Below are 54498 nucleotides of genomic sequence, written 5' to 3'. Positions count from 1 at the left end.
AAAATAACCAGCGTAACTCGAAACCCCTTGCAACTGTACTAAGCTAATAAGGCCAGTCTTCATTGGCATGTGCCCAACTAATATAAAAAGGTGGGTAAAAAGGCTTAAATAAGGGATTTTGTTCGATGATAGAAATTAATGAATACATCAAGCTCACGGTAGGTTTATTCGCAATTACCATTCCAGTTGCGGCTTCAGCTGTTTATTTGGGGTTAACAAAAAATTACAGTCAGACTGAAAAGTTAAAAACCATTGGGATCACGGCGCTGTTGTATTTTTTGATATTGACCATGTTTACTTTTTTGGGGGAAAGCATTCTTAATTTTTTCTCGATTTCTATTGAAGCCTTTAAGGTTGCTGGTGGTGCGATATTATTTTTAAGTGCGCTGCAGCTTGCTGGCGATAAAGGAAGTAATAGTAAAACAGAGGACAGTGAGCAAGGCTCTAGCCCAATGGCAATTGCGGTTGTGCCTTTGGCAATGCCGATGTTGATCGGACCAGGTTCTATTAGCACTGTGGTGATTTATACACACATGCATCCATCCCTATTGCATGAGTTATTGATGGTTGGAGTAATATTAACCAACACCTTGATCATCATGTTAATGTTTTGGTTAACCAATCATTTTGGAAAGCTGCTAAGCGACAATGTTACGAGTGTTATCAATCGATTGATGGGGTTAATCATTGCCTCAATGGCGGTGGAGTTTTTATTAACCGGAAGTGTGGTTCATATTCAAAACCACTGGATGCCACAGTAAAAGAAAATGCGGCTTTTTAGGGAAAAAAGCCGTATTTGGGAATTAACGGCACACGGTGCATCGCTCATTCGGTTTGAGCTTCATTTCTCGGCACTCTAATGTCATCGCATCAAACATCAAAATGCGACCAATCAATGGTTCACCCATTTGTGTGATTAACTTGATGGCTTCTAATGCTTGCAAGCTGCCTATAACCCCTATCACAGGTGCTAAAATACCTGATTCGACACAAGAGAGCTGCTGTTCGCCAAATAAGCGTGAAAAGCACTGATAACATGGGGTGTCAGCTTGGTAATTGAATACTGTCAGCAACCCCTCCATACGAATAGCGGCGCCAGAAACCAATGATGTTTTATGCTGAAAGCAGGCTTGGTTTAATTGCTGACGAATGGTGAGGTTATCGGTGCAATCCACCACCACATCATAGTTAGCAATTAATGCAGAGATTTCAGATTCATCAAGAGATTCATTAATGGTTTCAACATCAATATGAGGGTTAAGTTGCCTTAGACTGTCTGCACCAGAATCCACCTTAGCACGACCGACATCGGCATCATGGTGCAGCACTTGGCGTTGTAAATTAGAAAGCGCAACGGTATCGAAGTCAACAAGCGTAAGATGTCCCACACCGGCTACAGCCAAATATTGACTGGCCGCGCAGCCTAAACCGCCAACACCGAATACCAAAACACGCGCCTGCTTGAGCTTTTCTTGGCCATCGATATCCATTGACTTAATCGAAATCTGGCGGCTATAGCGCAGCATTTCTTGATCCGTTAGCAAGTCCTCCACTGTGTCTGTCATCACTACTCCCTATGATAAAACGTGATTGAATAGCTCAACAGTAACTTGGCTTCCCGCAGTCATTTCACCTTGCTCTCTTGGTACAATTAAAAAGCTATTGGCTGAAGACATCGATGTGAGCATGCCTGAGCCTTGCGCACCAGTGGTGCTGACTTCAAGCGCTCCATGCTTATTTCGAGATACCACGGCTCGCTGATATTCCACACGACCCGGTTTGCGTCGAATATCATGGACTAAGGTCGCGCTTACGAGATGCCGCTTTAACTCACCACGCCCTTGCATTTTATAAATGAGAGGCAGCACTAATTGGTAGTAAGTCACCATTGAGGCAACAGGGTTCCCCGGTAAACCACAGAAAATCGCATTAGGTAATGCACCCATTGCAAAAGGTTTACCCGGTTTCATGGCGAGACGCCAGAAAGTGATTTTTCCGACGTCTTGCAAGACTTGTTTGACATAATCGGCATCACCCACCGAAACGCCGCCAGAGGTTAATACCAAATCGGCTTGCTCTGAGGCATTCAAAAAAGCTTGTTTGATCGCATTGGGACAATCTTCAATGATTCCAAGATCAATCCACTCCACGCCTGTTTTACATAGAAGCCCACGAATCGAGTAACGGTTGGAATCATAAATCTGCCCTGGTTGAAGCTCAGTGCCCACTGGCTTGAGTTCGTCACCGGTTGAGAAAAACGCCACCTTTAACATATGGAATACAGTTACCTTGGCTTGCCCTAAAGTGGCGAGTACGCCAAGTTCTGCTGCTCGAATTAAAGTACCAGCTTTGAGCACCGTTTGCCCCACACTGACTTCTTCACCTTTTGAACGCACATTAGCCCCAGATTTCCTAGTGTGGGTAACGCAGATTTTATCGCCTTGAATTTCTGTTTGCTCTTGCATCTGCACCGTATCTAACGCACTGGGTATTTGAGCTCCTGTCATAATACGAACACAAGCTCCTGCTGGAATTTCACCAGTAAACGGGTGGCCAGCAAAGGCTTCACCCACAAGCGTTAAGCTGGTGGTATCGGTTTTTGAATTGAGATCAGCAAAACGAAACGCATAACCATCCATGGCGGAATTATCAAAAGGGGGGAGATTGACAGTGGATATCACATCTTCAGCTAGTACATGATCAAGTGCATTTTCTAACGGTAAGGATAGCGTATCAGTAATTGCGTTGACTTGCTCCAGTAACATTGGAAGTGCATCATTTGGATGGATCAGTTCAGGCTTGGCACATGGATCGGATGAAGTGGGCATAGTGTTCTCTTATAATGTCTGGCGATTAGTGTAATGCTGCCATTAGCTTAGGGATAAGCGCAAGTGTAGAGAAATATACTTTTGCTGGAGTTGATCTACAACAAAACAGATTTACAAATAAAAATTATTCTTATTTAACAATGTGTTATGCGGCTTCCTTTGGTTGCTTTTTTACCTGCAATGGCTCACAATAAGTGCATTATGAAGTCTTTGACTTAATTGAGGTATATGAATGTTAACGGATGTAATGGTTAAACAGTTGAATGAGCAAATCAACTTAGAGTTTTTTTCTTCTAACTTATATCTACAAATGAGCGCTTGGTGTGAAGATAAAGGTTTTGATGGTGCTGCTAAATTTATGCGTGGGCATGCTGAAGAAGAAATGGAGCATATGCGCCGTTTATTCACTTATGTCAGTGAAACAGGTGGCATGCCATTAATAGGAGCCATTGAAGCACCGCAGTCTGAATTTGAATCGCTATTATCTTTGTTTGAGCATACTTATGAGCATGAGCAAATGATCACGGGTAAGATTAATGAACTGGCGCATCATGCTTTTACTAACCACGACTATTCCACCTTTAACTTCTTACAATGGTATGTAGCTGAACAACATGAAGAAGAAAAGCTGTTTAAGTCTATAGTCGATAAAATCCGTTTAGTGGGTGAAGACGGCAAAGCCTTGTTCTTTATCGATAAAGATTTAGAAGTTATGGCAGGAAAGGGGCATGAAAGTGTGATGAATGCTCAGATCAGTGCTGGGTAATTACCCCTAAAATTAACAAATTCGTTCTTACATAAAGCAGCCTGTTCCGGCTGCTTTTTTATTGATTAAAATTACTCACAGGCATAGAGTTAAAGTCGACAGCCATTTTCCATTCAGTAATGGCTTTAAAAACTGGATCATTGGTGTTGTATGCCTGAAATACATCTTTAATATCTAACTTGAGTAAGTCAGCGGTAAAGTGAGAGCCGTATCCAAAGCCAGGTATAAATAACTGAACGTCATAACCATTAAACAGGCATTGTCCACTTAATTGAAAAATTGTTTTACTGCTTCCATCTTTCGAAGTGACATCCAATTCTCCTTTACAGTTAAATTTATGCCTATCAATAGTGTGACCGTCATGAATAGCCGAAAAAGCTGTGAATGGAAAAAAAAGTAAAATTAACAATAAGTTTTTCATTTTTTGTCCCTCTTTATCTTTAAGGCTCGTAGCCTTAACTTAAAAATATTGTCTGTGAATTAGGTCAAATTTCAATGGTGAAGTAATGCTGAATGATCAAACTATTTATCAGTTATCAGAAACTATAAGTGATAATCACTTAACGTGTGTTGAACGGCGCAGGTTATATTCAATTTGCTCAAAAGCAACCTAACTAGCTGCTTTTTTTAGATTAACTCTTCTATGAAGTGAGTGTTCAGGAGAAAGTAAGGCATACACCGTTAAAATATTAGGCAGATTAATCATTAAATTATGGAGTCTATATGGCAGAATCTGTCGTTTCATCGCGTCCAACAGTAACATTGCGTACGGTCTGGAATGAGGGCAAACCATTTCAATTATCTGATGAGGACTATTCTGCTTTATCAGCCGTGGTTCCTGCTCGTAAAAAGGGGGAAGAAACAGAGTCTGAACCTGTAGAAGCCACGTTAACTTATAGTTATACATACACTGCCAAAAAGCTTGGTGTTTTTAATACCCATAAAACGCAGACCTATACGGGTGATGTCTTATTAAAAAGAGATGAGATAAGCGAAGCCATAATTGAGTTTTTGAATAAGACAAGCGTTGAAGATCAACATAATGCCTACTTAGCAAAAGTACAAAAGCAATTTCAGATAAGAGACAGAATAGGTGTTCTGCTCAGTGTGGCACAACAGGCTGTTATTAGACAAAGAGAGTTCGATGAAAAAAAATCTACACGCAGAATTTATTATGATGCTCATGATGGGAGCGGACAACTCCTCACCATTCACCAGAAGACCGCTGATGAAGCGAAAAAAAATCGATGGAAATGGAAAAAGTAAGCCAAATTTGATTGCAGACAAGTCCACCGTTGGGTTTCTAACTGAGCGAGAAACTAGGGAAGAATAGATTTCTGATCTTGGATCTAGAGAGATATGAATCCTACACTTGTTGCCAGAAAGTAAGTTATCTCAATATGAAACAAGATTTTGTATATAACTACACTGTAAACTCTGATTGAGATAGCATTGCGGGATTCAAAGCATTCATAAGTTAGTATGAGTAACTCAAAACTATACACAAATTTTTGGTGGGTCTATATGATCCAATGCGCTAATGACGGTCCATTGTATACTGGCATCACCACAGATGTTGAACGTCGATTTGTTGAACATCAAGCTGGTGGAGTAAAAGCCGCAAAGTTTTTGCGAGGTAAAGGACCGTTGACCTTGCTTTATCGTGAGTCTGTAACAGATAAAAGCGCTGCACTTAAGCGAGAAATTGCCATAAAAAAGCTATCAAGAACTCAAAAATTAGCACTAATAAAAGGACAACACTGAACGAAACAGCGGTTCAGCGTTGCGTCGGGAAAGGGTTAATCTTCTACGGACACCGGCCCATCAATATCTTTAAAACTCAGGCTACCAGAACCAGAATCGATAATCTTCAATCCTTTAGTATGTCTAACCTTGATGCCGCCAGAGCCATCATCAATAGTAACCGTTCCATCAATATGTTCAGCGTATATACTGCCAGAACCATCATTGATGTCGGTATCTCCACCAATGTGAGTTAATTCAATACCACCTGAGCCGTCATTGATACCCACAGTGCTTTGGGTCTCTTGAATATCAATATCACCAGAGCCATCCTTGATGCTAATTTTGCCCGTGATTCGAGCCAAGTGGATATCTCCAGAGCCATCATTGATGGTCACAGCTCCCGTTTGAGTAACTTCGATACTGCCCGAACCATCGTTGATTTTTATCTGCTTTCCTTGGTGAACAGTAATACTGCCAGAGCCGTCATTGATATTGATGTCAGCGTTCACTGAGTTGATATCAATATCACCCGAGCCGTCGTGAATATCCAGCATCAAGCTCTCAGGTACGGTAATGGTTAAATCAATACGAGGTGAACGATTGTAAAAACCAGATTGGTCAAATTTAGCGACCAATAAGGCATGCTGACCATTGGGCTTTAAGGTAAGAGTAGGAGACACATCATCATAGGTGTAAATGTCCGCTTGTACTTGGACACTTTGCTGTCCGCGGACACCTGAGATTTTTAAAAATCCAGATGTCACTTCTGCTTTTAAGCTGGCTAATTGCTCAGTGGATAATTCGAGGGTTCGTTGTTGATGTAGCGTGGGCTCTGCGTTAGCGCCATTAATATGAATGATACAGCCACTGAGTAACAGTGTTGTTGATGCCAGTAAAAGTGTTGAAAGTGACTTCATAAGTCTATCCCTAGTTTTTGATGTTAATCAGAGATAGCATGAAGCGTGCCAAACGGTAGTGTGTTGATTGGTAAGTGTTTTTTATTTCACAGGTAAGGAAAAGTAGCCAAGTTGATTAACAGTTGGTGAAAATGCTCAATCGTCATTGGAATAATGACGATTGAGCACAGAGATTAGTGTTGTCTATAAACCGGATACTTTAGATATTGATTGTCATAGTATGGGCTACGCTCATAAAACCAGCGTAATCTGGCTTTAGGATCGGCTGCAAAGGTTTTATCTTTTAAGGCTTGATCAAATTCAGCTTTCAGTTCGGGGTTAGTTTTCAACATTTGCGCTGCCATTGGTTCCACCGCATAAGCCTCCATGTATTCAGTGCGGGTAAAAATGGGGTTAAAAAATCCCCACTGCAAGAAAGAATCAGGAGACTGTGGCTCGAGCAGCATGATGGCTAAATCGCCCAAGGGCTGCTTAGTCGTAATTTTAACTGTGCCAGCAGGAAGTGTGGACGTTACTTTATGCAAGCTAGCTGAGACATTAACTCGCTGGTGGCCTTCATAAGACTGATTGGCAAACTTATGTGCATCAAACTGATATTGTCTGAGGTGCAACGTTTGTGGTTTTGCAAGGCGTGTCATTCGAATACCGTGTATTTGTAATCGCTTGATTACTTGCTGCCATTGTGGTGGGATAAAGTAAGCGCTCGGTCGAGAAATTTGAATGTCAGGGATGGTATTTCCAATCACAGGTAAGTTAGGGTAAAGCTTAGGTTTTCCAGTCCAGCGAACGACATCTGAGCCACTGATCGAACTGGTTTCTTTGAAATACTCAACGCCTTTAAAATTCCACCCTTTGGGCTGGACTTCACTTTTCCAAGTTAAGGTAAGCGTATCAGGGTAGGCAAACTTATCTTTTGCAATGGCGGTTTTTAATTTAGTACCTTGTTGAGCCAAGGTTTTCAGGGTTTGCTCAAGGTAAACATAAGTGCCAAGAACACGCTGCTTGAACGGCTTTAAGCTGTGGTTTTCCACTAGAATTGTTGGCAAATGGCGAGCATGACCGTAACCGTCAGAGTAGCGTTGTGATGCTACCCATTTGTGCAGTCCTTTAGAAAGGTCCGTTTTATCCATGGCAAACACTAAAGGCCCCGGAATATGACCTGCATTCTCAAGTGCTGCATCAACGGTAGGACGATAAATACTATCCAGCCATTGGTAGCTGGCTTTACTTAAACCACGTGGTAAGTTGTAGCCATAAGTGATGTCATATTGGTAATCAATGCCATCGGTGACGTGAACGTCTATGTATAAATCTGGCTGCCATTGATTAATGGCATTGAGCATATGGCGCATCTCAATCGTATCAGCTTTGGCATAATCTCGATTGAGGTTTAAATTTCTTGCATTGGTGCGCCACCCCATATCGACAGGGCCACGTTGATTAACACGATTATAAGTGCTTGAACGTTCGTGAGCATCGACACTGAAAATTGGAATGAAAAGCAGGTTCACATTATCGAGTAAATGCGCTTTCTCGCCTTTTACCATGTCTCGCAGCAGCATCATACCGGCATCTTTACCATCAATTTCACCGGCATGGATACCCGCTTGTACTAATAAGGTAGGTTTACCTTGAGCTGCAAGTGCTTGAGACGTGGTTAAGCCTTCTTTGGTAGCAATAATCATCCAGATGTCACGACCTTGCGGACTTTTGCCTAAGCTGACTTTGTGAAGTAGGCTGCTCTCCGCGACTAATTTATCAAGCCACTTAAAAGTGTCATCGTAACTTGGGCTTTTCATCCCGTTTGAGTGCTCAAAGGGAGTACTCCATGGTTGTTCTGCGTCCTGCATGAGCGTTGTGCTTTGGCCTTGCCATTCAAGTAAAGGAGGTAAAATATTATCATTAACAAACTGAGTATCAGCATGAGCTGAAAAAGTCATTGTATTTAACAATATGGCGGAGAGAAGTAAGTGAAAGCGTGGCGATGGCATCCTAAGCGTCCTTAATTCCTTGCAAAAGACGTTATCTTTTCTGAATTTGCCACAAACAGCAATCGAAATTGGTATAATTTTGCCGATATCAGTTTTTTAGTGAGGGTTATGTGACGCGTCCTGTTTGTCCGCGATGTCAGTTTTTGGTTAAGCAATGCCTTTGTGATCACTTATCGATTGTGCATAGTGATATTGAGCTGGTGGTCATGCAACATCCAAGTGAAGTTGAGCACGCCAAAAACAGTGTTCGATTACTTCCGAACTTACTGGATAATGTGCGTATAGTGGTTGGGGAAACTGAGAATGATTTTGCTGACTTGAAGGCCCAGCTTGCTGCAAAGCATCATCCCGTATACTTACTTTATCCTTCAGAGCAAAGTATTGAAGCGCCACAAGTTGAGCATTCTCAGCAAGGAACCTTAGTTGTTCTTGACGGGACTTGGCGCAAGGCACTGAAAATGTTGAAATTAAATCCGTGGCTGTTATCATTTAAATCGCTGCATTTTTCACCACAAGCTCCGAGTCGATATCGAATAAGAAAAGCTCACCGAGCGGATAGTTTATCGAGTTTAGAAGCGGCGGCTCTTGGCTTAAAAGCTTTACAGCCTAACATGGATATTACGCCAATATTATCAGCGTTTGATGCCATGATAGAACAACAACTTGCCCACATGCCTAAGCATGTTCAAGCGCGTTATTAAAAGGATTGAGTTATGACAAAGGAATTGTCAATTATTGTATGCGGTATATTTATCGGCCTCTCGTTTACCTCAATGGCTCAAGAGGAAGATAAGAAGCGCCTTAAATGGTCTCCTAAGGTTAAAGCAGAAGCACAAGCGTCAACAAGGTTATCTTCTCAAAAAGACTCTCAAGTAACGCAACAACTCGAAAAAGCTAAACTTCACAATCAGAAAAATGCCCAGCGTGCAGAACGCTTTAAGCATGAACAAAAGCCTGATTGGGAAAACACGTTACGCAAGCAAGCTAATCAAGAGTTTAAACAGGCTAAGCAACGAACCAAAAAACAGTTACAAAGAGCTAAAGCGGCTGCGAAAAAGTCTAAAAAAATGTCATCAGCGGCATCAAAAAAGGGAGTTATAGAGTAGCATACGCTTTTTTATGATTGGTTTTATTTATGAACTCATTTTCTTGTCGTTTATGTCATAGCCCAGAGATAGATTTCTATTTTGAGGATAAGCGTCGTGAATATTGGCAGTGTCCACAATGCCAGCTTGTTCAAGTGCCTGATGTGTTTCTATTGAGTGTTGAGCAAGAAAAAGCCGAATACGACAAGCATGATAACTCCAATGACGATGCGGGTTATCGTGGATTTTTATCTCGTTGTCTGAAACCAACATTAGCGCGAGTAGATGCCAATGCTCAAGGATTGGACTTTGGGTGCGGCGAGGGTAAGGTGCTTTCCACTATGGCAAAAGAGCAAGGTGTGAATGTTGCTAACTACGATTTGTTTTATGCCAATGACGAATCTCTACTTAATCAGCAATATGACTTCATTACTTGCACTGAGGTGATTGAACATATTGCAGATGCTAAATCCACCTTTGAATTGTTCCAGTCCTTGCTTAACGCTAATGGCTTGTTAGCATTAATGACCAAACGCGTTCAAGATGTGGATGCCTTTAGTCGTTGGCATTATAAAAATGATCTCACCCATATTTGCTTTTATTCGATAGATACATTTGAATGGATTGCCAAGCAATACAGGTGGAAACTTGAAGTGATTAGTGACGATGTGGTGATTCTGGCATAGAGGATGCTCGTAACGCATCTGGGTGCTGTTTTACTATCATTTTTTCAACGCAATCGCAGCAGAGCGTGATTTGACGTGCTGCACAATAGAAGACAGGATTTTTATTAACAGTATTATTTTGATGGTTTTTATAATCGATCTGGAATAATAAGCTATTACAGTGTTGACAGTGACAAGATTGAGGGTATTCACTTGTCATAGCCTTAAAAATATTTGCTGCGACTAAACCTGCTCCAGTTATTTCAAAAGCGCCCTCTTTTGGATGTTCATAATGAGTGTCATCTGGGGTTGGGTTCATTTGAGGCAGACATAAATCAATGAGTGCTCGATGCATAATTTGTGGATTGGTCATTATGGTTAGCCACTGTAAGCCCAGAGAAAATGAATCTCGAATTAACTCTGGTGCTGTAACCAACAGCCATGCTTTAAGATATTCACGAGTGACGCCATTTTCATCTAAGGCCTGTAAGTGTTGCTTAGCAGAGTAAAGATTTAAAAAGTACTCTTTACTCCATGAAAATTCCTTAGCAAGCTCTTCAAAGCTGTGGGTAGCAATGCTATTCATCGCATCGTCAAAAAGAAAGGGCTCTTGAACTAAATGTATCAGTAAACCTTGTAATATATGTTGTTCATGCTCTTTGAGAATCGTCGAGAGCGCTAAAATTTCAAACGCATAAATAGGTTTATCTTGGTGCTGTTTAAAAATAAATTGAACCAGTTCAATATTACCAGCGAACGTTGTTAGCTGCTTTTTATTCAGTTCCACTTGTGCCGTTTTTTTTAGAGAAAATTCTGATTTTGGTTGAATGTTTAACAGTGCAAAACTTTTTGTTAATCCACTTTCGTCTGTATTAAACACGCATTGAAAAACTGGCGGTTGTTGTAGCCATTGACAAAATAACAAATACACTTCAAGCGCTGACTGCATTAAGTGTTCAATAACAAAACGACTGAGATGGTTTAACTTTGTATTTGGATAAACCAATTGTCCTGCTTGTTTGAATGGCTTTGATTTTACCCCTTGAGTCAGTTTGAAATAAAACTGGAGGAAGTAAGTACATTCTGCATTTAATTGCGTTACTTGCTGTTTATCGCTTTGATTCTGTCGCTCACACTTGCCATTAGTCATAAGGTGAAATACTTGTATTAGCTTTACAAAGTTCTCTAATAGCAATTCCCACTTGGCAAGAGGAGAAGAGCAAAAGCAGTGCTCAGGTATGAGTTCGATACGTTTATCAGGATAACCTTTGAGTACTCCATTATCTACAATCAACCCCTGAGATTCACAGAGGATAAAATGAGCAATCAAATAGTATTGATTGCTGCTCGATGATGGCATCATTTCATTTAAGCAGTAGCCTAAAATGTGCTTCTGGTGCTCAACTGGGTAATTGGTGAGCCTTGAATGCAACGAAGAAGAATTAGTTACCTTACAATAATCGTTCAGATCTGAACTATGGCCAATATGTAGAGCGTCATAGACACTGGCTGCTTGGTATCTAATCTGAGAGTGATTTAAAAAGAAAGAGACCAATTCAATAGGTTGCATGCTCTCTATCGAGTCAATATTGAGTGTTAGTTGATGCTGATCGCTAGAAAGTTTCAAACTGCTTTGTGGTGAATGACGCCAGATATTTATGATTTGCCGAAGTGTATCTAAGAGCTTTTGTTCATCTGAAGGTATGTCAAAAGCTTGTATGTTGGTAGCGGGACAGGGCAACAAACGAATGTTACCAGAATGAAATTGTGAAGTATGGCAACGAGGAGCTTCTATAACCTTTACAGAAAATAACTTTTCTTGCCTGTTTTTCATACCTGGTGGCAAGCGAACTTGTTGGTTTATTAATTGTAACTCTTTGGTTATTTCACCGTGAGTTGCTGAAGGCCTGTTATAAGGGGGAGACTCTTGTTTTGATGTCGCTCTTTCAGCCATAAATATCAAAAAAATCAAATGTTTTCTGAACAGTAATTGATTTGTTTTTGTACGGCAATGAATTTTGTTTTGGATGAAAAAAGATTAACTCCAATATTAGATTGTGGAAATATTCCATCGCTCATTGTTGTTAACAATTAGTTTCAATATTGTTTATTTTAAGCGTTAACAATTATGATAAAGCTCTGTAGTATATGGCAAAAAAAGAGAATCTGCCTATGACTACTCGATTCAAATCTACATTATTCTTAACCGCATTATCTACCTTTGGTATTCTTGTTAGCCCGAGTGTGACTGCAAATACGGCTAAGCAATTAACTCAACAAATCGAATCCAAAGTGATCGAGCTACGTCGACAACTTCATCAACATCCTGAATTATCTAATCGTGAATTCAAAACCAGTCAGCTTGTGGCAAAAGAACTTCAAGCGTTGGGGCTAGAGATACAAACCAACATTGCTCATACAGGTGTAGTAGCGATGCTTAAAGGGGGTAAGCCGGGACCACTGATTGCGCTTCGTGCCGATATGGATGCCTTGCCAGTGACTGAACAAGTTGATATTCCATTTGCATCGAAGGCAACAGCTGAATATCGTGGCCAAAAAGTGGGAGTGATGCACGCTTGTGGTCACGACACTCATGTGGCTATGCTGCTGGGTGTAGCTCACAACTTGGTGAAGATAAAAGACCAATTAGCCGGTGATGTGATGTTTATCTTCCAGCCTGCTGAAGAGGGCGCCCCTGAAGGAGAGGAAGGTGGTGCTGAGTTAATGCTTAAAGAAGGGCTATTTGCTGAGCGCAAGCCTGAAAAAGTATTAGGGCTTCATGTTACCTCAAGTATGCATACTGGGACGATAGCACTAAGAAGTGGCCCTGCCATGGCAAGCGAAGATTCATTCACGATTAAGGTCAAAGGCAAGCAAACTCACGGCTCTCGCCCATGGCAAGGTGTTGACCCGATTGTGGCTTCAGCGCAGGTGATCAATAGCGTGCAAACCATCATCAGCCGTCAAGTCGATGTAACTAAAGCCCCAGCGGTAGTGAGCTTTGGAGCCATTAATGGGGGCATTCGCAGCAATATTATCCCAGATGAAGTTGAGCTCATTGGCACTATTCGCACCTTTGATCAAGATATGCGTGGTGATATTAAAAAGCGTTTGCCTGAAATCGCCAACCTGTCAGCACAGACACTCGGAGCGAAAGCAGAGACTAAAATCCAGCACGGATACCCAGTGACGGTTAATAACCCTGAACTGGTTAAGCAAATGCGTCCAGTGTTGGAGAGTGTGGTCGGTAAAGGCAATTTGATAGAACCAAGTCTTATTACGGGGGCTGAAGATTTCTCATATTATGCGCTAGAGACTCCGGGACTGTTTTTCTTTTTAGGCGTGACTCCCAAAGATCAAGACTTATCAAAAGTGGCAGCAAACCACTCGCCCAATTTTTATGTGGATGAATCCGCGTTGAAATTAGGTGTTGAAGCCATGACCCGTTTGGCCATGGTAAATTTAACTAGTAAAGAGTAATAGGTATCAAGATGAAACGACAATTGAGTGCGCTCGCATTATCGCTCAGTATGCTGTTTGCCTCGACTACGGCATCAGCAACGACGGCTGATGATGTAAAGAGCTTCACCCTAGATAATGGTATGAAGATCATGGTGCTTGAGGATGATTCTATCCCAAATGCCAATATGTACTTGTTCTGGAAAGTAGGCTCTCGAAATGAAGTTCCGGGTATCACCGGGATTTCACATTTCTTTGAACACATGATGTTCAACGGGGCTAAAAAGTACGGCCCTAAGATGTTCGACCGCACCATGGAAGCTAATGGTGGGGCAAACAATGCTTACACCACAGAAGATCTTACGGTTTATACCGATTGGTTCCCTGCAAGTTCAATCGAAACTATTTTTGATTTAGAAGCCGATCGTATTGCTCATCTCGATATCAATCCAAAAATGGTGGAAAGTGAGCGAAACGTTGTTGCGTCAGAGCGTAGAACCGGTCTGGAAAACTCCAACTGGCGTGCGCTACAAGGTCCACTTAAAAGTGTTGCCTTTAGTGCTCATCCATATTCTTGGCCTGTGATTGGCTGGGAGTCTGATATTCATGCATGGACGCTTGAAGATTTAGTTAAGTATCACAAAACTTACTATGCTCCGAACAATGCGGTTGTGGTTATTGCAGGTGACGTAAAGTTAGATAATGTGAAGCGTCTTGCAAACAAATACTTTGCCCCAATCCCAGCACAAACTCCGCCAGCAAAAGTGCGTACGGTTGAACCGAAACAAACAGGCGAACGCCGCTTGTTTGTGAAAAAGGCTTCGGTCAGTACGCCAAATGTGATGCTGGCTTACCATACGCCAAATGCGAAATCTGAAGATCACTACGCACTGGACATTTTATCTTCAATTTTAAGTGAGGGTAAAAGTTCTCGCCTTTATAAGGGCTTAGTAGATAAGCAAATTGCACTCGGTGCCGATACTTACTTGCCAACTTCTTTCGATCCTAACCTTTTCTATGTCTATGGCATCGCTGCTCCAGGTGTGTCTGAGCACAAGTTAGAGCGTGCATTGATTACTCAAATGGATGACATTGCTAAAAATGGCGTGACTCAAAAAGAGCTTGAAAAAGTGAAGAACATGAAATTAATGGAGTTTTATCAAACATTAGAAACCATTAATGGTAAGGCCAATACCATTGGCACTTATGAGGTGTATTTTGGCAGTTATAAAAAACTGTTTGATGCGCCCAAACTGTATAGCAAAGTAACGCCTGCTGACATTCAGCGCGTGGCGAAAACCTATTTGATCAAGTCGAATCGCACGGTGGGTGTATTAGCGGCGAAAGAGGAGAGCAACAAATGATATATTCGCCATTAACAAAAGCCTGTGTGATGGCTTTAACCGTTGGAAGTATAGTGCTAACTGGCTGTAAATCTACCACTGATACTCATTCGCAAGCACAAGTTGTCGCAGAGACGAGCAGTAGCTTCTCAATGCCAAAGTACGAAAAATACCAAATGGCTAACGGCTTAACTGTGTATTTGATGCAGCGAAAAGAAGTGCCTTTGATCACCCTTAATGCGGTAGTTCGCGCTGGTAGTGTTAACGATGCCATTTCCGGTGAAGCTGGAATGACGGCTGAAGCACTGGTGCTAGGTGCGGGCAATCAAAGCAAAACTCAAATTGAAAATGCAGTCGACTTCTTAGGGGCAAGTTTAGGCACGGGAGCCGGTCGTGAAGGCAGTTCGGTCAACAGTAGCTTTATGGCAAAAGACATGAACACCATGTTGCCTATCTTTACCTCTGTACTGACTCAACCAAAATTTGACAGTGTTGAATTTGCCAAAATGAAGAAGCAGCAAATTGCGGGCCTTGCTCAAGCAAAAGAAAGCCCACGTAATGTGATTGGCAGCTATTTCAATAAGTTTATGTTTGGCAATCAGCCTTATGGTAATCCAACATCTGGTGATCGCAATAGCCTGAAAAAAATCAATGTCGCAACCTTAAAGCGTTTTTATCAGCAATATTACCAGCCGAGTAATACCGCGATTACTGTCGTAGGCGATTTTAATATTGCCCAGATGAAAGCTCAGCTGAACCAAGCACTAGGAGGATGGAAGAATACACACTCTATCAGCCAACCAGACTTAAGCGCTAATCTGACAAGTTACAATAGCAGCCGCGTATTATTGGTGAATAAGGGCGATGCCATTGAAACTCGTTTCTTGATTGGTGGTAAAGGGGTCGCGTTTGATAACCCTGACTCTGTTGCCATTAGCGTCGTGAACACCATTTTGGGTGGGCGTTTCACCTCATGGCTGAATGATGAGTTGCGCGTAAACGCAGGTTTGACTTATGGAGCCGGTTCAGGGTTTAGTGAGTATTCAAAGGCAGGATTATTCCGTATTAGCTCATTTACCAAAACCTCGACCACCAAAGAAGCCATTGATTTAGCGTTAAAAACTTATGATCGCCTATGGTCACAAGGCATTGATGCCGCAACACTGAAATCGGCAAAAGCCTATGTAAAAGGACAGTTTCCACCCGACTTTGAAACTAACGGCCAATTAGCAGGCTTGCTTGGAAATATGTACCTTTACGGGGTTGGTGACAGTTACATCAATGACTTTGAAAACAAGGTAAACAGCCTAACTGTTGCCGAGACCAAACGCATTATTGATACTTACTTCCCTCGTGAGCATTTGCAGTTTGTGTTAGTGGGTAATGCGGCTAAGATTGCACCTATTGTGGCTAAATATGGCAAAGTGACGCAAGTTGATATTAAAGCTGTAGGTTTTGATAGCAAATAATCAAATATTGCGATAAATATAAAAAGCTTAAACCCTAGGGTTTAAGCTTTTTACTACTGAAAAACCTCACCAAAAGTAATGTGGATATTTCCAGTAGATTACCTTTACTTAATCTTATGGAATTTATCGATAAAAAGCCTAATCTATATGGTGTAAGAGACTAATTTATAGACGGATTTATAACACTTCCTATTCATTATCTGCCCGTAAGTAGCCTCTCCTTATTGTTAGGAGGTTTTCATGAGTTTAGGTACAATCAAAGTTAAAAGTTTTCGAGCAAATAAGCTTGAGTTTCCTAATTTGGGTGATGTGGATCTCTCAAATGAAAGTAGTGGGCAATTAACTGTTAAGTGTAATGACACTGGCAAGATGCGAGTTTATTCAGTAAGAATAATTGATAACCGTGTCGACACCTTTAGCACAAGTCATTGGTCAAAATTTTTGTCATTTATTTCTTGTGGTCTATTTAAACTTAAAGCAGAAGCTAAAGTGTATCGTGGGCTGCAATCCTATTATGATACGCAGCGTGAACAGAAAGAAGCAATCAAAAAGTCACAGAATCAAAAAAACTCTAGTTTGTCTTCAAGACAATCAATTTTCGGGAGAACTCACGCTCAAGTATCATTTAGGCATCAAGCTGTTGAGCGGTCGTTGAACTCTTCTCTAGTGAAATCGTCTCCAGTAGATTCAAATGTGTGATTAAGGGGATTGGCTTAAACCGCCCCTTCATACCCCAATTGTCGCCATGCTTCATAGCAGATCACCGCAACGGAATTGGATAAATTTAGACTGCGGCTGCTAGGCACCATAGGAATACGCAAGCGCTGCTCTGTCGGTGTCGCTTCAATAATGTCCGCAGGTAGGCCACGCGTTTCAGGGCCAAACAACAACACATCGTCTTTTTCAAACCTCAGCTCTGAGTGAGGGCGGCTACCTTTGGTGGTGCAAGCCATAATGCGCTTGCCTTTTACCGCGTCTAAAAATGCGTCAAAGTTTTTATGACGGGTTACGTTGGTGAGATCTTTATAATCGAGTCCTGCACGACGCAGTTTCTTTTCTTCAAAATCAAAACCCAGTGGTTCAATAAGGTGCAGATGTGTTCCTGTATTGGCACAAAGGCGAATGATGTTGCCAGTATTAGGGGCGATTTCTGGTTCATATAAGGCGATATGAAACATACAACTTCCTAGATTTGAAGAAAAAAAAGCATTTTACACCATTGTCGTTTACCTGACATCTGTAATACCAATTTGAATGCAAATTGGTATTAGCTGCATTCACAACCACTTTACTATTAAGTTTCTATACAGGACAACTTGACGAATATAGAGTGTATACAATGAGATATTAGAGGTGTCACCATGGCAGTTTCTAGCGTTGAAACTGGCGGAAAAGTACAACTTCCTGATGGATGGAAACGCTCTGGTAAAGACCCTGTATTGATTTGGGATTATAACAATCAAAGAATATATAGTATTCGAGGAAATTTACGAATTGTAGGTTCTCAAATTCGATTTTTAAGTCAACGACTTGGGAGCAACGACACAACCTTAAAGATTTATGATGTCTACGAAGACGGCATAGTAAGCTATAAAACACAAAGTGGCATTAATAAACAACGATCAAAAATACGATTAATTCGAAATGATAGTCGGTTTAGAGGGGGTGTTGCGTATTTCTTTGGTGTACAAGGGGGGCTAACGGCACGTTTAGGCTTGGAAGGGCACTTACTCTAAGGATATTGCAGATAGGTTTAATAATGAAGGCCAGCGTTTTTTTACCGTTGTTATTGATGAAACTAACTCAACTGTAGATAGGTTCGAAGGGCTTGATTGTCTGAGGGAAGTTGGTCAGTTGCAAATTGGGGAAAAAGTAGGAAATCCAGTTAAAACTCTTCTTTAAACAGTCAAAAAGTATTGATTATCATACCTATGAAATAACACCAAAAGTCTCAAATGGAAAAATAGTCGGATATAACTTTAATGATACTGAGACCCTCCGAGATGACTTTAACCGATTAACACATCAGTCAAATCCAATTATTGATAGATTAGAAAAATATGCCGAGCTAAGGTTTGTGCCGCAAGAAAACCCTCAAACAAAATTTCTTACCATTGGATATAGTGATAAGCGAGGTGGTTTAGGGGTTGATGACCGAGTTCCTGAATTTGATATAGATGCTCGAATTTTTCCTATCTGCAACGTTAATGTTGATACCGGTGAAGAAATGGTTCGAATCGTTCAAGTTGAAGTTTGTTCCCATAAAAGGAATTATGGGTTGGACGTAAGGGTCAAAGATTTAACGGATTATGTCTCTACCGCAGAAGAGCTTGATGCTGTTTCAGTATCAGAGCAATTGTTAGAGGAATACATCAAAGATAAATATCTAGCTTTATTAGGGCAGAATTAAAATGGATAGGTTTGTATTTTCCTAAGCCCTTTAGAGTACAGATTGGTGTTTCATGGGAAGTGGACGATTGTGATGTTTCTCAAAAAAATTCAATGTCGCGTCGAGTACTTGTGAACGAATGGTGTCGTTTTCTACAAACAACTCGTGCTTGGCTTCTTTAAAACTTTGCATTTCACCTAAGCCGATATGCTTCATTGATTTGTAGTACTTATCAATTTTATGGTTGTCGACAATGGTATCCGCTTCGGCTTTTAATAATAGAATCGGAACCCTCATTCCTGCAATGGCTGGCCAGCAGCGATCCGCGGCGTGTAGTGCTTCTAATAACCAGCGGTTAGTTGGAGAGCCTAGCTGAACTGTGGGGCGTTGCCGATAAAGATTATGAAAGGCTTGGTAACGAGATTGGCTAGAAGTCAGTTTGTTATTGTGAAAAGGCTTAAATCGAAAGTCGCGTCCACCCAAAATATACCGAGGTCGCTTCAAAGAGTCCAAACAACCCGCTAACCAATCCACTAATCCTCTTGGCAACGGTAAGTTTACGCCAAACATGGGGGCTGAAAACACGGCCGCCGTAAAGGTTTGTGTATGAAACTGCATATACAATGCTGCAATGGCACAGCCCATAGAGTGAGCTAAGCAAAACAATTTTTCGTGTTGTTTCGGTTTAACCACTCGTTCGATAAAGGCATCAAAATCATCAATGTAATCGTCGAATTTATCGACATGTCCCATATGTGGATTCTTGGTTAAGCGCGATGACAAGCCCTGACCGCGATGATCCAAACAATAGACTGAATAGCCTTGTTGATATAGGTCGTAAATCAGCTCTTTGTATTTTTCATAACATTCAATACGTCCAGAACTGATCACTATCGCTTTAGTTGTGTGTGGCTGCAATAATTGACAATACGCCAGTGTTACATTGGCGCTAATGGGTAACAGACCATGCTCCACCTGCTCCCATAGGGCTTGTTGCTCTGGAGTGTGGATTGCGTGCTCACTGGAGTATTGCCGTGTTGTCATTGGGTGGATCAATGTCCTTTAATTTTTGGCTTGCTGCTGAGCAATAAAATCGTCAATTTGTTGGTCTAGGATCGGTAAAGTTACAGAGCCTTGCGCTAAAATTGCATCATGGAAGGCGCGAATATCAAATTGTTGTCCCAATGCTTGCTCGGCTTTCTTACGCAACCGCTTAATGGTTAGTTCTCCAATTTTATAAGATAAGGCTTGTCCTGGCCATGAAATATAGCGATCCACTTCGGTTGTAATATTGTGCAATGACAGTGCCGAGTTCTTTGCCATGTAATCGATAGCTTGTTGTCGAGTCCAGCCTTGAGCATGAATACCTGTATCGACTACCAAGCGAGTTGCACGCCACATTTCATAAGTTAAGCGGCCGAAATTATCGTAAGGAGTACGATACATGCCTGCTTCTAGCCCTAAATACTCTGAGTATAGCCCCCAACCTTCACCAAAAGCTGAGATGTAACTGTAACGACGAAAGTTAGGTAATGAGTCTAGCTCTTTATTTAGCGAAATCTGTAAATGATGTCCCGGTACCGCTTCGTGTAATGTCAATGCCGTCAGTTCATAAAGAGGTCGCTTATTTAAGGCATAGGTATTTACCCAATAATAGCCGGGTTGATCGTCACGATTGGAGCCAGAGTAGCGTCCAGTGGTGTACTTAGGGGCAATTTCTGCTGGCACTGGCATTATGCCATAAGGGGTACGAGGTAATTTACCAAAATATTTTGGCAACATTGCATCAGCTTTTTTGGCAATAAAGCTGGCATCTTTTAACAGTTCTTCTGCTGTTTTTGGGTAAAACTTAGGATCGGTTCGCAGATAATGAAGAAATTCAGCAAAACTCCCTTTAAATCCCGTTTGTTTCATCACTTGCTGCATTTCATTGCGAATACGTGCGACTTCTTTAAGGCCTATCTGATGCACCTTTTTTGAAGTCATCGGCAAAGTCGTGTAGTAACGTACTCGGTTTTCGTAAAAGGCTTTACCATCGGGTAAATCATAAGCGGCGATGCTGGTGCGGCTATTTGGAATGTAAGTTTTGGTCATGAAGTTATAAAACTTCTGATAACTTGGCAATACGTCTTGGTTAACAGCTTGCAGCCCTTGCTGCTTTAGCTCGGCTTTTAATGCCGCCGAGAAATGCTCAGGAAATTGAGTGAAAGGCTTAAAGTAACCACTTTTTTGCACGGGTACAATAAAGGCTGAAATGCTGTCTTCAAAACCTTTTAAGGTTACTTTCGGTGGTGTAATGCCCGATTTAACCCCTTGAGTCAGCCAATACGTTTGCTGCTTAAAATACTTTGGCAGCGCATGGAGTTGCGACAAGTAATTTCGGTAATCTTGTTCTGTCTTAAAACGTCCCTTGCTGATGCTGGCGATATAGGCATGAAAGCCACTTTCTGCGGTGATGGGAACGTATTGGGCATGGAAATGATACATATCCACACTGTTTTGTAATTGGTATTGAAGCAGTTGAGCATTGATCTTTTGCTGCTTATTTAAAGCAGCGATGTCTAATGCTTTAAGTTGCGCTAACAGTTGTTCACGACGCTGATTGATCTGCGAAAGGTGAGTGGGTGACAAATCATCAAGTTTACCTTGCTGGCTTTTGTCTCCCATAGAAGCTGCAAGCTGAGCACTAGCATCCAGTTTGATTTGCCAGTCTTGATCAATATACGTTTGTAGTGAAGAAGTGTGCTTGGGCTCTTGAGCTTTGGATATTTCTGGCGCACTCGATTTGTATTTTTTTACATAGGCATCTGAGAATGTGGAGTTGAGAGTACAGCCACTCAGAAACAAACTAACGGCAACGGTGGCGAATAGATATCGCATGAGATCATCCAAGTTTTTCATGATTTGTTGGCGATTATGCCACTAACTCATTTATACTCAAGCCTAACAGCTTTACATAGATTGCGTTTTGCTTCTGACGTTGTGGGCTTATCTCTTTGATGGTTAACTAAATACTTTCCTTACACGCAGTTATCCAACCTAGCTCACACATTTGCTCAAAAGTGAATGCCAATATTGGCTCAGTTGGTAGACTCCGCTGCCAATTTATGGCTATTGGGGCGCAGATAGGGAGACACCATGATAAATAACACCATTCCGTTAGTGGATTTACATCGTCATTTAGATGGCAATGTAAGAGTGAACACGATTTGGGAGTTAGGGCACCAACACGGTATTGCTCTACCTGCAGATAGCCTTGAAACGCTTGCCCCTTTTGTTCAAATTCAAGGTAAAGAAAGTGACTTACTCGGCTTTTTAAAAAAGTTGGATTGGATGGTTGCCGTATTAGCTGATTTAGATGCCGTTAAACGCGTGGCGTATGAAAATGTTGCAGATGCGGCTGAATCTGGTTTGGACTACGCAGAACTGAGGTTTAGTCCATACTACATGGCTATGACTAACAAACTGTCGGTTGAAGGTGTGGTTGAAGCCGTCATTGATGGTGTTATAGCAGGGCTTAAGGACTTCGACACTCGAATTAATCTGATTGGGATCATGTCTCGTTCATTTGGTGTAGAAGCCTGTCAGCAAGAGCTTAATGCTTTACTGGCTCATAAGCAGCACTTGGTCGGTATGGACTTAGCGGGTGATGAACTCGGCTTCCCTGGCGATTTATTTAAGGAGCATTTCAAGCAAGTACGTGATGCGGACTTAAATATTACGGTTCATGCCGGTGAAGCGGCAGGTAGCGAAAGCATGTGGCAGGCGATCACCGAACTTGGCGCTACTCGAATTGGACATGGTGTTAAGGCCATACATGATCCTAAGCTTATGGACTATTTAGCCAAGTATAGAATTGGTATTGAATCATGCCCGACCAGTAATTTACATACCTCTACCGTGTCTCATTATTCTGAACACCCGTTTATTCAGTTCTTAGATCACGATATCTGTATTGGGCTTAATACTGATGATCCTGGTGTCAGTAATATTGATATTAAGCACGAGTATCATGTAGCGGAGCAAGAGCTTGGGTTAACAGCAGCCCAGCTGGAACAAGCTCAACGAAATGGTGTAGAGATGGCTTTCTTGTCTGATTCTGAACGCAAAGAATTATATCAAGCCAAACAATAATATTCTGAACTCCTCCAGCAAAATGGCTGATTGTTTTCTACAATAGTTAGCATCAGCCAAGGAGGGGTTATGAATCATCATCGAGGTATGTCTAATAGCAAAATCTTAGTACTCGTTGCAGGCATTGTGTTGATCCTGTTGATTTTATTGGTAACCGTAAACCAAGAAAAGAAAATGGAAGCACTAAAGGCGAATCATCAGCACGCGCTGACTGATATTGTGGTGGCCATAAAGCACGTAAATGAAGTGGTGTTAGGGCCAGAGCCTACCGGTAATTTTGGGATCCATCATGATTATTTTGGTGATGTGTCATTAGATTTGGTGAATGGTAAGCTTCGAGCTACCACTTCTTCACTTGAAAATGGGTTAGACATTGCCCGAAAGCTCTTAGTCCTGCCTCACATCAAAAAAATCGATTGGCAGATGATACCTTCAAAGACTGCATCATTGGGCGCACATCAAATTAAGCTCATTCCAAGAGGGGCTGGAGCAAATTGTTATTTGCTCTATACCGAAGCAGGTACTAGTAGCCATCCCCGAGCACCGCAATATATCATCGTCAATAATGGATGCTGAACCTCAGCTGACATTGTCTAGCGTTGCACTTTCTTGTTGATACAGAGTTAGGTAAAACAACCAAAACTCTGATTTTAGGGCGTGTTGATCTTTCGTGTTTATTTTTGCAGTCTTCGATGTTTATGAGCACTTCCTGTTTTTTATTGTGAGCAGCTTACTTAGATGGCGAAGCTTCACTGCTCACGCCATGAACAGATAAGTGCTCAAATAGCACAAAATTTAATCCTGAAAGATCAACATGCCCTAGACTCATCAAACATGAGGTGCGCTATGAAGAATAAATATGGAACAGGGCAATCTAAAACCACAGGGTTAATACTCGTTTTGGGGATTGCAGTTGTGGCGGGAGTGATCATCAGTCAAAAATCTACAAACGAACAAGTAGCTAAAGAAACCCACGCTAAAGCGATAGCTTCATTAGAAATCGCCTTAGAGCATGCGAATAGTATTATTCATAAGAATGCGGAAGAGAATCAGGTAACCACTGGTAAAGCTGATATCACCATTAATTCAATTCCTGTTTCATTAGTTAATGGTTTTTTAAAAGCCAGTCGCTCCTCGTTAGAAAATGGGCTTAATATTGCCTATAACGCCAAGCAAAGTATATACAGTGCCGCTTCTAATTGGAGTATGGATGTACTGGATGTGCAAGGCAATGTTCCTGGGCAAGTGAAAATTTATGCTTCAAATGCTCCAAAAAATTGTTATTTAATTTACACCGAAGCAGGTACACTCGGTTCACCTAAACGACCCAGTGAGTCTATTGTAAATTCGGGCTGTTAGTTACAAATTTTGAGTTGTTATATTGACTATGTAAAGAGCGATCTGTGTCCATATTACAATGTTTGCGCGTACGGTGAGTGTCGATATAACAGCGATTTGAGCTTTTGATTGTACGAACAATTTTTAATTGATCTAAGTCATTAAAAACTGAATTTTAAGTTAGTGTAAGCTACTAAGTTTTGTATGGTTTTACTTGTGATTAGTGCACAGGTTCGAGTGCACTGAATGGAATCAATGACAAGTAAAAAAGTGCTTCACTTGAAAAGCTCATCAATCGTTCATTCACAGGAAGTTGAATACCCTTCTCATTATAAACTGCTCTCAACAACCGATCTTGATAGTCGTATTACCTATGCTAATCAAGATTTTGTCGCTGTGAGCGGTTACAGCTATGAGGAATTGATAGATAAGCCTCATAGCATCGTTCGACATTCAGATATGCCAAAGAAAGCATTTGAAAATATGTGGCTAACGATTAAAGAAGGCCATAATTGGATGGGAATGGTTAAAAATCGCTGCAAAAATGGTGATTACTATTGGGTTAATGCCTTCGTTAGTCCTGTTAAACAGCAAGGGAAAACGGTTGAATATCAATCGGTGAGGACACAACTTGAGCCAGAGTTAAAAAAACGTGCCGCAGAGTGTTATCAAAAATTACAAAAAGGGAGCGTATCACTGCCACAATGGTCACTATCTCTTGTGCACAAAATAGGGCTCATCTGGGGGATGAGCTTGTTAATGGTCTTCGCTGGTTTATCGTCCAAGAGTGTTGTGATCCAATGGGGGATAAGTGGGCTTGGAGTTATTAGTGGGTTTATAGGCTTGTGGTGGTTAAAAGAGAGGCTTAAAGGACTCATGAAATTGAGCTCCGAAGTGCATGATAACAAAATCGGTCAATACCTCTATAGTGGCACAATTGATGAATTGTCTCATTTAGAGTTAAGCTTGAGAATGAGAAAAGCCGAAACCTTAGCCATTGTCGGTCGAATACAAGACAGTGGTGAAAAACTGCAAAAGTCGATTCTTGTTCAAGATGACCAAAACCAGCAAAACTTAACCAATCTGGCAGAGCAGAACGATAATTTGTCTCAAGTGGCAATGTCGGTTTGCCAAATGAGTGAAGCCATCAGTGAAGTGGCAGAAAACACCGTTGATACTGCAATGCATATAGAGGAAAGCATCGGAAAACTGGTTGATACCCAAACGGCATTGAGCATCTCCCAGGAGTCCAGCAACAAAATTACCCAGTTATTAGAGTGCTCGCAGTCTTCAATTGCGAATTTAGATGAGCTGTGTGGCAAAATTGACTCTGTGCTGAATGTGATAGACAGCCTTGCTGAACAGACTAATTTGTTGGCATTGAATGCAGCCATTGAAGCGGCACGGGCTGGGGAGGCCGGAAGAGGGTTTGCGGTAGTGGCCGATGAGGTCAGAATGCTAGCCAATCGCTCGCAGACTTCAGCCAAAGAAATTCAAGAAATCATTAATGGGCTAAAGCAAACGACAGCTGTGGCGGTAGCGCAAATGCAACACAGTCAGAGTATGATTTTGGAGAGCACTCAATCAGAAAAAGCATTAAAAGATACGCTACTCAAAATGAATACAGCCCTTAAGCAAGTGCATAATATGGGGCAGCAAACTGCAGTAGCGGCTGAGCAACAATCTCAAGCTATGTTGCAAGTGCAAGAAAATATGGATGCTATAAAACTTAATACAGAGGCACTGTTAGATAATATCGATAGTTCAGTCGAACTCAGCCAAGGTCTTACGGTGCAAAATGAACAGCAACAAGATCTCGTCGCCCAGTTTGATAGATAACCTAGCTTGATTATAAATCGCCCGTCAAAAAGGTGAGGGCGATTAGGGCGTGTTGATCTTCCTGGATTAAATTTTGTGCTATTTGAGCACTTTTCTGTTCAAGGCGTGAGCAGTGAAGCTTAGCCATCTAAGTAAACTGGTCACAACATAGAACAGAAAGTGCTCAAAAGCATCGAAGACAGCGTAAATTGGTCACTTCTGCTACGTTGTCGTTTGTTTCTGTGGGGCTGCCACACTTCACAAATTCCGCCTTGCATAAGATAACCAATTTCTCGCTGCAAAAACAATCACGAAAGGTCAACACGCCCTAATTGCGATATAACTTGGTTAAATGGGTATTTGAGTAGTTGGATGGTCTGGGCTTGTAACCTTGTTTATCCTTGGGTTTGGAAATTGAAAAGCGACGAACCAAAAGTTTATAGGGATCATTCTTGCTCTCGCTAAACAGTACCAAACACGAAATCCCTGCGTCTTTATTTGGCGCAATACCGTAATGTTGGGTTTTGATAAAAAAGCCAGGCCCACCTTGATGAAACCCCTTTAAATAGCGATTAAGTTCACTAACCACATCTCGAGTACTAGCCTCTGTTGTACATGTCGCTAATTGGTCAAATAACACTTCAAAGGCACCTTGGTGCCCTGTAGTGACAAAGGGACGAGCTTCACCATGAACATATCCATGAAATATATCTGGACATAAATTGTGAACATGTGAAGAAGTATTAATTGCCATAGTTAACTTTCCATCTCTTGCATAGTGAAAATAGCCCGAATGGTTTATTGTTCAGAATCAGCCGGAAGAATACTGAATGAATGACTTGTGGAACGTTCTCCTTCAGGCTCTGAATTCAACGGCGATATTGATGGCTTAGCAGATAACCCTTCTCGGACACTTAGTGATGGCTCTGGTTTTGAGGTTATAGACTCATCTTTCTCATCTGTAGAATATATATCTGGTAAGGGATGCCTGTTTTCAGTCTCTGCAATAGAAGGCGTTGGTTGGCTTTTCTCTGCGGTTATCGGTGTTAGCAACTCTGAAGAAGTTGATTTCGGTTGTGTTTGACTGATATTGAGTTTTGGCTGAACACGACTTTTCTGGCCAGCTTGATCTTTACTTCTAGCAATGACATTGCGTTGGCTAGGTTGTCCAGAGTGAGTTTTAGCTACTGTTCTGTGGCGAATTCTGCGTTTGGGTTTAGTATGAGTAGATGGTTGAGCTAAGTTACTAGCCTTGCTTTCACCGGCCAGTGTAGAAGGCGGTTCAGCGTCATTATTGGCCAGCGATGGTAGTGTAGCTTTAGAAACAGCACGTGAATGAACAGCAGATTCCGGTGGTGTTGGTGCCATAGGTTTATAGCTTGGTCGAATCTTAAAGGTTCCTGCACGAAAAGGACGTGGGTGTATGATCGGCGAGATCTTCGAAGGATTCTCATCTAGTTTTAATAAAACTGGAGCTCGAGTGAAACTTTTAGGTAGTAATATGAATTGAGCGTTAATAGGCGGCAAAATAGGCGCTTTAGTCTGTGTAGAACGAGGCTTGGTAATTGCAGCCAATAGTAACTGTTCAGCTGTGTGCTTCGTAAGGAAAAAGCGATAAACTTGGAGTTGTTTTTCTATTGTTGGAACGACAGAAACAGTAAAAGGATGTTGAAGAACACGATTCATCTCAAATGTACACTCCATTGCAAACGAAATGTCACTAGTCATTTGCAATTGAGTCAAAGTATCGACGAAAAATTGTTTTGATTTTGCATCAACTGAATTGGTGAGTTCGTTACAGGTCCTGCGTAGAATAGTAACCTTATACTGCATCCCAGAATAATGCTTTTTCCGTAATGGCAAATTAAGTGTATCTGGCATTTTATCACTATTTTCAGGTGTGCTCGAAGCCTGAATGTATGTCGATACTTTTTGGTCTCTGGGTAATGATGGATCGAGCCCATTAGGAAGTCGTTCCAATGTATTTGGTGCATCAACGGCCATACATATTTAGCTCAAGTGATTGTAAAACTAGCCGTCAACGCTAAACGAAATCAGCTGACTATAAACTGAATAGATGGCGTGATTAATCACTGGAACAAAATGCAAAAATCAGTATAATTGCCGCCATTGAGAAAGAGTTGCGTAATAAGTGATAAAAATGCAGATAAATTGCGCAGCTGGGTTGCTTTTAGCGGAAAGCTGAGTATAATGCACCCCTCGCTGAGATATTCAGCGTAAAAATAAGCATCAGTTCGTTGAAGCTGATGACTAAACAACAGCGATTCCGATTGGGAATCGAACGGTTAAATCATCTCGCTCTGCCTTCTATAAATGGAAGTTGCAAGAGGGTGATTTTTTATGTGTTCATTTTAGGAGCTCTGGTCAATGCAGAACCAAAGAATCCGTATCCGCTTGAAAGGATTTGATCATCGCTTAATTGATCAGTCTACTGCGGAAATCGTTGAAACTGCGAAGCGTACAGGCGCTCAGGTTCGTGGTCCAATTCCACTACCAACGCGCAAAGAGCGTTATACCGTTTTGATCTCTCCACACGTTAATAAAGATGCGCGTGATCAATATGAACTGCGCACTCACAAGCGTCTGGTAGACATCGTTGAGCCAACTGAAAAGACTGTTGATGCACTTATGCGTCTAGATCTTGCAGCTGGTGTCGATGTTCAGATTAGCTTGGGTTAATTGAGATCCTAAGAAGAGGTTTGAGAGATGGCTATCGGTCTTATCGGTCGTAAAGTTGGTATGACGCGCATCTTCACTGAAGATGGTGCTTCCATACCTGTATCTGTAATTGAAGTATTAGCAAACCGTGTTTCTCAAGTGAGAACACTTGAAACTGACGGTTACCGCGCACTTCAACTTACAACTGGTACCAAAAAAGCCAACCGCACTAATAAAGCAGCTGCAGGTCACTTTGCAAAGGCTGGCGTAGAAGCTGGTCGTATCATTCGTGAAATGCGTCTTGCTGATGGTGAAGGTGAAGGCATTGAAGTTGGTGCTGAGCTAACAGTTGATATCTTCGCTGACGTAGCGAAAGTTGACGTTACTGGTCAATCTAAAGGTAAAGGCTTCCAAGGTGGTGTTAAGCGTTGGAACTTCCGTACTCAAGATATGACTCACGGTAACTCTTTGGCGCACCGCGCAAACGGTTCTATCGGTCAGAACCAAACGCCTGGTCGCGTATTCAAAGGTAAAAAAATGTCAGGTCACATGGGTGATGAGCGCACAACTACACAAAACCTAGAAGTGGTTCGTGTAGATGCTGAGCGCAACCTATTATTGGTAAAAGGTGCTGTACCAGGCGCTACCAATGGTGATTTGATCATTAAGCCAGCCGTTAAAGCTTAAGGTCTGAGGAGATAGTAATGGAATTAGTATTGAAAGACGCGCAAGGCGCTCTTGAAGTTTCCGAAACTACCTTTGGCCAGGAGTTTAACGAAGCACTGGTTCATCAGGTAGTAGTGGCTTACGCAGCTAACGCTCGTCAAGGCACTCGCGCGCAAAAAACTCGCGCAGAAGTAAAAGGCTCTGGCAAAAAGCCATGGCGTCAAAAGGGTACTGGTCGCGCTCGTGCGGGTTCAGTAAAAAGCCCAATCTGGCGCAGCGGTGGTGTGTCGTTCGCGGCTAAGCCACAAGATCACAGCCAAAAAGTAAACAAGAAAATGTACCGTGGTGCGATCAAAAGCATCCTTTCTGAGTTGGTACGTCAAGACCGTTTACTGGTTGTTGAGAAGTTTGGTGTTGAAGCACCAAAGACTAAAGAGCTTAAAAACAAGCTGAACGCTATGGATCTGGAAGACGTGTTAATCGTAACTCCAGAAGTAGATGAGAACTTGTTCTTAGCTGCTCGCAACCTATACAAGGTTGACGTTCGTGATGTTGCTGGTATTGACCCAGTAAGCCTAATCGCGTTCAACACTGTGTTGGTAACTGCTGATGCAGTGAAGCAAATCGAGGAGATGCTAGCATGATCCGCGAAGAACGTTTGCTAAAAGTTATTCTAGCACCACACATCTCTGAAAAGAGCACCATCAACGCTGAGCAAAACAACACTGTTGTTTTCCGTGTAGCTGTTGATGCGACTAAAGCTGAGATTAAAGCTGCAGTAGCTCAATTGTTTGAAGTTGAAGTTAAGTCTGTTCGCACTCTAGTTGCAAAAGGCAAAACCAAGCGTCACGGTGCCCGTTTCGGCCGTCGTAGCGACTGGAAAAAAGCTTATGTAACTCTAGCTGACGGTGCTGACCTAGACTTCGTCGGCGGCGCTGAATAAGCAAAGGAGATTGAATCATGGCAGTTATTAAGTGTAAGCCAACCTCTGCTGGTCGTCGTCACGTAGTTAAAGTGGTGAACAGCGATCTGCACAAGGGTAAACCTTTTGCTGGCCTGTTGGCGAAAAAATCAAAGTCTGGTGGTCGTAACAACACCGGTCGTATCACTGTTCGCCACGTGGGCGGTGGTCACAAGCAGCACTATCGTATTGTTGACTTTAAACGTAACAAAGACGGTATTCCTGCGAAAATCGAACGTCTTGAGTACGATCCTAACCGTACTGCACACATCGCACTTGTGCTTTATGCAGATGGTGAGCGTCGCTACATTCTTGCTGCGAAAGGCATGCAAGCTGGTGACAAGATCATGTCAGGCGTTGAAGCGGAAATCAAACCAGGTAATGCTTTGCCACTGCGCAACATTCCAGTTGGTTCGGTTGTTCACGCTGTAGAAATGAAGCCTGGTAAAGGTGCACAAATTGCACGTTCTGCTGGTGCTTATGTTCAAGTTGTTGCTCGTGATGGCGCTTATGCAACTCTACGTCTTCGCTCTGGCGAAATGCGTAAAGTTCCAGTAGATTGCCGCGCAACTCTTGGTGAAGTTGGTAACTCTGAGCACATGCTACGCCAATTAGGTAAAGCTGGTGCTAAACGCTGGAGAGGCGTACGTCCAACGGTTCGTGGTGTAGCTATGAACCCAGTTGATCACCCACATGGTGGTGGTGAAGGTCGTACATCAGGTGGTCGTCACCCAGTTTCTCCTTGGGGTGTACCTACCAAGGGTTACAAGACTCGTACCAACAAACGCACTGACAAGTACATTGTACGTCGTCGTAATAAATAGTAAGAGGATTCGCCATGCCACGTTCTCTCAAGAAAGGTCCATTCATTGACCTGCACTTGCTGAAGAAGGTAGAGAAAGCGGTGGAAGCCGGTGACAAAAAGCCTATTAAGACTTGGTCTCGCCGCTCTATGATCATTCCAAACATGATTGGTTTGACCATCGCTGTCCATAATGGTCGTCAGCACGTACCTGTTTTCGTAACTGACGAAATGATCGGCCACAAACTTGGTGAGTTTTCACCAACGCGTACTTATCGCGGCCATGCTGCTGATAAGAAAGCGAAGAAGCGTTAATACGGGAGAATATAGATGGAAGTTTTAGCTAAACATCGCTACGCCCGTACGTCGCCACAAAAAGCTCGCTTAGTTGCTGATCAAATTCGTGGATTACCTGTTGCTAAAGCGCTGGAAATCCTAACATTCAGCCCTAAGAAAGCGGCCGTACTGGTTAAGAAAGTACTAGATTCAGCAATTGCTAATGCTGAACACAACGAAGGCGCAGACATTGATGAGCTAGTCGTTGGTAAGGTATTCGTTGACGAAGCACCTACCATGAAGCGCATCATGCCACGTGCTAAAGGCCGTGCTGACCGTATCATCAAGCGTACCAGCCACATCACTGTGGTTGTATCAGATCGCTAGGAGAGAGTAATGGGACAGAAAGTACATCCAAATGGTATCCGTCTGGGTATCACCAAGCCTTGGATCTCTACCTGGTACGCTGATAAAGGTGAGTATGCTGCTAACCTAGATAGCGACTGGGAAGTACGTCAGTTTCTATTTAAGAAACTAAAAGCGGCGTCTGTATCTAAGATTGTTATCGAGCGTCCAGCGAAAAGTGTTCGCGTGACTATCCACACTGCACGTCCAGGTGTTGTGATTGGTAAGAAAGGTGAAGACGTTGAAGTTCTACGTAAAGCAGTATCAAAAATTACTGGTACTACTGCGCAGATCAACATCGCTGAGATCCGTAAGCCAGAACTAGACGCTAAGCTAGTTGCTGATTCTATCGCACAACAATTAGAGCGTCGTGTAATGTTCCGTCGCGCTATGAAGCGTGCGGTACAAAATGCAATGCGCATTGGTGCTCAAGGTATCAAAGTTGAAGTAAGCGGTCGTCTAGGCGGCGCTGAAATCGCACGCAGCGAGTGGTATCGTGAAGGTCGTGTACCTCTACATACTTTACGTGCTGACATCGACTACGCAACTGCAGAAGCTCACACCCAATACGGTGTGATCGGCGTTAAAGTTTGGATCTTCAAAGGTGAAGTTCTAGACGGAGTTATGCCGAAGCTTGAAGAGCCGAAGCAGCCTAAGCGCAAGTCTCGTGGTAAATAGGAGAGCCTTCAATGCTGCAACCTAAACGAATGAAGTTTCGCAAGATGCACAAAGGCCGTAACCGCGGTCTTGGTAAAGGCGCTGAAGTAAGCTTCGGTGAATTTGGTCTGAAAGCAGTTGGCCGCGGCCGTTTAACTGCACGTCAGATTGAATCTGCGCGTCGTGCGATGACACGTCACATTAAACGTCAAGGTAAAATTTGGATTCGAGTTTTCCCTGACAAGCCAATTACCTCTAAGCCTCTTGAAGTGCGTATGGGTAAAGGTAAAGGTAACGTTGAATACTGGGTATGTCAGATTCAACCTGGTAAGGTACTTTACGAAATGGAAGGTGTACCAGCAGAGCTAGCGCGTGAAGCGTTTGAACTTGCTGCTGCTAAGCTTCCGATCAAAACTACCTTCGTAACTAAGACGGTGATGTAATGAAAGCGAGCGAACTAAGAGAAAAGAGCGTTGAAGAACTAAACGCTGAACTACTTGGTCTGCTGCGTGAGCAGTTTAACCTGCGTATGCAACACGCTACTGGCCAACTGAACCAAACTCATCAGTTGAAGCAAGTACGCCGTAACATTGCGCGTGTTAAGACCATTATTACTTCTAAGGCGGGTGCATAATGTCTGAGAAAATTCGTACATTACAAGGTCGCGTACTAAGCAACAAAATGGACAAGTCTATTACTGTTGCAGTAGAGCGCCAAGTAAAACACCCAATCTACGGGAAGTACATTAAGCGTACTACTAAACTTCACGCACATGACGAAGCAAACGTGTGTAACGAAGGTGATTTAGTAACCATTCGCGAATGTGCTCCTAAGTCTAAGACTAAGTCTTGGACTTTGGTAGAAGTAGTAACAAAAGCCTAATTTTTTAGTCTTTTAGTGAAACGGCTCCAAAAAATGGGGCCGTTTGTTTTTTTAACACTACCTATTTCAAAATTATGGTGTTATACTTGCGCGCCATTTTTGACCAAATTGGGTCGAAGATGGGTGTTTTTATGTCCTAATTTTGGGATTTGTGTAGTAACGATAGCGGAGCACTTGAAATGATCCAAATGCAATCGCAGCTTGAAGTGGCCGACAACAGCGGCGCACGTAGAGTTCAATGTATTAAGGTCTTGGGTGGCTCTCATCGTCGTTATGCCGGGATCGGCGACATCATCAAAGTTTCTGTAAAAGAAGCAATTCCTCGCGCTAAAGCGAAGAAAGGTGATGTATATAACGCGGTGGTAGTCCGTACTAAGAAAGGCGTTCGTCGTCCAGACGGTTCTGTCATTCGCTTCGATCGGAACGCAGCGGTATTGCTAAATGCAAACCTTGCACCGATTGGTACTCGTATCTTTGGCCCTGTGACACGTGAATTGCGTACTGAGCAATTCATGAAAATTGTGTCGCTAGCCCCAGAAGTACTATAAGGAGCTTCAAATGGCAGCTAAAATCCGTCGCGAAGACGAAGTAATTGTAATTGCTGGCAAAGACAAAGGTAAATCTGGAAAGGTTACTAAAGTCCTTGAAAACGGCAAAGTACTTGTTGAAGGCGTTAACCTTGTTAAGAAACACCAAAAGCCAAACCCACAATTGGGCGTGACTGGCGGCGTGATTGACAAAGAAGCACCGATTCAAGCATCAAATGTAGCGATCAAGAACCCTACCACTGGTAAGGCGGATCGTGTTGGTTTCCGATTCGAAGATGGCAAAAAAGTGCGCTTCTTCAAATCGAACAGTGAACTCGTATAAGTATTGGAGTAAACGATGGCGAAACTGCATGATAAATATAAAGAGACTGTTATCGCTGAACTTTCTAAAAAGTTTGGTTTTACCAGTGTCATGCAAGTCCCTCGGATTGAGAAAATCACCCTTAACATGGGTGTTGGCGAGGCTGTAGCAGACAAGAAAGTTATGGAGCACGCGCTTCGTGACATGACTGCTATCGCAGGTCAAAAGCCAGTTGTAACTGTTGCTCGTAAATCAGTTGCTGGTTTTAAAATCCGTGATGGCTACCCTATTGGTTGTAAAGTTACCCTACGCGGTGAGCGTATGTGGGAATTCTTCGAGCGTTTAGTTGATATCGCGATCCCTCGTATCCGTGACTTCCGTGGTCTAAGTGCGAAGTCTTTTGACGGTCGTGGCAACTATGCGATGGGCGTGCGTGAGCAAATCATCTTCCCAGAAATCGATTACGATAAAATCGATAAAATTCGTGGTATGGATATCGTTATCACTACTACTGCGAAAAATGATGAAGAAGGTCGAGCTCTATTAGACGCATTCAACTTCCCATTCAAGAAATAAGGGTAGCGCAATGGCAAAAAGTTCAATGAAAGCACGTGAAGCAAAACGTGCCAAGCTTGTAGCTCAGTACGCTGAGAAGCGTGCGACTCTTAAAGCTATCATTGCAAGTCCTGAGACTTCAGAAGAAGATCGTTGGGACGCAGTATTGAAGCTGCAAGGTCTTCCACGTGATTCTAGCCGTGCGCGTCAGCGCAACCGCTGTAATCAAACTGGACGCCCACATGGTTTCCTACGTAAATTCGGCCTAAGCCGTATCAAATTACGTGAAGCAACTATGCGCGGTGAGGTTCCTGGTCTACGTAAGGCCAGCTGGTAAGCACTTGTTACGGAGTAAGCTAATATGAGCATGCAAGATCCTATTGCGGATATGTTAACCCGTATTCGTAACGGCCAAGCTGCTAACAAAGTATCTGTGAAAATGCCTTCAGCTAAGCTGAAAGTTGCATTAGCCAAAGTTCTTAAGGACGAAGGTTATATCACTGACTACGCCGTAGCAGATGAAGCCAAGCCTGAATTAGAAGTTGAATTAAAATACTTCCAAGGCAAACCAGTCGTTGAGACTATCCAACGTGTATCACGTCCAGGACTACGTATTTACAAAGGTAAAGACGAGCTTCCTAAAGTGATGGGCGGTTTGGGTATCGCAATCGTATCCACTTCAAAAGGCTTGATGACCGACCGCGCTGCCCGCCAAGCAGGCATGGGTGGTGAAGTTATCTGCTACGTAGCATAAGGAGTTAGCAATGTCTCGTGTAGCAAAAGCACCAGTCGCTATTCCAGCTGGCGTAGAAGTGACTTTAAACGGCCAAAATATCACAGTGAAAGGTGCTAAAGGTACACTTTCTCGTGAGCTAAACGCTGCAGTAACTGCAGTTGTTGAAGGTGCTGAGCTTAAAGTAGCACCTGTTGAAGGTGTAGCTAACGCTTGGGCACAAGCAGGTACTGCTCGTGCACTTATCAACAACATGGTTATCGGTGTTTCTCAAGGTTTTGAGAAGAAACTACAACTTATCGGTGTTGGTTACCGTGCGAAAATCGCAGGTAAAGGCGTTGATTTGACTTTAGGTTTCTCACATCCTTTAGTTCACGAACTACCAGCAGGCATCAAAGCTGAATGTCCAAGCCAAACTGAAATTGTTATCAGCGGTGTTGATAAGCAATTGGTTGGTCAAGTTGCGGCTGAAATTCGCGGCTACCGTCCACCAGAGCCTTACAAAGGTAAAGGTGTTCGTTACGCTGACGAAAATGTTCGCCGTAAAGAAGCTAAGAAGAAGTAAGGTAACGCGATATGGATAAGAAAACATCTCGCTTACGTCGCGCCACTCGCGCTCGTAAGAAGATCCTTGAACTGGGCGTTAACCGTCTGGTCGTACATCGTACTCCGCGTCACATTTACGCTCAGGTTATCGGTCCTGACGCAAACGTAATCGTTGCAGCTTCTACTGCTGAAAAAGCAGTAAACGAAAGCCTAAAAGCAACAGGTAACGTTGATGCGGCGAAAGCAGTAGGTAAAGCTATTGCTGAGCGTGCGGTAGAGAAGGGCGTAACTAACGTTGCGTTCGACCGTTCTGGTTTCAAGTATCATGGTCGTGTAGCAGCACTAGCTGATGCCGCTCGTGAAGCTGGCCTGAAGTTCTAAGGAGTTATACAAAATTATGGCTAAATTAGAAACTCAGCAAAAAGACGATTTACAAGAAAAGCTTGTAGCAGTAAATCGTGTTTCTAAAGTGGTAAAAGGTGGTCGTATCTTTAGCTTTACTGCACTAACTGTTGTTGGTGACGGTAATGGTAAAGTTGGCTACGGCTATGGTAAAGCACGTGAAGTACCTGCTGCGATCCAAAAAGCGATGGAAAAAGCTCGTCGCAACATCGTGACCGTTCAGCTTAAAGACGGTACTTTGCATCACCCTATTAAGGGTCGTCACTCTGGTTCTAAAGTTTACATGCAACCAGCAAGTGAAGGTACTGGTGTTATCGCCGGTGGTGCAATGCGTGCAGTTCTGGAAGTTGCTGGCGTACACAACGTACTGTCAAAAGCTTACGGTTCTACTAACCCGATCAACATCGTTCGCGCAACTGTAGACGCTCTAGTGCACATGAAGTCACCTGAGCAAATCGCAGCTAAGCGTGGTCTGAACGTTGAAGACATTCAGGGGTAATGCACCATGGCTAAGAAAACTATTAAAGTAACTCAGACTAAAAGTGCTATTGGTCGTTTACCAAAGCACCGCGCAACCCTAACTGGTTTAGGTCTACGTCGCATTGGCCACACTGTTGAGCTAGAAGATACTCCTTCTGTTCGCGGTATGGTTAACAAAGTCTACTACATGGTATCGGTGGAGGAATAAGATGCAATTAAACACTTTATCTCCAGCACCTGGTTCTAAATCAGCTAAGAAGCGCGTTGGTCGTGGTATTGGTTCTGGTTTAGGTAAGACTGGTGGTCGCGGCCACAAAGGTCAGAAGTCACGTAGTGGCGGCGGTGTACGCGTAGGATTTGAAGGTGGTCAAATGCCACTTAAAATCCGTTTGCCTAAGTTCGGTTTTACTTCTCGCGTGTCTCTAGTGACTGCAGAAGTACGCCTAGGCGAACTCGCTAAAGTTAACGGTGATGTTATTGACTTGCATTCGCTAAAAGCAGCGAACGTAATTACTCGCAATATCCAGTTTGCGAAAATCGTTCTTTCAGGTACCATTGATCGCCCAGTGACCGTAAAAGGTCTTAAGGTAACCAAAGGTGCACGTGCAGCTATCGAAGCTGCCGGCGGTAAGATCGAGGAATAATCGTCAATGGCAAAACCAGGACTTGATTTAAAAAGCGCGAAAGGCGGTCTATCAGAATTGAAGACACGTCTCCTGTTCGTGATTGGTGCAATTATCGTCTTTAGAGCGGGTTCATTTGTACCAATTCCTGGTATTGACGCAGCTGTACTAGCAGAGCTGTTTGCTCAACAAAAGGGAACCATCTTAGGCATGTTTAACATGTTCTCTGGTGGTGCCCTTGAGCGTGCCTCTATCTTTGCATTGGGGATCATGCCGTACATTTCGGCGTCGATCATCATGCAATTATTGACTGTTGTGCATCCTGCACTGGCTGAACTGAAAAAGGAAGGCGAGTCAGGACGTAAGAAAATTAGTCAATACACACGATATGGAACGTTCGTGTTGGCAACCTTTCAGGCAATCGGTATTGCGACAGGTTTACCAAACTTAGTACCAGGTCTAGTTGTTAACTTAGGCTTTGGTTTTTACTTTGTTGCGGTAGTGAGCTTAGTGACAGGAACCATGTTCCTGATGTGGCTAGGTGAGCAAATTACCGAACGCGGCATTGGTAATGGTATCTCGATCCTTATTTTCGCAGGTATTGTTGCTGGTCTGCCATCTGCTATCGGCCAAACGGCTGAGCAGGCGCGTCAAGGTGACTTGAATGTATTAGTGTTGTTGCTGCTTGCTGTGATTGTATTTGCAGTCACATATTTCGTGGTATTCGTCGAGCGTGGTCAACGTCGTATCGTTGTTAACTATGCGAAGCGTCAGCAAGGCCGTAAGGTGTTTGCAGCGCAAAGTACCCACTTGCCATTAAAAGTTAATATGGCGGGTGTGATACCACCGATTTTTGCATCCAGCATCATTTTGTTCCCAGGCACACTGGCTCAGTGGTTTGGTCAAAATGAATCTATGGCGTGGTTAAGTGATATTTCACTTGCTGTGTCGCCTGGACAACCGCTGTATTCATTATTGTATGCAGCTGCTATTATCTTCTTCTGTTTCTTCTACACGGCGTTGGTATTCAACCCTCGTGAAACAGCAGACAACTTGAAGAAGAGTGGCGCATTCATTCCTGGGATACGTCCTGGAGAACAGACTTCGCGTTACATTGATAAAGTAATGACCCGTCTTACATTGGCTGGTGCGTTATACATTACCTTTATCTGTTTAATTCCAGAGTTCATGCTTATCGCTTGGAAAGTACAATTTTACTTCGGCGGTACTTCACTACTGATCATGGTAGTGGTTATCATGGACTTTATGGCTCAGGTTCAGACCCATATGATGTCACATCAATATGAGTCTGTGATGAAGAAAGCAAATCTAGTGAACAAAGCGAATTTAGACCGCTTTGGTCGCGGATAAGCATAACGGAGTGATGAAATGAAAGTTCGAGCTTCCGTGAAGAAGATCTGCCGTAACTGCAAGATCGTCAAGCGTAGTGGCGTTGTACGCGTTATCTGTGTTGAACCAAAACACAAACAGCGTCAAGGCTAAAAAGAAGAAGTTTTGACCGATTTACGTGAAAGGTTGTAAATCGGTCAAATAATGATTGCAAAACTGTCGTCTGTCGAGTATCCTTTCGGGCTTTTCGCAGATGACCATTAACTTGAGGAGTGCATAGTGGCCCGTATCGCTGGCATTAACATTCCTGATCAGAAGCATACAGTCATTGCATTGACTGCAATCTTCGGCATCGGCAAAACAACTGCTAAGGCAATTTGTTCTGCTGCATCTATCGCTGAAGACGCTAAGATCAAGGAATTGAGCGAAGCTCAAATAGATACTCTACGCGAAGAAGTTGCCAAATACACTGTAGAAGGTGACTTACGTCGTGAGATTTCAATGAACATCAAGCGCCTAATGGATCTTGGTTGTTATCGTGGTCTCCGCCATCGTCGTAGCCTGCCTCTCCGTGGGCAACGTACAAAGACCAATGCGCGTACGCGTAAAGGTCCACGTAAGCCAATTAAAAAGTAACGGGAAGGGGTTAAGCAATGGCTAAAAGTCCATCACGTTCACCGCGCAAGCGTGTACGTAAACAGATTGCAGACGGCATGGCTCACATCCACGCGTCTTTCAACAACACAATTGTTACTATTACAGACCGTCAAGGTAATGCATTAGCTTGGGCTACTGCAGGTGGTAGTGGTTTCCGTGGTTCACGTAAATCAACTCCATTTGCTGCACAGGTTGCTGCAGAGCGTGCAGGTAATGCTGCTCAAGACTACGGTCTTAAAAACCTTGAAGTTTTCGTAAAGGGTCCTGGTCCAGGTCGTGAATCAGCCATTCGTGCGCTGAACGCAGTTGGTTATAAAATTACCAACATCACAGACGTGACGCCAATCCCTCATAACGGTTGTCGTCCTCCTAAAAAGCGTCGTGTATAACGCCTTAGGATAGTTGGAGAAAGATCATGGCAAGATACTTGGGTCCCAAGCTCAAGCTCAGCCGCCGAGAAGGTACTGACCTTTTCTTAAAGAGCGGTGTGAGAGCAATTGATTCGAAATGTAAACTAGAAACTGCACCAGGTCAGCACGGCGCTCGTAAGCCTCGTCTATCTGAGTACGGTCTTCAGTTACGTGAGAAACAAAAAGTTCGTCGTATTTACGGTGTGTTAGAAAAGCAATTCCGTAACTACTATAAAGAAGCTGCACGCGTTAAAGGCAACACTGGTGAAAACTTGTTGCAATTACTTGAAACTCGTCTAGATAATGTAGTTTATCGTATGGGTTTTGGTTCGACACGCGCAGAAGCACGTCAGCTGGTTAGCCATAAGTCAATTATGGTAAATGGTCGTGTTGTAAACATTCCATCATTCAAAGTGTCTGCGAATGATGTAGTAAGCATTCGCGAGAAGTCACGTAAGCAAGCTCGTATTCAAGCTGCTTTAGAAGTGGCTGGTCAACGTGAAAAGCCTACATGGGTTGAAGTAGACAACGCTAAGATGGAAGGTGCTTTCAAGCGTCTACCTGAGCGTAGCGACCTGTCTGCGGACATAAACGAACAGCTGATCGTCGAGCTTTACTCTAAGTAAGGCTAACAAACAAGAGAGGACACAATGCAGGGTTCTGTTAAAGAATTTCTTAGACCGCGTCTCGTAGATATCGAGCAGGTTAACCCAACTCGTGCCAAAGTAACCCTAGAGCCACTAGAGCGTGGTTTTGGTCACACCTTAGGTAACGCGTTGCGTCGCATCCTATTGTCGTCTATGCCAGGCTGCGCAGTCACCGAAGTTGAAATTGACGGTGTGTTGCACGAGTACAGCAGCAAGGAAGGCGTACAAGAAGATATCCTTGAAATATTGCTTAATCTAAAAGGCTTAGCAGTACACCTCGAGGGTAAAGATGAAGCCATGCTTACCTTGAGTAAGTCAGGCGCAGGCCCTGTCACCGCAGCAGATATCACTCATGATGGCGATGTTGCTATCATGAATCCAGATCACGTTATTTGTCATTTGACAGGTAACAATGACATCAGCATGCGTATTCGTGTTGAACGTGGCCGTGGTTATGTACCAGCATCTGCTCGTGCACAAACCGAAGACGACGACCGCCCAATTGGCCGTCTATTAGTCGATGCTTCTTTCTCACCTGTTGCTCGTATCGCTTACAATGTTGAAGCGGCTCGTGTTGAGCAACGTACTGATTTAGACAAGCTCATCATCGATATGACCACTAACGGTACTATCGACCCTGAAGAAGCGATCCGTCGCTCAGCAACGATTTTAGCTGAACAGCTAGATGCATTTGTTGAACTTCGTGATGTGTCTGAGCCAGAGCAGAAAGAAGAGAAGCCAGAGTTCGATCCGATATTATTGCGTCCTGTCGACGATCTAGAGTTAACTGTACGTTCGGCTAACTGTTTGAAAGCCGAAGCGATTCATTACATCGGTGATCTGGTACAGCGCACTGAAGTTGAGTTGCTTAAGACACCTAATCTTGGTAAGAAATCTCTTACTGAAATTAAGGATGTTTTGGCATCTCGCGGACTGTCGTTAGGTATGCGTCTTGAAAACTGGCCTCCAGCTAGTTTAGCAGACGACCTATAAGTCCCAGGTCTGTACAGATTTTAGGTTATAAGGATTAAGTCATGCGCCATCGTAAGAGTGGACGTCAACTTAACCGCAACAGCAGTCATCGTAAGGCCATGTTCTCAAACATGGCTGCATCGCTAGTTCGTCATGAGATCATCAAGACGACTACCGTTAAAGCGAAAGAACTGCGCCGCGTAGTTGAGCCATTGATCACACTTGCTAAAAGTGACAGTGTTGCAAATCGTCGTTTAGCGTTTGCTCGCACTCGCGACGCCGAAGTTGTCGGTAAGTTATTTACTGAATTGGGTCCACGCTATCAGGAACGTCCTGGTGGTTACACCCGTATCCTGAAGTGCGGTCTACGTACTGGTGATAAAGCGCCTATGGCGTATATTGAGCTAGTTGATCGTCCAGAAACGACTGAAGTTGTTGAAGAAGCAGCTGAGTAAGTTTTCAGGAAATTAAAAAAGCCGAGCTAATAGCTCGGTTTTTTTATGTCTAGCTAGAATTAATTCACTTCTGTGGAATAAATTTCAGTGCATATTTTGTTTTACCAGGAAGTAATGGACTTGGGTTAGCTTCGACCCAATCATTAAAACCACTCTTATAGTAAGGTGATAGTGGATGACCACTTTGGCCACCGGGCATATGAAATATACCTTTATCTTCATGTCCTGGTGCAACAATCATTCTTTCTGATACACCAGCATTAGGTCTTTGTGCACTTGGCATCCAATTATCACCGGCTAGTTCAACGGCCGGCATATTCAGATATTTTCCAATGATTGGAATGGCACTGCTTAATGGATGATTGATGGCTGCTGTGTTTCTCTGTCCCCAAGTCGCGGCTTTTAGTGCTGTCATAGCGTCACTGTGATTCTGTTTAGCTAACTTGGCTATTACTGAATCAATCGTCTGTAAAAACAATTGATCCCAATCTTTATATTGTGGGCTTAACCAGTTCATTGGCTTGTGCTCATACAGGGTTAATAGCATTTCTCGTTCATGGTTTACCCCTTGTATCCAAGTATCATCGAGTTCTTTGTGTGGCACATGCGTTGTGTACAGCAAATAACGACCGATGCTTTGTAAAACAGTCTTGTTAAGTTGGTCATGAAACTCTCTAACAATGCGGTAACCATGGTCATGTGGTTGAGCATGACCACTCCACTGCTGTATTTGCTCACGTATATAGGCGCGTTCTGGATGTCCCTCTAGCTCATTTGGTGTTAACGCCTCTAGCATCAGTTTTCTCCAGTGAGATAAGTATAGAGCGCGGCTATCGGTCGCTACACTCAGTAGCTTTTGTTCATCAACATGTTTTAACGACATCAAGTGATCACGGATTTGTTGTTGACGTGCTCCTAGGGCGTAACCACCGTCTCCAATTTTGTGAAGATCCTTACCACTTGCAATACGCGCATTGGCGGTCCATATTCGTTTTGCTGCAGGGTTTATCACCTTAGGGTAAGCATTGGGTGATATCCAACCTTGCCATTGGGTATCGGCCATTCTCCAATCAATGGGAAGTCTGGTGTCTATGTGATTTCGTTTAGGGATTTTGCCTGCAATGCTCCACCCTATATTGCCTTGACTGTCGGCAATGGTGATATTTTGTGGAGGGAGGCCCGATTGGTTCGCGATATCTATGGCTTCCTTCACAGTGTTTGCCGTTTCCAATTTCATTAAGTTAACGTTGGTGGCGCTGGGTTTATGGGCTGTCCACATTAAGGCATATTTTCGATTGGTATAAGGTGAATCAATGACAGGTCCCCAGCGAGTGCTATTGAACTTCATTTCTATCGAACTTTGTCCTTTTATATTGAGGGTGTCATACCAAGTATGGAATTTGTCCTTGCCCTCTTTAGTAAAGTATTCATTGCCATCAATCTTAAGCTTGATCAAATCTACCCAGTCTCCATAACTATTGGTAAAGGCCCACGCAACTTGGCCATTGCTACCGACAATCATGCTTGGAACACCAGGTAGGGTAACGCCTGTCACTTTGACCATCTGTTGTTTGTTAGAAGAAGGATATCGTAACTGAGCACGATACCATGTCGTGGGAACTCGTAAGCCAAGATGCATGTCATCTTCTACCATGGCACTGTGATAAGGCGTTAATTCGCCTGCAACAGCAAAATTGTTACTACCAATCATTATTTCGGGTTTGATGTTACCTGTCATTGAGGCATAAACCTTAGGTGCAAGGCTTCTTAAATTGATTTCATCTTTATTTGGGATGGTTATACGATATTTATGGTCATGGTGAAGTGGAGAATCCCAGCGGGTGTATGGAGGTGATAAGAATGCCAGTACTTTTGGTGAGACTATCTTTGCTAAAAAACCCTTTGTTGCATCGAGATGACCGCTTGGATCATTGAGATCTAAATACATACTATAGATGACTAAAAAGCTATCTTCTGGTTTCCATGGCTTAGGTGCTAGGTTTAGTAGCCAATATTCAAAAGGCTTACTGGTTAAATCTTTTAACCCTTGATTGACCCCGAGGGTATAGGCGTTAAGGATTTGTTTTTGCGTTTTTGGCAATCGTTTAATGGACTGGCTAGCCACCAGTCTAAAGCGATGGATCCGTTGCTTTTTATCGTAATTGATAGCACGTTCACCAAATAGTTCTGCTAGTTCACCAGCCGAGTTGCGTCTAGCTAAGTCCATTTGGAAAAAGCGTTCTTGAGCGTGAAGGTAGCCAGTGGCAAAAGCCACATCTGCTCTTGATTTTCCTGTTATGGTGGGAACACCTTGACTATCACGAGTGACATCTACAGGGTGCTTAATTACCGAGGTTGTAATCGAGCCATTCAGCTGAGGTAAACTTAATCTGAATAGCATAAAAACCGTTATCATTGCTATTACTGCAAATAGCACTAGCGACTTTAGCGTTCTTGATAACCCAAGTTTCATCCTTCTATCCTTGCTGGTTTTTTCAACTACTTTAATCTGTTATTTGCTTGCTATCAAATGCGTCTGACAACATTTAATTACTGTGTAGGCAATGGTTTATATTTTTATATGTTCATCATTAGCCATAACGATTACTTGTAAGCTACTGAATACACTAATAAAGCTATTGGCGGACTTTTGGTCGCTTTTCCAGCATATTAATAATGGTTCATCAAGGTTCGGCTTTAGATTGAAATCTATTAGAATCAAACCTACAGATATAAGCTTACTTTTCTGCAGCGAGGTGCAATATGGGTATCGTTGGCAGCCGTTCTTTTTTATATTCCAGTTATAGTCCTGTAATCGATGAAACGTTAATTAACAAAATCAAAAATGGAAAACGTGGCAACTTTTCAAGTTTGCAGGGATTGTGGGAGCGATTTAAAAATTTTTTGGTTGGCATTAAATCACAAGAATTTACTACGCCATTGAACGTTATTTTGATGGCTGGCGGAGCAGGAAGTTCATTGCAGCAGACTGATCAAACTGCTTGTCGTGAAGCCATGTGGAAGTTCAATAATTTACCTCGGAGAGTAGTTAATGGATATAAAGGGCCTATGATTACTATGACCACACCACCTGATCATTGGAACGATGCGGGGAATATTATTTTTACACTTGTTTATCGCGACTTAAATGGGAATGAAAAGAAAGTAGAATTGTGTAAAATCAATCGTAAAAAAGACAAAGATATACAAAAGAAACGCAAGCAAGCTTTCGAGTTAGCAGCTGAGTCACTAACAAGTGCATATTGTCAGCCACATGAGCTTCTTCAGCGTTGTCCAGATTCATTTGCTCATGAGACTGAAGTTTATGATTTATTCGAACAGTTGAGGTCAGCAAATACAGAATCAGAGTGTGATGACGCTTTCTTGTCTTTGAAACAACTTTGTTTAGATTCTAGGATCAAGTTTAAAGCTCGTGTCAAATCTATGGATCAGATAGGAAAGGTACGTCAAAAAAGTTATTGGGTGGTGTTTTCAGAGCCAAAGCAGAGACCCTATTTGCTAAAGAAAGGTGTAACGTCATTTGATTGGGATAATATTCCGTCTAATACGCGGGATTTCCAAGATGATTTATGGTTAAAACTTTCAGAAGATACTGTTGAAGTTACTGAAGAGCATTCACTAACTGGTTCAGCTTATTTTTATGGTAATGGTGTTTATCTAAGGAGTTGAGCTATGTCAGCTCAACTCGAACTAGGATAGACACATCATTGTTTGTCGTATTCAAGCTTTTTATGCCCTTTGCCCATTGCTTCAGCAACTTCAGGTGGCATGTATTCTTCATCATGCTTGGCTAACACTTCCGTCGCTTGTAATCGGTTTGGCGCGATTAATACGCCCTGAGCGACAATACCTTGTCCCTCACGGAATAAATCGGGGAGTAGGTTATCGTACACAACGATGATTTGATGGCCGTCAGCATCATGAACCGCAAATTCTACGTGCAAACTTTTAGGATCACGTTTGAGTGAGCCAACTGTCACCATGCCACCAATACGAATGCGTTGTCCAATTGTTGGTTTTACGCCACTGTCCTTCTTACCATTCACAATTTCAGAAGGGGTATAGAACAAGTTCAGATTTGAGTTCAGTGCGTATAGCATCAACGAAACTGCAGCTGCGACACCAAGGATCAGAGTGCTGGCTAAGATCAGTCGTTTTTTACGCCTTAGATTCATTTTTATTTCTCCGAATTGCTTTTAATCTTTCGTCACGCTTGAGCTTGTCTGCGATATGTTTAAGGTTACGCTTTTCTTGAGTGGCACTTAAGTATATGAGTATGCCAATACTGCCAAAAGTGATGCCATAGGAGCACCAGACAAAAAAGCCATAGCCGCCCATATTGAAAAAGGCTTGTAAGGAATCAAATTGCATTACTTGTTCTCTCCTTCAAGTGCCATTGTTTTTACCCACGGACGCATACCGCTACGAGCAATGATCTCCGCTTTAAAGCGCATGATCACAATGGCGCCAATCAGTAAGCCAAAACCAAAAATATTCATCAAAAGTGGATACAGCATATCGTTAGTGATCGCTGACTTTTCAGTGATTTTAATGGTTGAGCCTTGATGTAATGAGTTCCACCAATCTACAGAATATTTGATGATAGGAATGTTAATCACACCCACGATGGCTAAAATTCCCGCTGCACGTGCTGCGACGACTTTATCTTCAAAGGAGGCGTAAAGCGCGATCACACCTAGATAAAGGAAGAGTAAGATAAGCTCTGAGGTTAATCGAGCATCCCATACCCACCAAGCACCCCACATGGGTTTTCCCCAAAATGAGCCCGTGATCAAGGCAATAAAAGTCATAACAGCGCCCACGGGAGCCATGGCCGCGGCACTCCAATCCGCCAGTTTTAATTGCCATACCATACCAATAAAAGACGCAATGGCCATGCCGACATAAACCGACATTGACATAGAGGCGGCAGGAACATGAATAAAGATGATTCGATAGCTGTCACCTTGCTGATAATCAGTAGGCGCAAACATTAACCCCCAAATTGTGCCAATGAGGGTTAAAGAGAACCCTAACACGGCAAACCATGGGAATAGGGTCGTAGACAGTTGATACGCTTTTTCAGGTGAAGCGTAAGGATGTAACCATTTCCACATCTAATTCGTACTCACTTTTAATGCAGCGCCAATGGCAAATGGCGCCATGGTTAATGAACCTGCCAACATGGCGGCGATAATTGCCAGTTGGCCATCATACGGTAAACTCATTCCAGCGGCATCTATGGCACTGGTGGCAAAAATCAATATTGGAATATATAAGGGTAATATCAATAAACTCAACAACACACCGCCTTTATTTAGTCCTACGGTTAATGCTACGCCAATTGCACCTAATAAGCTCAATACTGGTGTGCCTAATAATAAAGTTAGGACTAACGCAAGGTAAGCTTGATGATCGAGATTTAATAAAAGTGCTAATAATGGTGAGATCAGCACTAAAGGTAATCCGGTTAAAATCCAATGCGCTAATACCTTTGCCAGTACCAATATGGTAAGCGGTTGGGGGCTTAACAGCATTTGTTCAAGCGTACCGTCGTTAAAGTCGGCTTTAAACAAGCGCTCTAGTGATAACATGGCAGAGAGTAATGCGGCCACCCAAATGATCCCCGGTGCGATTCGTGCCAAAGTATTTGGTTCAGGACCAATGCCCAATGGGAATAGGGTGATCACCATAATGAAGAATAATAATGGATTAAAAATATCACCACGTTGTCGTAAAGCGATAGCCACGTCACGCTTTAAGACTGTAAAGAATCCTCGACAATAACTAAGCTGATTTGACTTATCCATGATTAATCCTCCTGTGCGTCTAGGCGAATGGTTTTAAGACGCTCAGCAGGGATCACAGAGAGATCTTGATGACTGGTCAAGATCACACACCCTCCTTGATCAGCATGTTTGAGGAATTTATTTTCCAAATGTTCAACGCCGCGTTTATCAATGGCGGTAAAGGGTTCATCTAAAATCCAAATTTTGGCATTGGTGTGCCATAGCCTTGCTAACGAGGTGCGTCGATGTTGGCCTGCAGATAGGTGTCCTGCAAGGCTGTCTTCAAAACCTGATAGGTTAACTTCTGACAAAATCGCGAGCAGATCGGCATTTTCATACCCATTAAGGGTGAGGTGCACTTCAAGATTTTTTTTAGCGGTAAGCTCGGGCTTTACGCCCGCTTTGTGCCCTAGATACAACAAGGCTTGGCGGAATTCATCAGAGACTTGATCGATTGGTTGGTTTTGGAAGCAAACTCGACCATCATAAGGGCGAGACAAGCCGGTCAATATCCGCAGTAGGCTGGTTTTTCCAGCGCCGTTCGGCCCTTCTATTTGAATTATATCACCCGCGTTTACCGAAAAACTCAGCTCATCAAACAACACGCGTTCTTCACGAATGCAAGTCAGATTGTCAGCGGTCAATAAGACATTAGTTGAAACTGGTTGCGACACGGAGCCCTCTTTCATGGGTCTTGGTTTGCAGTACACACAAACGATGATTTTTGGGTTGGCGCAATAGTAGCACAAAGCTTTGCAATGGTTTACTTTCCGTTATGTTTAAGTAACAAGAAATTGATTTACTGCAAAACTCCATTAAATTCCATCACAAGGATGATCATTGTTTATCGCACTGAAAAACATGTCCTTTTGACAGCATTTATACAGGCATATTGACGATTAACCATAAAATCTTCATGGAGGTAGGGTGAGTTTTGTCACAATTTATTGTATTCTAATGTCTTAATACCGAGCTATATTAAATAGGTATTACTACAATAATATTTGATTGTCTGGCAATTTAGCATTCAGGCAACACTTTCAAGCAATGTTTGTAACGGCATTAGGAACATTAAATATGAAAAAACTGTTAGTGATGTCAGCGGTAGCTGCGCTGACTCTATCTGCCAATGTATTGGCGCAAGATGGTAAAGCGGTTTATGACAAAGCGTGTCACGTTTGTCACTCTATGGGCGTTGCTGGCGCTCCTAAGTCTCACAATGAAGCTGATTGGGCTCCACGCTTGAAGCTTGGTCTTGGTGAGTTAGTTAAAGTTGTGAAAAAAGGTAAGGGTGCAATGCCTCCAGGTGGCATGTGTACTGATTGTACTGATGCAGACTATCAAGCTGCGATTAAGTACATGTCTTCTGCGAAAAAATAATTCGTTTGAAGTCAAGAAACCGGCACCTGAGGGGGAGCTGGTTTTTTTTATGCTTGTCGCAAAGCTTATTTAATCAACTCATTTAGTGTCAGGGTAATATCACTACCTATTTTCACATTTGATAATCGACCTTGTAAATCACCTTTTTCCGCTTTTAATTTACCTGACTTTGTCAGTAGGGCAATGACGTCGACGGTTTTCACTTGGCTGAAGTCAGTGCCAGTGCCTAAGGTATTCGATTGATCTAATCTCACTTCAATAGGTAAGGCCTCTGCGGTGATTTTTGTGGCAGCAATCGGCACAATTTTATCACCAGAGGTGCGAGCGAATAAGTAAATCGTGTCTTTAGCTGACACATGCTTAGCTAGCTCAGGTGTTACCGTTAAGGTAATGTTTACACCTAATTTTGTGCTATCTACTGGTGGCGCGAGGCGTTTTGTCGCCTCAGATATCGCATTCGTTACCGCATTGCGATCAATATCATTGCGCTCACTGTCTAATATTTTCTGCCAAGCATCAATGGCTTTTTGATATTGACTTTCAAAGAAGGCATTCATCCCCACTAACAATAGCGTAGAAGGTTCAGTTGGATCGAGTTCCAATGCTTTATCGATTAGGGTTTGAATTTGAGGAGTGATCACTTGCCCTGCTTGGTAATACATCGCAGTAGCTTTCGGTCCTAATAACTCTGCAGTCTCACCATCAATGTTAATGGCCTTATCAAAGGCGCTGATGGCATCAGGATAACGGCCTAAAGACATGTAAGCATGACCTAAACTAAACCATGTTTCGCTGTCTTTCGGGTTACTTTTAACTTGTTGCTCCATCATGGCTAGCTGCTGGCGCATGATCTGCTCAGGTGACATATTGGTGTGACTTTGAGCCAATTGAGGAATGTCATTTAAAATCTGATAGGCGCCAAGCTTATGGTAAAAGTAACCGCCGACAGAAAGGAGCACTATCGACATAATCGCTGGCCACAATGGTGACTTATGGTTAGATGTTTGAGTCTTATTGTCTTCTTCATCACCTTGCTTAGTATCTTGCAGTAAGGTGATTTCAAGTTCATGCTTTAAGGTTTTAAATTCTTCGGCATTGATTTGCTGCTCTGCTAACTCTTGCTCTAAAAAGGTAATTTTTTCTTTATAGAGAGCAATATTGGCACTTTGGCGTACATCAGTATCAATGTGTTTGTCTTGACGTTGACGGAAAAAAGGCAGCCAGATCAGCAATAAACTGACCAAGATAAACAAAACAATAAAAATCCAAAATGTCGTCATCATGTTAATGCTTTACAAATTATTGGCCTACGGCTTAACCGCACAAGTTGGTTGATTATACGTGAATAAACTGAGCTGAACTAGACACAGGTCAAATTGAACCCATATATAAGCTGTAGAAATCATAAAATTAAGAGACATCCTGTAGGTTTCACTCTAAAATAAGCCAAGTTTTGCACAGTAAACGTAGTAAAATCTGTGTGTACTCTTTTGTAGTAGGAACGTTTCATGATCCCTGAACTTGGACATTTTGCACTGGTACTAGGGTTAGCCTTTGCATTGCTTTTAACCATCATCCCATTGGTTGGTGTTGCACAGCGTAACGATCATTTGATCCGCTATGCGTGGCCACTGTCTTATGGCATGTTTTCTTTCATTTTTATCGCCATTTTAGTGCTGGGGTACAGTTTTGGTACTGATGATTTCTCAGTAAAGTATGTGGCTCAGCATTCTAATTCACATCTTCCAGAGTTTTTTAAAATTGCCGCCGTGTGGGGGGGGCATGAAGGCTCACTACTGTTTTGGGTATTTACCTTATCCTTATGGACTGCATCAGTAGCCAAGTTCAGCAAAAGTGTTGATATTCGCTACACGGCTAGGGTACTAGCCATTCTAGGTTTGATTGTAACGGGTTTTACCGCCTTTATGCTATTGACATCAAATCCATTTGAACGCTTATTCCCAATGCCGTTAGAAGGGCGAGATCTGAACCCAATGCTTCAAGATGTGGGTTTGATTTTCCATCCTCCAATGCTTTATATCGGTTATGTTGGGTTCTCGGTGAGCTTTGCGTTCGCAATTGCGGCACTCATGAGCGGTCGTTTAGATTCGGCATGGGCACGCTGGAGTCGTCCTTGGACATTAGCAGCATGGATATTCCTAACTGGGGGAATCGCGCTTGGATCTTGGTGGGCTTATTATGAGCTTGGCTGGGGCGGATGGTGGTTCTGGGACCCAGTAGAGAATGCGTCCTTTATGCCATGGTTAGTCGGTACAGCATTAGTTCATTCATTAATTGTTACCGAAAAGCGAGGTACTTTTAGAAACTGGACGGTACTTCTGGCTATCTTTGCTTTTAGTTTAAGCTTATTAGGTACCTTTATTGTTCGTTCTGGCGTGTTAACGTCAGTGCATTCGTTCGCGGCTGATCCGAGTCGTGGTTCGTTTATCTTACTATTATTAGCGATCACCATTGGTGGTTCGTTAACACTCTTTGGTTTCAGAGCTAATCAAATGGAGAGTCCATCTCGCTTTCAGCTATGGTCAAAAGAAACCTTAATCTTAGTGTGTAACTTATTACTTACCGTAGCATGTGCCACTGTATTACTTGGAACCTTATATCCATTGCTGATTGAAGCATTAGGTATGGGCAAAATATCTGTAGGCCCTCCATATTTTAATGCGGTATTTGTTCCAATTACCTTAATAACATTAGTGTTTATGGGAATAGGGCCTGTGATCCGCTGGAAAAAAGCCAAGCAAGGCGAAGTGAAGAAAACACTATGGGTACCAGCAGTCGCTGCGATAATAATTGGCTTTGCAGCCCCTCTAGTGACGGGAAGTGATTACAAAATTTGGGTAGCACTAGGGATCACAGGAGCTGTGTGGGTAGCGTTAGCCACAGCGGCTGTTATCTATAAAAATGCCACATCAACGTCAGGGAAGTTCGAGCTTAAACGTATTGGTCGCAGCCAATGGGGAATGGCATGGGCACACCTTGGCATCGCCATCACTGTTGTAGGTGCTACTTTAGTCTCGAACTACGATATTGAGCAAAGCGTTCGTATGGGACCAGGAATCACTCAGCATGTCGCGGGTTATGATTTTACCTTTGTAAAAGAAGTCCCTGTAAAAGGTCCTAACTACACAGCTAACCGGATTTATATGGATATATATAAAGACGGCAAAAAAATTAGCACCCTTCACCCTGAAAAACGTGAGTATAACATTCAAGTAATGAGCATGACCGAAGTCGGCATCGACTGGGGTGTGCTACGCGACTTGTATGTCACAGTTGGCGATCCAATCTCGAAAACTGACTACGCAGTACGTATTACCTATAAGCCGTTTGTGCGTTGGTTATGGTTTGGTGCCATCTTTATGATGATAGGTGGCATATTATCCGCTTCTGATAAACGTTATCGTAAAAAAGTAGCGGCTAAATTTACTAAGCCTGTTCAAGATATTAAACCGACTGGTCAACTAGTAACGGAATAAGGAAAACCATTAACGATGAAAAAATTCATCCTATTTTTACCTTTAGTGACCTTTGCAGTATTAGGGTACTTTCTTTATAAAGGGCTATTTTTGAATCCTCAACAATTGGATTCAGCCCTGATCGGAAAACCCATTCCAGCTTTTGAGCTTCAAAAGCTGGAAGATGAAAACATAAAGCTGACCAACAAAGATCTGATTGGTAAAGTGTCGATGATCAATGTTTGGGGAACTTGGTGTCCATCTTGTAAGTTCGAACATCCGTATTTAATGAAGCTTGAAGCGCAAAACATTTTACCTATCTATGGCATTAACTACCGTGATGAACGAAAAGCTGCGTTACATGAGTTAAAAGTAGTCGGCGATCCTTATGCTTTGAACATCTTCGATCCTATGGGGAAATTAGGTGTGGATCTTGGTGTATACGGTGCACCAGAGACTTTTATTATCGACCACAATGGCATCATTCAATACCGTTATGCGGGGCCGATAGCGGAACCTGTGTGGAATAACACCTTACTGCCTATTATCCAAAAATTGCAACAACAAGCTAAAGCGCAAGGAGCATCATAGTGAAACCGTGGATCATGGCTCTATTATTGTGTGTAGGAACTTTCTTAACTGGTCAAGCCATAGCGACGCCAGTTGATACTTATCAATTTAAAAACCAAGCGAACCAAGAGCGAGGATTGAAGCTGGCGCGTTCTATGCGTTGTCCACAATGTCAGAACCAAGATCTGGTGGATTCCAACTCTCCCGTTGCCCACGACTTGCGGATTCAAGTCTTTAAAATGGTCGATGAAGGTAAGAGTGACGAACAAATTGTTCAATACATGACGCAGCGTTATGGTGACTTTGTTCTCTATAAGCCAAGAATGGATCCCAAAACCTACATACTTTGGTGGGGACCGTTAGGTTTACTTATTTGTGGTGTTATCGTTATTGGATTACTTGTTCGCAAACAAAGAGCGAATAAGACTACTTCCGAAGCATTCACTGAAAGCGATGAAGAAGCCCTTAAAGCCATACTTAAAAGCGATGACAATAAATAAGTCATTAGAAACCTCAATAAAAAAGGGCGATTTCGTTAGATTTCGCCCTTTTTTTATTCATGTTGATGGATATCTAGACGCTTAATAAAAAAAACGTATTTTTCTTTCAAAAAAGGGTTGCGCAAAATTCTAAGCTCCCTATAATGCGCCACCACTGACACGGCACAGCGGCGAAACAGACACTGTTACAGCAGCTAGCAAGTCAGGGTTTAAAGGGCGATTAAGTCACTTTTTAAACGGTCGAAAAAAACTTTAAAAAAGTTGTTGACGACCACAGGGAAATGCGTAGAATGCGCAGCCCTGGCCCGCTGAAGAGAATGCTAAAGCGGGGTGCTGATAAGGCACAATGTTCTTTAAAAATAAGTATCAAGCAAATCTGTGTGGACACTCGCAGAGATAGAAACATCCAGTTATCATCTTCGGATGCTAACAAAAATTCTATCAATGAAGAGTCCGCATAGATAGAAATCAAACTTACTTAGGTAAGACTGATTTCAGACATGCAAACGATTGGCTTTTAATTAAGTTAATCACGACAGAATTCATTGAGTAGTTCATCTTAGGGTGAACAAATTAAACTTTTAATTGAAGAGTTTGATCATGGCTCAGATTGAACGCTGGCGGCAGGCCTAACACATGCAAGTCGAGCGGAAACGAGAGGTGCTTGCACCTCGGCGTCGAGCGGCGGACGGGTGAGTAATGCCTGGGAATTTGCCCAGTTGTGGGGGATAACCATTGGAAACGATGGCTAATACCGCATAAACCCTACGGGGAAAAGGGGAGGCTCTTCGGACTTCTCGCAATTGG

The 54498-nt window shown here is 42.7% G+C and carries 67 protein-coding genes, 1 rRNA gene and 1 pseudogene; 51 read left to right on the top strand and 18 right to left on the bottom strand.

Translation table 11 applies throughout. The features are described from left to right. Positions 1-125 precede the first annotated feature (125 nt). Positions 126-761 (top strand): MarC family protein, encoded by a 636-nt coding sequence (locus tag D5018_RS05520; RefSeq protein WP_121838009.1) that lies wholly within the window; start codon positions 126-128, stop codon positions 759-761. A gap of 42 nt (positions 762-803) precedes the next feature. On the opposite strand, the gene moeB is transcribed toward D5018_RS05520, so the two are convergent. Both moeB and moeA read right to left on the bottom strand, forming a co-directional pair. Beyond that, entirely contained in the window at positions 804-1565 is a 762-nt protein-coding gene (gene moeB, locus D5018_RS05515; protein ID WP_121838008.1) for a molybdopterin-synthase adenylyltransferase MoeB, read from the bottom strand. A 9-nt stretch (positions 1566-1574) separates the two neighbouring features. Continuing rightward, positions 1575-2828, bottom strand: a complete 1254-nt coding sequence (gene moeA / locus D5018_RS05510) for a molybdopterin molybdotransferase MoeA (protein ID WP_121838007.1) — start codon at positions 2826-2828, stop codon at positions 1575-1577. 232 nt (positions 2829-3060) lie between these two features. On the opposite strand from moeA, the gene ftnA reads away from it, so the two are divergent. Then, positions 3061-3594, top strand: a complete 534-nt coding sequence (gene ftnA / locus D5018_RS05505) for a non-heme ferritin (RefSeq protein WP_121838006.1) — start codon at positions 3061-3063, stop codon at positions 3592-3594. A 58-nt stretch (positions 3595-3652) separates the two neighbouring features. Here the strand turns inward: ftnA and D5018_RS05500 are convergent, their stop codons facing one another. Continuing rightward, complete coding sequence (locus D5018_RS05500; RefSeq protein WP_121838005.1) at positions 3653-4015, bottom strand: hypothetical protein; 363 nt, start codon at positions 4013-4015, stop codon at positions 3653-3655. Positions 4016-4317: 302 nt separating this feature from the next. Here D5018_RS05500 and D5018_RS05495 point away from each other — a divergent pair, with 302 nt between their 5' ends. Both D5018_RS05495 and D5018_RS05490 read left to right on the top strand, forming a co-directional pair. Next, a complete protein-coding gene (locus D5018_RS05495) occupies positions 4318-4860 on the top strand; it encodes a hypothetical protein (protein ID WP_121838004.1) in 543 nt (180 codons plus the stop codon). Positions 4861-5112: 252 nt separating this feature from the next. Beyond that, positions 5113-5358 (top strand): annotated as a pseudogene (locus D5018_RS05490) (GIY-YIG nuclease family protein); the annotation flags it as partial. Positions 5359-5393: 35 nt separating this feature from the next. Here the strand turns inward: D5018_RS05490 and D5018_RS05485 are convergent. Continuing rightward, positions 5394-6257, bottom strand: coding sequence for a DUF4097 family beta strand repeat-containing protein (locus D5018_RS05485; protein WP_121838002.1), 864 nt, complete (start codon positions 6255-6257; stop codon positions 5394-5396). 173 nt (positions 6258-6430) lie between these two features. Beyond that, positions 6431-8248 (bottom strand): M14 family metallopeptidase, encoded by a 1818-nt coding sequence (locus D5018_RS05480; protein ID WP_121838001.1) that lies wholly within the window; start codon positions 8246-8248, stop codon positions 6431-6433. Between the two features lie 110 nt (positions 8249-8358). Here D5018_RS05480 and D5018_RS05475 point away from each other — a divergent pair, with 110 nt between their 5' ends. The 3 genes from D5018_RS05475 to D5018_RS05465 are packed head-to-tail and all read left to right on the top strand — an operon-like array spanning position 8359 to position 10019. Beyond that, on the top strand, positions 8359-8949 hold the full coding sequence (locus tag D5018_RS05475; RefSeq protein WP_121838000.1) for a tRNA-uridine aminocarboxypropyltransferase: 591 nt from the start codon (positions 8359-8361) through the stop codon (positions 8947-8949). A 12-nt stretch (positions 8950-8961) separates the two neighbouring features. Beyond that, a complete protein-coding gene (locus D5018_RS05470) occupies positions 8962-9354 on the top strand; it encodes a hypothetical protein (RefSeq protein WP_121837999.1) in 393 nt (130 codons plus the stop codon). 29 nt (positions 9355-9383) lie between these two features. Continuing rightward, complete coding sequence (locus tag D5018_RS05465; RefSeq protein ID WP_121837998.1) at positions 9384-10019, top strand: class I SAM-dependent methyltransferase; 636 nt, start codon at positions 9384-9386, stop codon at positions 10017-10019. Here D5018_RS05465 and D5018_RS05460 read toward each other — a convergent pair. Then, positions 9991-11952 (bottom strand): hypothetical protein, encoded by a 1962-nt coding sequence (locus D5018_RS05460; RefSeq protein WP_121837997.1) that lies wholly within the window; start codon positions 11950-11952, stop codon positions 9991-9993. The genes D5018_RS05465 and D5018_RS05460 overlap by 29 nt on opposite strands. A gap of 218 nt (positions 11953-12170) precedes the next feature. On the opposite strand from D5018_RS05460, the gene D5018_RS05455 reads away from it, so the two are divergent. The 4 genes from D5018_RS05455 to D5018_RS05440 all read left to right on the top strand — a co-directional run bounded on the left by D5018_RS05455 (position 12171) and on the right by D5018_RS05440 (position 16968). After that, positions 12171-13478, top strand: coding sequence for an amidohydrolase (locus tag D5018_RS05455; protein ID WP_207819225.1), 1308 nt, complete (start codon positions 12171-12173; stop codon positions 13476-13478). A gap of 11 nt (positions 13479-13489) precedes the next feature. Then, complete coding sequence (locus D5018_RS05450) at positions 13490-14821, top strand: M16 family metallopeptidase (protein ID WP_121837995.1); 1332 nt, start codon at positions 13490-13492, stop codon at positions 14819-14821. Continuing rightward, a complete protein-coding gene (locus D5018_RS05445) occupies positions 14818-16269 on the top strand; it encodes a M16 family metallopeptidase (RefSeq protein ID WP_121837994.1) in 1452 nt (483 codons plus the stop codon). The genes D5018_RS05450 and D5018_RS05445 overlap by 4 nt, the downstream gene beginning before the upstream one ends. Positions 16270-16509: 240 nt before the next feature. Continuing rightward, the gene (locus D5018_RS05440; RefSeq protein WP_121837993.1) at positions 16510-16968 is read left to right on the top strand and encodes a hypothetical protein; all 459 of its coding nucleotides are present in this window, start codon (positions 16510-16512) and stop codon (positions 16966-16968) included. A gap of 14 nt (positions 16969-16982) precedes the next feature. On the opposite strand, the gene trmL is transcribed toward D5018_RS05440, so the two are convergent. After that, the gene (gene trmL, locus D5018_RS05435) at positions 16983-17447 is read right to left on the bottom strand and encodes a tRNA (uridine(34)/cytosine(34)/5-carboxymethylaminomethyluridine(34)-2'-O)-methyltransferase TrmL (protein WP_121837992.1); all 465 of its coding nucleotides are present in this window, start codon (positions 17445-17447) and stop codon (positions 16983-16985) included. A gap of 183 nt (positions 17448-17630) precedes the next feature. Here trmL and D5018_RS05430 point away from each other — a divergent pair, with 183 nt between their 5' ends. Together D5018_RS05430 and D5018_RS05425 are read left to right on the top strand one after the other, a co-directional pair. Further along, the gene (locus D5018_RS05430) at positions 17631-18005 is read left to right on the top strand and encodes a hypothetical protein (protein WP_121837991.1); all 375 of its coding nucleotides are present in this window, start codon (positions 17631-17633) and stop codon (positions 18003-18005) included. Positions 18006-18346: 341 nt separating this feature from the next. After that, positions 18347-18679, top strand: coding sequence for a hypothetical protein (locus tag D5018_RS05425; protein ID WP_121837990.1), 333 nt, complete (start codon positions 18347-18349; stop codon positions 18677-18679). Between the two features lie 30 nt (positions 18680-18709). On the opposite strand, the gene D5018_RS05420 is transcribed toward D5018_RS05425, so the two are convergent. Both D5018_RS05420 and D5018_RS05415 read right to left on the bottom strand, forming a co-directional pair. Next, a complete protein-coding gene (locus D5018_RS05420; RefSeq protein WP_121837989.1) occupies positions 18710-19702 on the bottom strand; it encodes an alpha/beta fold hydrolase in 993 nt (330 codons plus the stop codon). 18 nt (positions 19703-19720) lie between these two features. Next, complete coding sequence (locus tag D5018_RS05415; protein WP_121838047.1) at positions 19721-21538, bottom strand: DUF885 domain-containing protein; 1818 nt, start codon at positions 21536-21538, stop codon at positions 19721-19723. Positions 21539-21796: 258 nt separating this feature from the next. On the opposite strand from D5018_RS05415, the gene add reads away from it, so the two are divergent. From add to D5018_RS05395, 4 genes are all read left to right on the top strand, one after another. After that, positions 21797-22792: an adenosine deaminase gene (gene add / locus D5018_RS05410; RefSeq protein WP_121837988.1), complete on the top strand. Its 996-nt coding sequence runs from the start codon at positions 21797-21799 to the stop codon at positions 22790-22792. Positions 22793-22861: 69 nt separating this feature from the next. After that, a complete protein-coding gene (locus tag D5018_RS05405) occupies positions 22862-23368 on the top strand; it encodes a hypothetical protein (RefSeq protein WP_121837987.1) in 507 nt (168 codons plus the stop codon). 270 nt (positions 23369-23638) lie between these two features. Further along, on the top strand, positions 23639-24151 hold the full coding sequence (locus tag D5018_RS05400) for a hypothetical protein (protein WP_133309237.1): 513 nt from the start codon (positions 23639-23641) through the stop codon (positions 24149-24151). A 234-nt stretch (positions 24152-24385) separates the two neighbouring features. Continuing rightward, a complete protein-coding gene (locus D5018_RS05395) occupies positions 24386-25969 on the top strand; it encodes a methyl-accepting chemotaxis protein (RefSeq protein WP_121837985.1) in 1584 nt (527 codons plus the stop codon). Positions 25970-26276: 307 nt separating this feature from the next. Here the strand turns inward: D5018_RS05395 and D5018_RS05390 are convergent, their stop codons facing one another. After that, positions 26277-26702, bottom strand: a complete 426-nt coding sequence (locus tag D5018_RS05390; protein ID WP_121837984.1) for a hypothetical protein — start codon at positions 26700-26702, stop codon at positions 26277-26279. Between the two features lie 44 nt (positions 26703-26746). Next, positions 26747-27952: a hypothetical protein gene (locus tag D5018_RS05385; RefSeq protein WP_121837983.1), complete on the bottom strand. Its 1206-nt coding sequence runs from the start codon at positions 27950-27952 to the stop codon at positions 26747-26749. A 384-nt stretch (positions 27953-28336) separates the two neighbouring features. On the opposite strand from D5018_RS05385, the gene rpsJ reads away from it, so the two are divergent. The 28 genes from rpsJ to rplQ all read left to right on the top strand — a co-directional run bounded on the left by rpsJ (position 28337) and on the right by rplQ (position 41955). Then, positions 28337-28648: a 30S ribosomal protein S10 gene (gene rpsJ / locus D5018_RS05380; RefSeq protein WP_011070616.1), complete on the top strand. Its 312-nt coding sequence runs from the start codon at positions 28337-28339 to the stop codon at positions 28646-28648. A 27-nt stretch (positions 28649-28675) separates the two neighbouring features. Further along, complete coding sequence (gene rplC / locus D5018_RS05375) at positions 28676-29314, top strand: 50S ribosomal protein L3 (RefSeq protein ID WP_121837982.1); 639 nt, start codon at positions 28676-28678, stop codon at positions 29312-29314. A 17-nt stretch (positions 29315-29331) separates the two neighbouring features. After that, entirely contained in the window at positions 29332-29937 is a 606-nt protein-coding gene (gene rplD, locus D5018_RS05370; RefSeq protein ID WP_121837981.1) for a 50S ribosomal protein L4, read from the top strand. After that, on the top strand, positions 29934-30236 hold the full coding sequence (gene rplW, locus D5018_RS05365; protein WP_121837980.1) for a 50S ribosomal protein L23: 303 nt from the start codon (positions 29934-29936) through the stop codon (positions 30234-30236). Before rplD ends, rplW begins: the two co-directional genes overlap by 4 nt. Before the next feature lie 17 nt (positions 30237-30253). Beyond that, a complete protein-coding gene (rplB, locus tag D5018_RS05360) occupies positions 30254-31078 on the top strand; it encodes a 50S ribosomal protein L2 (RefSeq protein ID WP_121837979.1) in 825 nt (274 codons plus the stop codon). 14 nt (positions 31079-31092) lie between these two features. Then, positions 31093-31371, top strand: a complete 279-nt coding sequence (rpsS, locus tag D5018_RS05355) for a 30S ribosomal protein S19 (protein WP_025011962.1) — start codon at positions 31093-31095, stop codon at positions 31369-31371. 15 nt (positions 31372-31386) lie between these two features. Continuing rightward, positions 31387-31719: a 50S ribosomal protein L22 gene (gene rplV, locus D5018_RS05350; protein WP_121837978.1), complete on the top strand. Its 333-nt coding sequence runs from the start codon at positions 31387-31389 to the stop codon at positions 31717-31719. A gap of 9 nt (positions 31720-31728) precedes the next feature. Continuing rightward, the gene (gene rpsC / locus D5018_RS05345; RefSeq protein WP_121837977.1) at positions 31729-32415 is read left to right on the top strand and encodes a 30S ribosomal protein S3; all 687 of its coding nucleotides are present in this window, start codon (positions 31729-31731) and stop codon (positions 32413-32415) included. A gap of 11 nt (positions 32416-32426) precedes the next feature. Beyond that, complete coding sequence (gene rplP / locus D5018_RS05340) at positions 32427-32837, top strand: 50S ribosomal protein L16 (protein WP_121837976.1); 411 nt, start codon at positions 32427-32429, stop codon at positions 32835-32837. After that, positions 32837-33028: a 50S ribosomal protein L29 gene (gene rpmC / locus D5018_RS05335; RefSeq protein ID WP_121837975.1), complete on the top strand. Its 192-nt coding sequence runs from the start codon at positions 32837-32839 to the stop codon at positions 33026-33028. Before rplP ends, rpmC begins: the two co-directional genes overlap by 1 nt. Beyond that, the gene (rpsQ, locus tag D5018_RS05330; RefSeq protein WP_121837974.1) at positions 33028-33276 is read left to right on the top strand and encodes a 30S ribosomal protein S17; all 249 of its coding nucleotides are present in this window, start codon (positions 33028-33030) and stop codon (positions 33274-33276) included. Before rpmC ends, rpsQ begins: the two co-directional genes overlap by 1 nt. A 179-nt stretch (positions 33277-33455) precedes the next feature. After that, the gene (rplN, locus tag D5018_RS05325) at positions 33456-33824 is read left to right on the top strand and encodes a 50S ribosomal protein L14 (RefSeq protein ID WP_121837973.1); all 369 of its coding nucleotides are present in this window, start codon (positions 33456-33458) and stop codon (positions 33822-33824) included. Positions 33825-33834: 10 nt separating this feature from the next. Next, positions 33835-34146, top strand: coding sequence for a 50S ribosomal protein L24 (gene rplX / locus D5018_RS05320; protein WP_121837972.1), 312 nt, complete (start codon positions 33835-33837; stop codon positions 34144-34146). 15 nt (positions 34147-34161) lie between these two features. Then, positions 34162-34701: a 50S ribosomal protein L5 gene (rplE, locus tag D5018_RS05315; protein ID WP_121837971.1), complete on the top strand. Its 540-nt coding sequence runs from the start codon at positions 34162-34164 to the stop codon at positions 34699-34701. 10 nt (positions 34702-34711) lie between these two features. Further along, a complete protein-coding gene (rpsN, locus tag D5018_RS05310; protein WP_121837970.1) occupies positions 34712-35017 on the top strand; it encodes a 30S ribosomal protein S14 in 306 nt (101 codons plus the stop codon). Between the two features lie 24 nt (positions 35018-35041). After that, positions 35042-35434, top strand: a complete 393-nt coding sequence (gene rpsH, locus D5018_RS05305) for a 30S ribosomal protein S8 (RefSeq protein WP_121837969.1) — start codon at positions 35042-35044, stop codon at positions 35432-35434. A gap of 10 nt (positions 35435-35444) precedes the next feature. Next, a complete protein-coding gene (gene rplF, locus D5018_RS05300; RefSeq protein WP_121837968.1) occupies positions 35445-35978 on the top strand; it encodes a 50S ribosomal protein L6 in 534 nt (177 codons plus the stop codon). 11 nt (positions 35979-35989) lie between these two features. Beyond that, positions 35990-36340: a 50S ribosomal protein L18 gene (rplR, locus tag D5018_RS05295; protein ID WP_121837967.1), complete on the top strand. Its 351-nt coding sequence runs from the start codon at positions 35990-35992 to the stop codon at positions 36338-36340. A 16-nt stretch (positions 36341-36356) separates the two neighbouring features. Further along, the gene (gene rpsE / locus D5018_RS05290; protein WP_121837966.1) at positions 36357-36860 is read left to right on the top strand and encodes a 30S ribosomal protein S5; all 504 of its coding nucleotides are present in this window, start codon (positions 36357-36359) and stop codon (positions 36858-36860) included. A gap of 6 nt (positions 36861-36866) precedes the next feature. Next, entirely contained in the window at positions 36867-37049 is a 183-nt protein-coding gene (gene rpmD / locus D5018_RS05285; RefSeq protein ID WP_121837965.1) for a 50S ribosomal protein L30, read from the top strand. Position 37050: 1 nt separating this feature from the next. After that, on the top strand, positions 37051-37485 hold the full coding sequence (rplO, locus tag D5018_RS05280; protein WP_121837964.1) for a 50S ribosomal protein L15: 435 nt from the start codon (positions 37051-37053) through the stop codon (positions 37483-37485). Between the two features lie 6 nt (positions 37486-37491). Continuing rightward, positions 37492-38835, top strand: a complete 1344-nt coding sequence (gene secY / locus D5018_RS05275; protein WP_121837963.1) for a preprotein translocase subunit SecY — start codon at positions 37492-37494, stop codon at positions 38833-38835. 18 nt (positions 38836-38853) lie between these two features. Further along, entirely contained in the window at positions 38854-38967 is a 114-nt protein-coding gene (gene rpmJ / locus D5018_RS05270) for a 50S ribosomal protein L36 (protein WP_006083579.1), read from the top strand. 126 nt (positions 38968-39093) lie between these two features. Further along, positions 39094-39450, top strand: a complete 357-nt coding sequence (gene rpsM, locus D5018_RS05265) for a 30S ribosomal protein S13 (protein ID WP_121837962.1) — start codon at positions 39094-39096, stop codon at positions 39448-39450. 17 nt (positions 39451-39467) lie between these two features. Next, complete coding sequence (gene rpsK, locus D5018_RS05260; RefSeq protein WP_121837961.1) at positions 39468-39860, top strand: 30S ribosomal protein S11; 393 nt, start codon at positions 39468-39470, stop codon at positions 39858-39860. Between the two features lie 26 nt (positions 39861-39886). Beyond that, positions 39887-40507, top strand: a complete 621-nt coding sequence (gene rpsD / locus D5018_RS05255; RefSeq protein WP_121837960.1) for a 30S ribosomal protein S4 — start codon at positions 39887-39889, stop codon at positions 40505-40507. A gap of 24 nt (positions 40508-40531) precedes the next feature. After that, positions 40532-41521, top strand: a complete 990-nt coding sequence (locus D5018_RS05250; RefSeq protein WP_121837959.1) for a DNA-directed RNA polymerase subunit alpha — start codon at positions 40532-40534, stop codon at positions 41519-41521. Between the two features lie 41 nt (positions 41522-41562). Continuing rightward, positions 41563-41955, top strand: coding sequence for a 50S ribosomal protein L17 (gene rplQ / locus D5018_RS05245; RefSeq protein ID WP_121837958.1), 393 nt, complete (start codon positions 41563-41565; stop codon positions 41953-41955). Positions 41956-42019: 64 nt separating this feature from the next. Here the strand turns inward: rplQ and D5018_RS05240 are convergent, their stop codons facing one another. Continuing rightward, on the bottom strand, positions 42020-44428 hold the full coding sequence (locus tag D5018_RS05240; RefSeq protein WP_121837957.1) for a penicillin acylase family protein: 2409 nt from the start codon (positions 44426-44428) through the stop codon (positions 42020-42022). Positions 44429-44718: 290 nt separating this feature from the next. On the opposite strand from D5018_RS05240, the gene D5018_RS05235 reads away from it, so the two are divergent. After that, on the top strand, positions 44719-45645 hold the full coding sequence (locus D5018_RS05235; protein ID WP_121837956.1) for a hypothetical protein: 927 nt from the start codon (positions 44719-44721) through the stop codon (positions 45643-45645). 35 nt (positions 45646-45680) lie between these two features. Here the strand turns inward: D5018_RS05235 and ccmE are convergent, their stop codons facing one another. From ccmE to ccmA, 5 genes are read right to left on the bottom strand one after another with little or no spacing between them, the layout of a single operon-like run. Then, a complete protein-coding gene (gene ccmE / locus D5018_RS05230; RefSeq protein ID WP_121837955.1) occupies positions 45681-46151 on the bottom strand; it encodes a cytochrome c maturation protein CcmE in 471 nt (156 codons plus the stop codon). Beyond that, positions 46135-46347 (bottom strand): heme exporter protein CcmD, encoded by a 213-nt coding sequence (ccmD, locus tag D5018_RS05225; RefSeq protein ID WP_121837954.1) that lies wholly within the window; start codon positions 46345-46347, stop codon positions 46135-46137. Before ccmD ends, ccmE begins: the two co-directional genes overlap by 17 nt. Further along, positions 46347-47093 (bottom strand): heme ABC transporter permease, encoded by a 747-nt coding sequence (locus D5018_RS05220; protein WP_121837953.1) that lies wholly within the window; start codon positions 47091-47093, stop codon positions 46347-46349. The genes ccmD and D5018_RS05220 overlap by 1 nt, the downstream gene beginning before the upstream one ends. After that, a complete protein-coding gene (ccmB, locus tag D5018_RS05215) occupies positions 47094-47786 on the bottom strand; it encodes a heme exporter protein CcmB (protein ID WP_121837952.1) in 693 nt (230 codons plus the stop codon). It abuts the gene before it with no gap. A 2-nt stretch (positions 47787-47788) separates the two neighbouring features. Next, complete coding sequence (ccmA, locus tag D5018_RS05210) at positions 47789-48439, bottom strand: cytochrome c biogenesis heme-transporting ATPase CcmA (protein ID WP_243637388.1); 651 nt, start codon at positions 48437-48439, stop codon at positions 47789-47791. 403 nt (positions 48440-48842) lie between these two features. Between ccmA and D5018_RS05205 the strand changes: the two genes are divergently transcribed. Then, positions 48843-49145: a c-type cytochrome gene (locus D5018_RS05205; protein ID WP_121837950.1), complete on the top strand. Its 303-nt coding sequence runs from the start codon at positions 48843-48845 to the stop codon at positions 49143-49145. A gap of 65 nt (positions 49146-49210) precedes the next feature. Here the strand turns inward: D5018_RS05205 and ccmI are convergent, their stop codons facing one another. Continuing rightward, positions 49211-50428 (bottom strand): c-type cytochrome biogenesis protein CcmI, encoded by a 1218-nt coding sequence (gene ccmI, locus D5018_RS05200; RefSeq protein ID WP_243637387.1) that lies wholly within the window; start codon positions 50426-50428, stop codon positions 49211-49213. Positions 50429-50653: 225 nt separating this feature from the next. Here ccmI and D5018_RS05195 point away from each other — a divergent pair, with 225 nt between their 5' ends. From D5018_RS05195 to D5018_RS05180, 4 genes are all read left to right on the top strand, one after another. Beyond that, on the top strand, positions 50654-52642 hold the full coding sequence (locus D5018_RS05195) for a heme lyase CcmF/NrfE family subunit (RefSeq protein WP_121837949.1): 1989 nt from the start codon (positions 50654-50656) through the stop codon (positions 52640-52642). A gap of 15 nt (positions 52643-52657) precedes the next feature. After that, positions 52658-53212: a DsbE family thiol:disulfide interchange protein gene (locus tag D5018_RS05190; protein WP_121837948.1), complete on the top strand. Its 555-nt coding sequence runs from the start codon at positions 52658-52660 to the stop codon at positions 53210-53212. A 14-nt stretch (positions 53213-53226) separates the two neighbouring features. Next, positions 53227-53691: a heme lyase NrfEFG subunit NrfF gene (nrfF, locus tag D5018_RS05185; protein WP_121838045.1), complete on the top strand. Its 465-nt coding sequence runs from the start codon at positions 53227-53229 to the stop codon at positions 53689-53691. A gap of 582 nt (positions 53692-54273) precedes the next feature. Continuing rightward, positions 54274-54498: ribosomal RNA gene (locus D5018_RS05180) — 16S ribosomal RNA — on the top strand; the annotation flags it as partial.

Source organism: Parashewanella curva, assembly GCF_003675895.1.
Taxonomy (GTDB): domain Bacteria; phylum Pseudomonadota; class Gammaproteobacteria; order Enterobacterales; family Shewanellaceae; genus Parashewanella; species Parashewanella curva.
Note: the sequence above shows the minus strand (reverse complement) of the source record. Positions and strands in the feature narration are given on the sequence as shown.

Bases quoted from the DNA above. Each gene is read 5' to 3' on its own strand.
- rplN (WP_121837973.1), top strand. From the start codon at position 33,456: ATGATCCAAATGCAATCGCAGCTTGAAGTGGCCGACAACAGCGGCGCA.
- D5018_RS05405 (WP_121837987.1), top strand. From the start codon at position 22,862: ATGAATCATCATCGAGGTATGTCTAATAGCAAAATCTTAGTACTCGTT.
- ccmE (WP_121837955.1), bottom strand. From the start codon at position 46,151: ATGAATCTAAGGCGTAAAAAACGACTGATCTTAGCCAGCACTCTGATC.
- D5018_RS05495 (WP_121838004.1), top strand. From the start codon at position 4,318: ATGGCAGAATCTGTCGTTTCATCGCGTCCAACAGTAACATTGCGTACG.
- rpsN (WP_121837970.1), top strand. From the start codon at position 34,712: ATGGCAAAAAGTTCAATGAAAGCACGTGAAGCAAAACGTGCCAAGCTT.
- rplW (WP_121837980.1), top strand. From the start codon at position 29,934: ATGATCCGCGAAGAACGTTTGCTAAAAGTTATTCTAGCACCACACATC.
- trmL (WP_121837992.1), bottom strand. From the start codon at position 17,447: ATGTTTCATATCGCCTTATATGAACCAGAAATCGCCCCTAATACTGGC.
- D5018_RS05250 (WP_121837959.1), top strand. From the start codon at position 40,532: ATGCAGGGTTCTGTTAAAGAATTTCTTAGACCGCGTCTCGTAGATATC.
- D5018_RS05420 (WP_121837989.1), bottom strand. From the start codon at position 19,702: ATGACAACACGGCAATACTCCAGTGAGCACGCAATCCACACTCCAGAG.
- rpsS (WP_025011962.1), top strand. From the start codon at position 31,093: ATGCCACGTTCTCTCAAGAAAGGTCCATTCATTGACCTGCACTTGCTG.
- ccmI (WP_243637387.1), bottom strand. From the start codon at position 50,428: ATGATGACGACATTTTGGATTTTTATTGTTTTGTTTATCTTGGTCAGT.
- add (WP_121837988.1), top strand. From the start codon at position 21,797: ATGATAAATAACACCATTCCGTTAGTGGATTTACATCGTCATTTAGAT.
- D5018_RS05500 (WP_121838005.1), bottom strand. From the start codon at position 4,015: ATGAAAAACTTATTGTTAATTTTACTTTTTTTTCCATTCACAGCTTTT.
- D5018_RS05440 (WP_121837993.1), top strand. From the start codon at position 16,510: ATGAGTTTAGGTACAATCAAAGTTAAAAGTTTTCGAGCAAATAAGCTT.
- rpsD (WP_121837960.1), top strand. From the start codon at position 39,887: ATGGCAAGATACTTGGGTCCCAAGCTCAAGCTCAGCCGCCGAGAAGGT.
- D5018_RS05395 (WP_121837985.1), top strand. From the start codon at position 24,386: ATGACAAGTAAAAAAGTGCTTCACTTGAAAAGCTCATCAATCGTTCAT.
- rplX (WP_121837972.1), top strand. From the start codon at position 33,835: ATGGCAGCTAAAATCCGTCGCGAAGACGAAGTAATTGTAATTGCTGGC.
- D5018_RS05445 (WP_121837994.1), top strand. From the start codon at position 14,818: ATGATATATTCGCCATTAACAAAAGCCTGTGTGATGGCTTTAACCGTT.
- D5018_RS05465 (WP_121837998.1), top strand. From the start codon at position 9,384: ATGAACTCATTTTCTTGTCGTTTATGTCATAGCCCAGAGATAGATTTC.
- D5018_RS05460 (WP_121837997.1), bottom strand. From the start codon at position 11,952: ATGGCTGAAAGAGCGACATCAAAACAAGAGTCTCCCCCTTATAACAGG.
- ftnA (WP_121838006.1), top strand. From the start codon at position 3,061: ATGTTAACGGATGTAATGGTTAAACAGTTGAATGAGCAAATCAACTTA.
- rplQ (WP_121837958.1), top strand. From the start codon at position 41,563: ATGCGCCATCGTAAGAGTGGACGTCAACTTAACCGCAACAGCAGTCAT.
- moeA (WP_121838007.1), bottom strand. From the start codon at position 2,828: ATGCCCACTTCATCCGATCCATGTGCCAAGCCTGAACTGATCCATCCA.
- rpmC (WP_121837975.1), top strand. From the start codon at position 32,837: ATGAAAGCGAGCGAACTAAGAGAAAAGAGCGTTGAAGAACTAAACGCT.
- secY (WP_121837963.1), top strand. From the start codon at position 37,492: ATGGCAAAACCAGGACTTGATTTAAAAAGCGCGAAAGGCGGTCTATCA.
- rplO (WP_121837964.1), top strand. From the start codon at position 37,051: ATGCAATTAAACACTTTATCTCCAGCACCTGGTTCTAAATCAGCTAAG.
- D5018_RS05205 (WP_121837950.1), top strand. From the start codon at position 48,843: ATGAAAAAACTGTTAGTGATGTCAGCGGTAGCTGCGCTGACTCTATCT.
- D5018_RS05190 (WP_121837948.1), top strand. From the start codon at position 52,658: ATGAAAAAATTCATCCTATTTTTACCTTTAGTGACCTTTGCAGTATTA.
- nrfF (WP_121838045.1), top strand. From the start codon at position 53,227: ATGGCTCTATTATTGTGTGTAGGAACTTTCTTAACTGGTCAAGCCATA.
- D5018_RS05390 (WP_121837984.1), bottom strand. From the start codon at position 26,702: ATGGCAATTAATACTTCTTCACATGTTCACAATTTATGTCCAGATATA.
- rpsE (WP_121837966.1), top strand. From the start codon at position 36,357: ATGGCTAAATTAGAAACTCAGCAAAAAGACGATTTACAAGAAAAGCTT.
- rpmD (WP_121837965.1), top strand. From the start codon at position 36,867: ATGGCTAAGAAAACTATTAAAGTAACTCAGACTAAAAGTGCTATTGGT.
- ccmD (WP_121837954.1), bottom strand. From the start codon at position 46,347: ATGCAATTTGATTCCTTACAAGCCTTTTTCAATATGGGCGGCTATGGC.
- rplC (WP_121837982.1), top strand. From the start codon at position 28,676: ATGGCTATCGGTCTTATCGGTCGTAAAGTTGGTATGACGCGCATCTTC.
- rplB (WP_121837979.1), top strand. From the start codon at position 30,254: ATGGCAGTTATTAAGTGTAAGCCAACCTCTGCTGGTCGTCGTCACGTA.
- D5018_RS05480 (WP_121838001.1), bottom strand. From the start codon at position 8,248: ATGCCATCGCCACGCTTTCACTTACTTCTCTCCGCCATATTGTTAAAT.
- rplR (WP_121837967.1), top strand. From the start codon at position 35,990: ATGGATAAGAAAACATCTCGCTTACGTCGCGCCACTCGCGCTCGTAAG.
- rplE (WP_121837971.1), top strand. From the start codon at position 34,162: ATGGCGAAACTGCATGATAAATATAAAGAGACTGTTATCGCTGAACTT.
- rplF (WP_121837968.1), top strand. From the start codon at position 35,445: ATGTCTCGTGTAGCAAAAGCACCAGTCGCTATTCCAGCTGGCGTAGAA.
- D5018_RS05450 (WP_121837995.1), top strand. From the start codon at position 13,490: ATGAAACGACAATTGAGTGCGCTCGCATTATCGCTCAGTATGCTGTTT.
- D5018_RS05400 (WP_133309237.1), top strand. From the start codon at position 23,639: ATGAAGAATAAATATGGAACAGGGCAATCTAAAACCACAGGGTTAATA.
- rpsC (WP_121837977.1), top strand. From the start codon at position 31,729: ATGGGACAGAAAGTACATCCAAATGGTATCCGTCTGGGTATCACCAAG.
- D5018_RS05235 (WP_121837956.1), top strand. From the start codon at position 44,719: ATGGGTATCGTTGGCAGCCGTTCTTTTTTATATTCCAGTTATAGTCCT.
- rplV (WP_121837978.1), top strand. From the start codon at position 31,387: ATGGAAGTTTTAGCTAAACATCGCTACGCCCGTACGTCGCCACAAAAA.
- D5018_RS05220 (WP_121837953.1), bottom strand. From the start codon at position 47,093: ATGTGGAAATGGTTACATCCTTACGCTTCACCTGAAAAAGCGTATCAA.
- D5018_RS05385 (WP_121837983.1), bottom strand. From the start codon at position 27,952: ATGGCCGTTGATGCACCAAATACATTGGAACGACTTCCTAATGGGCTC.
- rpsJ (WP_011070616.1), top strand. From the start codon at position 28,337: ATGCAGAACCAAAGAATCCGTATCCGCTTGAAAGGATTTGATCATCGC.
- D5018_RS05470 (WP_121837999.1), top strand. From the start codon at position 8,962: ATGACAAAGGAATTGTCAATTATTGTATGCGGTATATTTATCGGCCTC.
- D5018_RS05485 (WP_121838002.1), bottom strand. From the start codon at position 6,257: ATGAAGTCACTTTCAACACTTTTACTGGCATCAACAACACTGTTACTC.
- rplP (WP_121837976.1), top strand. From the start codon at position 32,427: ATGCTGCAACCTAAACGAATGAAGTTTCGCAAGATGCACAAAGGCCGT.
- D5018_RS05415 (WP_121838047.1), bottom strand. From the start codon at position 21,538: ATGCGATATCTATTCGCCACCGTTGCCGTTAGTTTGTTTCTGAGTGGC.
- rpmJ (WP_006083579.1), top strand. From the start codon at position 38,854: ATGAAAGTTCGAGCTTCCGTGAAGAAGATCTGCCGTAACTGCAAGATC.
- rpsK (WP_121837961.1), top strand. From the start codon at position 39,468: ATGGCTAAAAGTCCATCACGTTCACCGCGCAAGCGTGTACGTAAACAG.
- D5018_RS05240 (WP_121837957.1), bottom strand. From the start codon at position 44,428: ATGAAACTTGGGTTATCAAGAACGCTAAAGTCGCTAGTGCTATTTGCA.
- moeB (WP_121838008.1), bottom strand. From the start codon at position 1,565: ATGACAGACACAGTGGAGGACTTGCTAACGGATCAAGAAATGCTGCGC.
- D5018_RS05430 (WP_121837991.1), top strand. From the start codon at position 17,631: ATGGCAGTTTCTAGCGTTGAAACTGGCGGAAAAGTACAACTTCCTGAT.
- rpsH (WP_121837969.1), top strand. From the start codon at position 35,042: ATGAGCATGCAAGATCCTATTGCGGATATGTTAACCCGTATTCGTAAC.
- rplD (WP_121837981.1), top strand. From the start codon at position 29,332: ATGGAATTAGTATTGAAAGACGCGCAAGGCGCTCTTGAAGTTTCCGAA.
- rpsQ (WP_121837974.1), top strand. From the start codon at position 33,028: ATGTCTGAGAAAATTCGTACATTACAAGGTCGCGTACTAAGCAACAAA.
- D5018_RS05195 (WP_121837949.1), top strand. From the start codon at position 50,654: ATGATCCCTGAACTTGGACATTTTGCACTGGTACTAGGGTTAGCCTTT.
- D5018_RS05455 (WP_207819225.1), top strand. From the start codon at position 12,171: ATGACTACTCGATTCAAATCTACATTATTCTTAACCGCATTATCTACC.
- ccmB (WP_121837952.1), bottom strand. From the start codon at position 47,786: ATGGATAAGTCAAATCAGCTTAGTTATTGTCGAGGATTCTTTACAGTC.
- D5018_RS05520 (WP_121838009.1), top strand. From the start codon at position 126: ATGATAGAAATTAATGAATACATCAAGCTCACGGTAGGTTTATTCGCA.